Origin of the sequence: Streptomyces sp. NPDC127068 (assembly GCF_042724695.1) — a bacterium.
Classification (GTDB): Bacteria; Actinomycetota; Actinomycetes; order Streptomycetales; family Streptomycetaceae; genus Streptomyces.
Window position 1 is genome coordinate 1 of sequence record NZ_JBHXEN010000014.1, and the last position, 57290, is coordinate 57290.

51 protein-coding genes and 1 pseudogene (1 of these 52 running past the window's edge) are annotated in these 57290 nt (G+C 70.4%); 36 read left to right on the plus strand and 16 right to left on the minus strand.

Annotated elements, in window-relative coordinates:
• Window positions 1-64: 64 nt before the first annotated feature.
• A complete protein-coding gene (locus ACFWIA_RS11105) occupies window positions 65-973 on the minus strand; it encodes a carbohydrate kinase (protein ID WP_387002629.1) in 909 nt (302 codons plus the stop codon).
• Between the two features lie 213 nt (window positions 974-1186).
• On the opposite strand from ACFWIA_RS11105, the gene ACFWIA_RS11110 reads away from it, so the two are divergent.
• Complete coding sequence (locus ACFWIA_RS11110) at window positions 1187-1618, plus strand: Rieske 2Fe-2S domain-containing protein (protein ID WP_387002631.1); 432 nt, start codon at window positions 1187-1189, stop codon at window positions 1616-1618.
• 106 nt (window positions 1619-1724) lie between these two features.
• Here ACFWIA_RS11110 and ACFWIA_RS11115 read toward each other — a convergent pair whose 3' ends face one another.
• Complete coding sequence (locus ACFWIA_RS11115) at window positions 1725-2672, minus strand: hypothetical protein (RefSeq protein ID WP_387002633.1); 948 nt, start codon at window positions 2670-2672, stop codon at window positions 1725-1727.
• Between the two features lie 229 nt (window positions 2673-2901).
• Between ACFWIA_RS11115 and ACFWIA_RS11120 the strand changes: the two genes are divergently transcribed.
• Both ACFWIA_RS11120 and ACFWIA_RS11125 read left to right on the plus strand, forming a co-directional pair.
• Complete coding sequence (locus tag ACFWIA_RS11120) at window positions 2902-3564, plus strand: papain-like cysteine protease family protein (protein ID WP_387002635.1); 663 nt, start codon at window positions 2902-2904, stop codon at window positions 3562-3564.
• 5 nt (window positions 3565-3569) lie between these two features.
• Window positions 3570-4481: a hypothetical protein gene (locus tag ACFWIA_RS11125; RefSeq protein WP_387002865.1), complete on the plus strand. Its 912-nt coding sequence runs from the start codon at window positions 3570-3572 to the stop codon at window positions 4479-4481.
• Between the two features lie 297 nt (window positions 4482-4778).
• Here ACFWIA_RS11125 and ACFWIA_RS11130 read toward each other — a convergent pair whose 3' ends face one another.
• Complete coding sequence (locus ACFWIA_RS11130) at window positions 4779-5984, minus strand: helix-turn-helix domain-containing protein (protein WP_387002637.1); 1206 nt, start codon at window positions 5982-5984, stop codon at window positions 4779-4781.
• 153 nt (window positions 5985-6137) lie between these two features.
• Here ACFWIA_RS11130 and ACFWIA_RS11135 point away from each other — a divergent pair, with 153 nt between their 5' ends.
• From ACFWIA_RS11135 to ACFWIA_RS11150, 4 genes are all read left to right on the plus strand, one after another.
• Window positions 6138-6395: a hypothetical protein gene (locus tag ACFWIA_RS11135; protein WP_387002639.1), complete on the plus strand. Its 258-nt coding sequence runs from the start codon at window positions 6138-6140 to the stop codon at window positions 6393-6395.
• Entirely contained in the window at window positions 6392-6526 is a 135-nt protein-coding gene (locus tag ACFWIA_RS11140; RefSeq protein ID WP_387002641.1) for a hypothetical protein, read from the plus strand. The genes ACFWIA_RS11135 and ACFWIA_RS11140 overlap by 4 nt, the downstream gene beginning before the upstream one ends.
• 345 nt (window positions 6527-6871) lie before the next feature.
• The gene (locus ACFWIA_RS11145) at window positions 6872-7354 is read left to right on the plus strand and encodes a hypothetical protein (protein ID WP_387002643.1); all 483 of its coding nucleotides are present in this window, start codon (window positions 6872-6874) and stop codon (window positions 7352-7354) included.
• Window positions 7355-7441: 87 nt separating this feature from the next.
• Window positions 7442-8104 carry a class I SAM-dependent methyltransferase gene (locus ACFWIA_RS11150; RefSeq protein ID WP_387002644.1) on the plus strand — a complete coding sequence of 221 codons (663 nt, stop codon included), beginning with the start codon at window positions 7442-7444 and terminating at the stop codon, window positions 8102-8104.
• A gap of 630 nt (window positions 8105-8734) precedes the next feature.
• Here the strand turns inward: ACFWIA_RS11150 and ACFWIA_RS11155 are convergent.
• From ACFWIA_RS11155 to ACFWIA_RS11170, 4 genes are all read right to left on the minus strand, one after another.
• Entirely contained in the window at window positions 8735-9631 is an 897-nt protein-coding gene (locus ACFWIA_RS11155; protein WP_387002866.1) for a P22 phage major capsid protein family protein, read from the minus strand.
• A gap of 69 nt (window positions 9632-9700) precedes the next feature.
• Entirely contained in the window at window positions 9701-10072 is a 372-nt protein-coding gene (locus ACFWIA_RS11160) for a helix-turn-helix domain-containing protein (protein WP_387002646.1), read from the minus strand.
• A gap of 703 nt (window positions 10073-10775) precedes the next feature.
• The gene (locus ACFWIA_RS11165; RefSeq protein ID WP_387002648.1) at window positions 10776-11489 is read right to left on the minus strand and encodes a hypothetical protein; all 714 of its coding nucleotides are present in this window, start codon (window positions 11487-11489) and stop codon (window positions 10776-10778) included.
• Between the two features lie 79 nt (window positions 11490-11568).
• The gene (locus tag ACFWIA_RS11170) at window positions 11569-13206 is read right to left on the minus strand and encodes a recombinase family protein (protein WP_387002650.1); all 1638 of its coding nucleotides are present in this window, start codon (window positions 13204-13206) and stop codon (window positions 11569-11571) included.
• Window positions 13207-13294: 88 nt separating this feature from the next.
• Between ACFWIA_RS11170 and uvrC the strand changes: the two are divergent.
• The 11 genes and pseudogenes from uvrC to pgi all read left to right on the plus strand — a co-directional run.
• A pseudogene (gene uvrC / locus ACFWIA_RS11175) lies at window positions 13295-15457 on the plus strand (excinuclease ABC subunit UvrC); the annotation flags it as partial.
• Window positions 15454-16500: an RNase adapter RapZ gene (gene rapZ / locus ACFWIA_RS11180; RefSeq protein ID WP_387002652.1), complete on the plus strand. Its 1047-nt coding sequence runs from the start codon at window positions 15454-15456 to the stop codon at window positions 16498-16500. The pseudogene uvrC and the gene rapZ, both read left to right, overlap by 4 nt.
• Entirely contained in the window at window positions 16497-17549 is a 1053-nt protein-coding gene (gene yvcK, locus ACFWIA_RS11185) for a uridine diphosphate-N-acetylglucosamine-binding protein YvcK (RefSeq protein WP_387002654.1), read from the plus strand. The genes rapZ and yvcK overlap by 4 nt, the downstream gene beginning before the upstream one ends.
• Window positions 17540-18541 carry a DNA-binding protein WhiA gene (whiA, locus tag ACFWIA_RS11190; protein ID WP_387002656.1) on the plus strand — a complete coding sequence of 334 codons (1002 nt, stop codon included), beginning with the start codon at window positions 17540-17542 and terminating at the stop codon, window positions 18539-18541. Before yvcK ends, whiA begins: the two co-directional genes overlap by 10 nt.
• A gap of 164 nt (window positions 18542-18705) precedes the next feature.
• Window positions 18706-21660 (plus strand): M14 family zinc carboxypeptidase, encoded by a 2955-nt coding sequence (locus ACFWIA_RS11195; protein WP_387002658.1) that lies wholly within the window; start codon window positions 18706-18708, stop codon window positions 21658-21660.
• Between the two features lie 237 nt (window positions 21661-21897).
• A complete protein-coding gene (gene gap / locus ACFWIA_RS11200) occupies window positions 21898-22908 on the plus strand; it encodes a type I glyceraldehyde-3-phosphate dehydrogenase (RefSeq protein WP_387002660.1) in 1011 nt (336 codons plus the stop codon).
• 162 nt (window positions 22909-23070) lie between these two features.
• Window positions 23071-24282, plus strand: coding sequence for a phosphoglycerate kinase (locus tag ACFWIA_RS11205; protein ID WP_387002662.1), 1212 nt, complete (start codon window positions 23071-23073; stop codon window positions 24280-24282).
• Between the two features lie 7 nt (window positions 24283-24289).
• The gene (gene tpiA / locus ACFWIA_RS11210) at window positions 24290-25072 is read left to right on the plus strand and encodes a triose-phosphate isomerase (RefSeq protein ID WP_387002664.1); all 783 of its coding nucleotides are present in this window, start codon (window positions 24290-24292) and stop codon (window positions 25070-25072) included.
• 180 nt (window positions 25073-25252) lie between these two features.
• The gene (secG, locus tag ACFWIA_RS11215; protein WP_387002666.1) at window positions 25253-25489 is read left to right on the plus strand and encodes a preprotein translocase subunit SecG; all 237 of its coding nucleotides are present in this window, start codon (window positions 25253-25255) and stop codon (window positions 25487-25489) included.
• Between the two features lie 206 nt (window positions 25490-25695).
• Window positions 25696-26031 (plus strand): RNA polymerase-binding protein RbpA, encoded by a 336-nt coding sequence (locus ACFWIA_RS11220; protein WP_173263245.1) that lies wholly within the window; start codon window positions 25696-25698, stop codon window positions 26029-26031.
• Between the two features lie 217 nt (window positions 26032-26248).
• Window positions 26249-27901: a glucose-6-phosphate isomerase gene (pgi, locus tag ACFWIA_RS11225; protein ID WP_387002668.1), complete on the plus strand. Its 1653-nt coding sequence runs from the start codon at window positions 26249-26251 to the stop codon at window positions 27899-27901.
• 96 nt (window positions 27902-27997) lie between these two features.
• Here pgi and pgl read toward each other — a convergent pair whose 3' ends face one another.
• Genes pgl through tkt form a run of 5 tightly spaced genes read right to left on the minus strand, consistent with a single transcriptional unit; the run spans window position 27998 to window position 34644 of the window.
• Window positions 27998-28798, minus strand: coding sequence for a 6-phosphogluconolactonase (gene pgl, locus ACFWIA_RS11230; protein ID WP_387002669.1), 801 nt, complete (start codon window positions 28796-28798; stop codon window positions 27998-28000).
• On the minus strand, window positions 28795-29862 hold the full coding sequence (opcA, locus tag ACFWIA_RS11235; protein WP_387002671.1) for a glucose-6-phosphate dehydrogenase assembly protein OpcA: 1068 nt from the start codon (window positions 29860-29862) through the stop codon (window positions 28795-28797). The genes pgl and opcA overlap by 4 nt, the downstream gene beginning before the upstream one ends.
• The gene (gene zwf / locus ACFWIA_RS11240) at window positions 29859-31391 is read right to left on the minus strand and encodes a glucose-6-phosphate dehydrogenase (protein WP_387002673.1); all 1533 of its coding nucleotides are present in this window, start codon (window positions 31389-31391) and stop codon (window positions 29859-29861) included. The genes opcA and zwf overlap by 4 nt, the downstream gene beginning before the upstream one ends.
• 4 nt (window positions 31392-31395) lie before the next feature.
• Window positions 31396-32514: a transaldolase gene (tal, locus tag ACFWIA_RS11245; protein WP_387002675.1), complete on the minus strand. Its 1119-nt coding sequence runs from the start codon at window positions 32512-32514 to the stop codon at window positions 31396-31398.
• Between the two features lie 42 nt (window positions 32515-32556).
• Window positions 32557-34644, minus strand: a complete 2088-nt coding sequence (tkt, locus tag ACFWIA_RS11250) for a transketolase (protein WP_387002677.1) — start codon at window positions 34642-34644, stop codon at window positions 32557-32559.
• A gap of 596 nt (window positions 34645-35240) precedes the next feature.
• Between tkt and ACFWIA_RS11255 the strand changes: the two genes are divergently transcribed.
• The 4 genes from ACFWIA_RS11255 (at window position 35241) to ACFWIA_RS11270 (ending at window position 39619) form a co-directional block, all read left to right on the plus strand.
• Window positions 35241-36182, plus strand: coding sequence for a heme o synthase (locus ACFWIA_RS11255; RefSeq protein ID WP_385485342.1), 942 nt, complete (start codon window positions 35241-35243; stop codon window positions 36180-36182).
• A gap of 67 nt (window positions 36183-36249) precedes the next feature.
• Complete coding sequence (locus ACFWIA_RS11260; protein WP_387002680.1) at window positions 36250-36621, plus strand: hypothetical protein; 372 nt, start codon at window positions 36250-36252, stop codon at window positions 36619-36621.
• A 557-nt stretch (window positions 36622-37178) separates the two neighbouring features.
• Window positions 37179-38516: a glutamine synthetase gene (locus ACFWIA_RS11265; RefSeq protein WP_387002681.1), complete on the plus strand. Its 1338-nt coding sequence runs from the start codon at window positions 37179-37181 to the stop codon at window positions 38514-38516.
• Window positions 38516-39619, plus strand: coding sequence for an amidohydrolase family protein (locus tag ACFWIA_RS11270; protein WP_387002683.1), 1104 nt, complete (start codon window positions 38516-38518; stop codon window positions 39617-39619). The genes ACFWIA_RS11265 and ACFWIA_RS11270 overlap by 1 nt, the downstream gene beginning before the upstream one ends.
• A gap of 63 nt (window positions 39620-39682) precedes the next feature.
• Here ACFWIA_RS11270 and ACFWIA_RS11275 read toward each other — a convergent pair whose 3' ends face one another.
• From ACFWIA_RS11275 to ACFWIA_RS11285, 3 genes are all read right to left on the minus strand, one after another.
• Window positions 39683-40669 (minus strand): heme A synthase, encoded by a 987-nt coding sequence (locus tag ACFWIA_RS11275; RefSeq protein ID WP_387002868.1) that lies wholly within the window; start codon window positions 40667-40669, stop codon window positions 39683-39685.
• Between the two features lie 84 nt (window positions 40670-40753).
• The gene (locus ACFWIA_RS11280; RefSeq protein ID WP_387002685.1) at window positions 40754-41569 is read right to left on the minus strand and encodes an ABC transporter permease; all 816 of its coding nucleotides are present in this window, start codon (window positions 41567-41569) and stop codon (window positions 40754-40756) included.
• A complete protein-coding gene (locus tag ACFWIA_RS11285; RefSeq protein ID WP_387002687.1) occupies window positions 41566-42498 on the minus strand; it encodes an ABC transporter ATP-binding protein in 933 nt (310 codons plus the stop codon). The genes ACFWIA_RS11280 and ACFWIA_RS11285 overlap by 4 nt, the downstream gene beginning before the upstream one ends.
• Before the next feature lie 254 nt (window positions 42499-42752).
• Between ACFWIA_RS11285 and ACFWIA_RS11290 the strand changes: the two genes are divergently transcribed.
• The 13 genes from ACFWIA_RS11290 to ACFWIA_RS11350 all read left to right on the plus strand — a co-directional run bounded on the left by ACFWIA_RS11290 (window position 42753) and on the right by ACFWIA_RS11350 (window position 54539).
• Window positions 42753-43607 carry a helix-turn-helix transcriptional regulator gene (locus ACFWIA_RS11290; protein ID WP_387002689.1) on the plus strand — a complete coding sequence of 285 codons (855 nt, stop codon included), beginning with the start codon at window positions 42753-42755 and terminating at the stop codon, window positions 43605-43607.
• Window positions 43604-45025, plus strand: coding sequence for a Fe-S cluster assembly protein SufB (gene sufB / locus ACFWIA_RS11295; RefSeq protein ID WP_387002691.1), 1422 nt, complete (start codon window positions 43604-43606; stop codon window positions 45023-45025). The genes ACFWIA_RS11290 and sufB overlap by 4 nt, the downstream gene beginning before the upstream one ends.
• A gap of 77 nt (window positions 45026-45102) precedes the next feature.
• The gene (sufD, locus tag ACFWIA_RS11300) at window positions 45103-46287 is read left to right on the plus strand and encodes a Fe-S cluster assembly protein SufD (protein ID WP_387002693.1); all 1185 of its coding nucleotides are present in this window, start codon (window positions 45103-45105) and stop codon (window positions 46285-46287) included.
• Window positions 46284-46601, plus strand: a complete 318-nt coding sequence (locus ACFWIA_RS11305) for a non-heme iron oxygenase ferredoxin subunit (protein WP_385485322.1) — start codon at window positions 46284-46286, stop codon at window positions 46599-46601. The genes sufD and ACFWIA_RS11305 overlap by 4 nt, the downstream gene beginning before the upstream one ends.
• Before the next feature lie 7 nt (window positions 46602-46608).
• Window positions 46609-47373 (plus strand): Fe-S cluster assembly ATPase SufC, encoded by a 765-nt coding sequence (gene sufC, locus ACFWIA_RS11310; RefSeq protein WP_387002695.1) that lies wholly within the window; start codon window positions 46609-46611, stop codon window positions 47371-47373.
• A complete protein-coding gene (locus tag ACFWIA_RS11315) occupies window positions 47370-48638 on the plus strand; it encodes a cysteine desulfurase (protein ID WP_385485318.1) in 1269 nt (422 codons plus the stop codon). The genes sufC and ACFWIA_RS11315 overlap by 4 nt, the downstream gene beginning before the upstream one ends.
• A 10-nt stretch (window positions 48639-48648) precedes the next feature.
• Entirely contained in the window at window positions 48649-49107 is a 459-nt protein-coding gene (gene sufU, locus ACFWIA_RS11320; RefSeq protein ID WP_387002697.1) for a Fe-S cluster assembly sulfur transfer protein SufU, read from the plus strand.
• Entirely contained in the window at window positions 49104-49439 is a 336-nt protein-coding gene (locus ACFWIA_RS11325) for a metal-sulfur cluster assembly factor (RefSeq protein ID WP_385485314.1), read from the plus strand. The genes sufU and ACFWIA_RS11325 overlap by 4 nt, the downstream gene beginning before the upstream one ends.
• A 227-nt stretch (window positions 49440-49666) precedes the next feature.
• On the plus strand, window positions 49667-50881 hold the full coding sequence (locus tag ACFWIA_RS11330; RefSeq protein ID WP_387002699.1) for a helix-turn-helix domain-containing protein: 1215 nt from the start codon (window positions 49667-49669) through the stop codon (window positions 50879-50881).
• 125 nt (window positions 50882-51006) lie between these two features.
• Entirely contained in the window at window positions 51007-51429 is a 423-nt protein-coding gene (locus tag ACFWIA_RS11335; protein WP_387002701.1) for an ATP-binding protein, read from the plus strand.
• A 200-nt stretch (window positions 51430-51629) separates the two neighbouring features.
• Entirely contained in the window at window positions 51630-52619 is a 990-nt protein-coding gene (dapD, locus tag ACFWIA_RS11340; protein ID WP_387002703.1) for a 2,3,4,5-tetrahydropyridine-2,6-dicarboxylate N-succinyltransferase, read from the plus strand.
• A 166-nt stretch (window positions 52620-52785) separates the two neighbouring features.
• A complete protein-coding gene (locus ACFWIA_RS11345; protein ID WP_387002705.1) occupies window positions 52786-53379 on the plus strand; it encodes a SigE family RNA polymerase sigma factor in 594 nt (197 codons plus the stop codon).
• Window positions 53376-54539, plus strand: a complete 1164-nt coding sequence (locus tag ACFWIA_RS11350; RefSeq protein WP_387002707.1) for a hypothetical protein — start codon at window positions 53376-53378, stop codon at window positions 54537-54539. Before ACFWIA_RS11345 ends, ACFWIA_RS11350 begins: the two co-directional genes overlap by 4 nt.
• Window positions 54540-54590: 51 nt before the next feature.
• Here the strand turns inward: ACFWIA_RS11350 and ACFWIA_RS11355 are convergent, their stop codons facing one another.
• On the minus strand, window positions 54591-56438 hold the full coding sequence (locus ACFWIA_RS11355) for an endonuclease/exonuclease/phosphatase family protein (protein WP_387002709.1): 1848 nt from the start codon (window positions 56436-56438) through the stop codon (window positions 54591-54593).
• Window positions 56439-56710: 272 nt separating this feature from the next.
• Here ACFWIA_RS11355 and ACFWIA_RS11360 point away from each other — a divergent pair, with 272 nt between their 5' ends.
• Window positions 56711-57290, plus strand: the 5' portion of a protein-coding gene (locus ACFWIA_RS11360) for a hypothetical protein (protein ID WP_387002711.1). It continues 965 nt past the right edge of the window; 580 of the gene's 1545 nt are visible here — the first part of the coding sequence; its start codon is at window positions 56711-56713; its stop codon lies off the right edge, out of view.

Below are 57290 nucleotides of genomic sequence, written 5' to 3' on the forward strand. Positions count from 1 at the left end.
GCCGCAGGCGGGCAGCCAACCCCCCCACGGCCCCCCCACCGTGCCGGGGGGGGCCCCGAGGCGTTCAGGAGGCCAGTTCGCAGGCCCGCGGGGACCGGGCGCCCCGGTGCGCACAGGTGGCCGCCGCCGCCCGGGCCGCGAAGCCCAGGACGTCCGTCCAGACGGGCCGGGGCAGCCCGGACAGTGCCCCGGCGGACAGCGCCCCGTGCGCGGTCAGCCGGTGGAGCAGCGCCGCGGTGACGGTGTCGCCCGCGCCGATCGTGTCGACCACCCGCACCGGTACGGCAGGAACCGCGAGTGCGCCGGCCTCCCGGGTGTACACGGACAGCCCGGCCGCCCCCCGGGTCAGCACCACCGCCGCGGGGCCCGCCGCCAACCACTCCCGCGGCGTGCCGCCCAGCCACTGCGCGTCCTCGACCGAGAGTTTCAGCAGGTCCACGGAGGGCAGCCAGGACCGGAACCGCGCCCGGTGGGCCTCGGCGTCCGGGACGAGGGCGGGGCGGACGTTCGGGTCCAGGACGGTCAGGACGCCGGGACCGGCGGACCCGTGCAGCAACTCCTCGTAGGCGCTGGCCCCCGGCTCCAGGACGAGCGAGCAGGTGCCGAAGGACACCGCCCGCGTCCCTTCGGGCAGCCCCGCGGGTGCGGTGAAGAGCCGGTCGGCGGTGCCGTCCACGTAGAACGCGTACCCGGCGGAACCGTCCGCGCCCACCGTGGCCAGGGCCAGCGTCGTCGGCTCCGGCCCCCGCTGGACGTGCGACACGTCCACGTCCGCCCCGCGCAATCCGTCGAGCAGGGCCTGACCGTAGCCGTCGGTGCTCAGCCGGGACAGGAACGCGGTGGGGGAGCCGAGCCGCCCCAGGGCCACCGCGGTGTTGTACGGGCCGCCGCCGGGCCGGGGACCCAGCGGGGCCAGCGGCCCCTCCCGCTCCGGCACCAGGTCGATCAGGGCCTCTCCGGCGACGACGATCACGTACGGGTCCCTTCTACGGTTCCGGCGCGTCCCGCACCGCAGCGTACGCGGACGGCCCGGCGCCCCTCCCGCCCCGGCAACGGCTGCCCCAGCTGCCCGGTCACGGCGTCCGTGCCACCCCTGCCCGGTCGCCGGAACCGCGGCCGGTAGGGTCGTCAGCGGCCCCCGGGGCCAGCCGGACTCCGTTGACCTGCACGAACACATGGAGACGTCATGTCTGCCCACTCGACTCCGAGCCGCCGCGCCCTGCTCCAAGGGGCGGCCGCCGTTCCGGTGGTCGGACTCGGTCTCGCCGGCTGCTCCACCGAGGGGAACCGACGGGCCGCCAGCGCGACCCCCACGGCCCCGGTGGAGCTGGGGCCCGAGGGCGAGGTGGCGAAGGGCACCACCAAGCTGTTCGAGGAGCAGAAGGTGGTCGTCACCCGGGCCGAGGACGGCGGTCTCACCGCCTACGGCAGCGTGTGCACCCACGCCGGGTGCCCCATGAACAAGCTGGAGGGGACGACCCTGATCTGCTCCTGTCACGGCAGCCGCTTCGACGCCACCACGGGCGAGGTGCTGGAACGCCCCGCGACCGTGCCGCTGCCCGAGGTGCCGGTCCGGGTCGAGGGCGGCCGACTGGTCGCCGGCCCCGCCGAAGCCTGAGCACCCCGACGCCTGAGCACCCCGGGCTTGAGCACCCCGGGCTTGAGCACCCCGGGCTTGAGCACCCGGGGCTTGAGCACCCGGGCCGTGGCACGGCCGGGCCCGATCAGCCCCAGTCCCAGGTGATCCCCAGCAGTCCCGCCCGCACCTGCGGTTCCACGAAGTGCACCGAACGGTGGCGCCCGCTCAACAACAGCTCCCGGCGCCCGCAGCGCGGTGCCGCCGCGGAGTTCTGGGTGAACCGGTGGCAGCGCACCGGCAGCGCCTCCTCCGCGAAGCTCACCTGGAGCAGGTACTGCCCCCCGGCGAAGCTGAAGCCGCGCACGTACTCCTGCGAGGTGCCCGCCGTGCCGTCCTCGAAGGCGTAGCGGAACAGATGGGTGTCACCGCCCCGCAGCACGGTGTCGAACAGGAACTCCGCCACCAGCACCCCGGTGCCGCCGTGCCAACGCACCCGGCCGGTCCGGCAGTTCTCCAGCGCCCGGACGACGACCCGGTCGGGGGCGCAGCCGGGGTCGCCGTGGTGGATGGCCACGTACCGGTCGACCCCGTCCTTGTGCGCGCGCACGATCTGGTGCGACTCGCGGCCCAACAGTTCGCGACGGGTGCCGATGTGCACCCGCTCGTGGTGCCCGACGGTGTGCAGTCCGCCGTCGAGCGGCGACTCCAACTCCCCGAGGAGCTGTTCCAGCACGTCCGAGGCCTCCACCAGGGAACGGTACGTCCGCGCCGCGGGGCGCCCGGAGCCCTTGGTGCCCTCGGGCTGGGCGAGGAGCCGGATCAGGGACTCCTCGGGCAGGTGCAGGACCTCCTCCAGGGCACGGACCGCCCGGAGCGACTCGGCGCGCTGCGGGCGCCGGGCGCCCTGTTGCCAGTAGCTCAGACTCGTCACCCCCACGTGCACGCCGAGCCGGGCCAGATGGTGCTGCACCCGCTGGAGGGAGAGGCTGCGCGCGGCGATCGCGGCCCGCAGGGCGGTGTGGAAGGGACCTGCCTTCAACGCCGTTTCGAGGTCCTCGGCGGGAGCCTGTGCCGGAGGTGTGCCGTGCCGCATCCAGGGGCCCTTCTGTGAATGTCCACAACGGCCCGACCGGTCGCCGGTACCGGTGCCGGGGCTGACCTGGCCGTCCTCCCCGACGCGTTCACACGGGTGCGCCCCCGTTCACGGACCCGTGTGCCCCCGCATTGAAGCGTGTTGACCTGCACTGGACAACACCTGATGCTCAACCCCAGCGTCCGGACGCGCTCCTCCGCTCACCCATCCCCCCAGTGGGAGGAACGCGATGCGCAAGAGAAACCCTCACACCACCCCACCGCGACGGTCAGCACTGCTCGCGGTGACCGTCGCCGCCGCGGCCCTGGCGGCACTCACCGCGCCCGTCGCCCAGGCGGCGCCGCCCACCACGCCGACCGCTGCCGCGGCGGCCGCCGACGGCCGGGCCGCTCCCGGTGACGTCTCGGCCCTCGCCACCAAGCGGCTGGACATCACCATGCAGGCCCAGCAGAAGACCAACTGGTGCTGGGCCGCCGCCGGCAACACGATCGCCGCCTGGTACGGCCGCTCGTACTCGCAGAACCAGTTCTGCAACGCCGCCTTCGGCCGCTCGCAGAGCTCCCAGTGCCCCAACTCCCAGGCCACCCTGGGCGATGTGCAGACCGGGTTGCGCTGGACCGGCGTCAACCCCGGCTCGTACGTCAACGGCTGGCTGCGCTACCCCACGCTCCAGACCGAGATCAACGCCAACCGGCCCGTGGAGACCCGCATCCAGTGGTCGTCCGGCGGCGGCCACATGCACGTCCTGTACGGCTACGACGACTCGGGCAGCTGGGTCTACTGGGGTGACCCCTGGCCGAGCAGCCAGCGCTACAGCTGGGCCTCCCACAACTGGTACGTCAACAACTCCACCTTCAGCTGGACCCACTCCCTCTACCGGATCGGGGCGTGAGACCGGTGCGATCCACCACACGACACCAGACCGCCGCCGGGACCCTGCCCCGGGCCGCGCTCACCCTCGGCGCGGCGGCCCTGCTCACCGTCCTCGCCGCCCCCGCGGCCACCGCCGACGCACCCCCGGCCACCGACCCGGCGGCCAGCGCGGCGGCCGACAAGGCGGCCGGCAGCGCCGGCACGCTCGACACCCTCACCCGGTTCTTCGCCCAGGACGGCGGCCAGACCCGTCCGCCCGGCGCGCCCGACGCACGGGCGTCCGCCACCGGCGCACCGCGCGTCGAGGACGGTGCGGTGCCGGTGCACCACCTGTCCCCCGACTTCGTCGCGGGCAAGCCGGGCGCCCCGGTCGCCGTCCCGGTGTTCCACGCCAGCCGGGCGGTCGCCGCGGACGGCCGCACCGCCTCCCTGTGGACGGCCCGGCACGAGGGCCGCTGGCAGGTCGTGAACATCGCGACCGGCGACGACGAGATCCGGTACGCGGCCCTGGGCGAGCGGAAGCTGCCCGGCGGAACCGTCTTCCAGGAGCCCCAGATCGGCGCCTGGTACGTGCAGCGGGGCGCCCGCGTGGTGCCCCTCGACGGGGAGGCGCGCCGTGCGGTGGGCGCCGACGGCGCGACCCTCGCCGAGTACCGCACGCACGTGCGGAGCGCCTACGGCGACAAGCTGCGCGGTTCGGGCTACGCGAAGTCCGGCAAGGCGGGCGGGTACGGACCGGCCGAGGCCGCCCCGGGCGCCGAACGGGCGCACGGACCGGCCGCCCACGACACGCCCGCGACCCGGGCGACCGAGCCGGACGGCGCCCTGAGCGTGCCGGTCGCGGTCGGCGCCGGCGCGGCCGGCGTGGGCCTGCTCGCCCTGCTGCTGTGGGCCGGCACCGCCCTGCGCCGCTGGGCCGGGCACCCGGGCAGCTGAACCACCCGGGGCCGCACCGCCGTGCGGCCCCGGGTCCGCTCCGGGCGCCCGCCGCCCGGGGCACCACGCCCCCGACCCCCGGTGTCCTCGCGAGACCACTCACCCCGCGAGCGCACCGGGTCGGGCCCCAGGGCCCGGGGCAGCCGGGCGCGGCACGGACGACCCCGTGTCGCGCCCGGCCCGCGCACCCGTCGACCGCCCTGGTCCGCGGCACGATCGTCAGTGCCCGCCAGTAGGGTGTGAGACATGGCAGACCCGTCTGCGTACAAGATCACCGGAATTCTATCCGGGGTCTGATCACAGCCCGATGCCGGACAGCTTGGACAGCCTGGTCAGCTCCGGGTTGCTGCGGCGGTGCAGGGACGACACGACGCGGAACACTTCCCGCCCCATGGGGTGGATGCGTGCCATCTGCGGGGCCACGTCCCACGCGACGCTCAGGCTCTTCAGGGCTCCGTCCCGGTCTCCAACGTCAAGCTGCGCCCGCGCGACGTTGATATGGGTCGGCGCTACCCGGGTCGGCGGGAGGCCGTCCAGGGCGGCCGACAGGTCGTCTGTGAGGCTCAGGGCGTCCCTGGGCTTGCCCAGGTCCACATAGGTGGCCAGACGGTGCGTGAAGACGTTCTGAGGGCCGACTGTGAGCCCCAGTACGTCACGGTCGCGGTTGCCCATGGTGTCGGAGGTGGCCACGGCAGAACGGATGTGCCGCTCAGCCTCCCGCTTCGCTTCCCGCTTGTCCTTGAGCCTGCCCGCGAGGGTCATCCCGCGAAGGTTCAAGATGCACACGGCGATGTCCCGATCCGTGCCACTGAGTGCTTGCTGAGCGTCGATGATCGCGCGGTCGATGAGGGTCAGCCCCCGTTCGACGTCCCCGAAGTTCAGATAGGTCCCCGCCCGGTCCCGTGCGGCGACGGCGACCCCGATGGGCGTGGGGTGCTGTTCCACGGCCCACCTCTGGCGCGTCACGGCCAGCTCTGCCATGTCCATCCAGCGGTGCCGCGCGGCGACCCAATAGACGGTGCTGTAGACCTCTGAGAGGTCTGTCCATGCCTCAGCCGTGTTGGTTGTGTGTGCGTGCGTCGTGGCGTCCCTGAGCAGCTTGGGGAGCACTCCCAAGAGCTGGGACACGTTCATCTGCTTCCGGTGCTTGTGCGCCTGCTCCATGTCGGTGCTGAGCTGCCCCACAGGGACCGACTCCAAGCCTGGAAGGTCATAGTCCCGCAGGGCGGCGCGCAAGTGCGTCAGAGAGCGTTTCTTACCCTTGGCCACAGCGGCCTTCCCCAGCACTTCCGCCATGGTCAGCCCCATAGGCTTGCCCACTGCGGCGGCGACGGCGGGCGTCAGGGTCCGGTCTCCAACTTCGATCTTGGACAGCAGGGAGAGCGAGACGTTCGCCCGTCTGGCCAACTGCACCTGTGTCAGACCGCGCTCTTTTCGGAGCACTGCCAGGTTCTCGCCGGGCGCAAGCTCTGTCGTGCTCTCGGGCTCATCGGTAGCGCTCATGGGCTCAGTCTTCCTCGCGGAGTCATCGCTGGATCCATGGTCACAGGTACTTCGGGTACCCGCACGGGCTCTGTGCAATCCGTGTGCAAGTTCCGCCGGAACCAGCGGCGTTGACTATGCACAGGGCCAGTCGCGGATGACAGGGCGGAAGTGATGACGCAGTTACTGACGTGGGAGCCGGGCACCGCCGTGTTCGACAAGCGGGCGCAGATGGTCGGGTTCGTGGACAAGCAGCACGGTCACAAGGTCATCCTGAAACGTCCGTCCGGGTTGAGCTGGGAGGCATGCGACCTGGGGGTGCGGGTGGCCAACAGCCGGGAGAAGATCCAGCTCCAAGCGCTGGCGCGGCACCACGCGAACGCAACGGGTCTTGCCAAGCTGGGGCGCTACCGGTTCGGGGCCACGCGGTGAGCCGCGTTCCGAAGGGGCGGAAGTTCACCGACGACGGCATGTTCTGGGGCGGCGTGCTGGCCCTGCTCACCTGGGGGTCGTGCCTCGCGCTGGTCATGACCGTGGTCCTGAAGCTCACCGACAGCCCCTAGCGGGCGGGAACCACCTGATTCTCCGGGCCGGCAGCGTGGCGTCCAGACGCGCTCTGCTGAGTCCGGTGCAACTCCCGGGCTCTCAGTCGGACACCCGTCCGCAGTGTTCCCCCGCTGGCTGAGGGCCTGGGGCACGACACCCCGGTTCCGGCCTCAGATCTGCCCGTCTCACCCGGCCAGGTCTGAGCGAATTTTCCCCCTGCCGGAACCGGGGGCAGTTCCCCGCCCCCCACAGGATCGCCATTCAGGACGGCCGGGCGTGACGGTGCGGCCGTCCCGGCTCCTGCGGGAGGCGGGTTCCACGCAAGTGCAGTGAACCACTCCACACCATGGAGGTCTTGCACGATGAGCACAGCAATCGAGACGCGGACGCGTGATCCGCGCACCATCCTGAACGCGCTGGAAGAGCGCGTTCCCCACCTCGTGGCCGATGTGGGGGTGGCCGACCTGTGGGAGCGGGAGGTTCGTCTCCTGCTGCGGGACAGCGTGGCCGTGCGCAGTCTCGCGGAGCGCATTCTCGGCCAGGGCATCGCGTACGTCGTCACCGCGATGGAGAACCCCGGCACCGACATGGGCGTCGGGTACACCGTGGACATCGGGGTTCATCAGCTCATCCTCGACACGCCCCTGTACTTCGCCCTGTGCGACGCGCACAACGGCGGCCGGTACAAGCACCATGCCCCGCTGATCGAGCGGCGTCGTGACGGTGTGGTGGCGCGGACGGCCGAGCTGATCCGGGCGGCCGGGTTCACGGTCGATGACGAGCTGTGGGCTACTGACGCGTCCGACTGCTCGCCGTGCAACGACAAGGTCCCCGACAGCCACTGAACCAGCGCTACAGTTCCTGCCCCCACCCCCTCTTCAGGGGGTGGGGGCGCAGCACTGCCGTACCTCCGACACGTGAAGGAAGCTACGTTGCCCGCACGCCACAACCTCGACAGTGAACGCGAACTCTGGGACACCTACGCCGAGAGCACCCGGAAGGACGTGTTCGAGTCGGAGCCCGTTTTCCGGTGGACGCAGTACGCGGGGCACGGGCCGGGGCCCGAACTCCTCGGCTCGCCGGAATCCGTCCTCGAAGTCGGCTGCGGTACCGGCCGTGCCCTGGCGTACCTCGCTCAGCAGGGGATCAAGGCGACCGGGGTTGATATGTCTCCGGTCATGGTGGCGAACACCACGGAACGGTGGGGCCCCATGGGGGTCCAGTTCGTGTGTGCGGAAGTTCTTTCGTATCTGGCCGAAACGACGGAGACCTATGACGCCGTCTATTCGATGTTCGGCGCTGTTTGGTTCACTGATCCGGCCAAGCTGCTTCCTCTGATCGCCAGTCGGTTGAATCCGGGCGGTGTGCTCGTCTTCGCGCACCCTCCGGCCATTCCCGGCGCATACGGGCCGCAGGGAATGTACAAGGGCGGGTTTGCGGGCAAGGCGATGTACACGTACCGCTATAGCTATACGCTCCGGAAATGGGAAAGTCTCTTGCTCAAGGCCGGGTTTCAGGAAGCGAAAGTGCGTGAATTGGAAGCCCCGACGCAAGGTCACATCGGAACCCTGATCGGCCGTGCTGTAGCCGCCTGAAAAGCGACGCAAATTCGAGGCCGGCACCCCATCCTCATTGAATGCATTCCGTAGTCGAGTGATTGTTTCACCCTCCTGGACCCGTACAGGATGGGGGCCTCTATGACGCCCCGGTCAGGAAGAGAGTAACCCAGGGGGGATCCCCCTCCCATCCCCGCCGAATTCTTGTGAAATTTTTCCACGACTCTGCGAGCGATCCGAGACGAATTGAAGCGTCGGAAGAATTTGTTTCTTTCGTGCTTGTTCGTGTCGCTGAAGTCTTTTCGTGTTGCGTTCTTGCGCTCTCGCAGCATGTGCCGTGCCGCCTCTCGGCGGCACGGCTCGTTGGTGCCTGTGGTGGTGCGGTCGGGTGCCGCAGGCGCAGGCGTGGACAACTGTCTGTCTGCGCCTGCGGCTACCCCTCAATCCGATCTATGTGTCAAATCAGGTGCCGAGGATATTTGGATCCCTGGAACTGGGATGCCAGGTCCAGGATTCTGGTACGCATGAATTCGCGTTCCATTTCCTTCTCGACTTCCGGGGGAATGTCGCCGGAGGTTGGGTCATACCGTCCGATCGATCTTTCCCGCTCCCGCTCGATCCGGTAATTACCGGTAGGGCATCTCCGGATGCGGACCCGTCCCGAATCCATCAGGCCGCCAGCTTGAGGCCGACCGACCGGACCGGATCAATCTCCGTGACACCGATGAATGTCTTACAGGTCGAGCGTTCCTTGTCGGAATCCGGGTTGTACGACATGTGCCAGGTCATTGCGTAGCCCTGCCCGTCGTCATCCGTCAGCGACTTACCGACAAGGCCCATCGGAACATTTGGGGCCTTGATCGCTACCGCGTACGCGTGGCCTGTATAGGCCATCGCACCCTTGACGAATGGAGACATGACGACATTGAAGCCGTGCAGCTTTCCGATGATCGCTTCACGGAGTGCGTCGCCGGAGTCGCCGGAGTCGGCCACCTGGGAAAGGTTGGGGTCGTCAAGAAGGATCTTCTTGATATCCGGGTCAACGACAAGCCATCGGGCCCCGCCGGTCGCGCGGGCCTTGTCGAGAATCGCACCGGCCGAGGTGATCGCATGCCGGGGCTTGGCCGGATCGATCACCAGTGCGCCGGGCGCGGCCGTGGTGGCGTCGATCTTCCTCTGAAAGGCCGCGCCGATGGCCTCCTCGATGTACTCGGCAAGGCCGGTTGTCTGCGGCGCGACGACCTGTGTTGCGAAGTCATGGATATTCAGCGCCATGTCATAGGCATCAAGGTCCACGGGGTTCGCGGCGTAGGTGTCCAGCGTGAGGGAAACGGTCTGCTCAGAAATGGACTGAGCGATCTTGTCCATGGAGCCCTCAAACTTCTTCGGGGCGATGGCCTTTGGGACACGGATGCGGACGTTGGAGCCGTGGCCTCCCTGAAAGTCTGACTCAGCGTCACGGAATACGGTCTTGCCGAGAACCAGCTCGGCCTTGAGGATCTCGACAGCGACACCGGCCACCATCTGGGACGTGGCGAAGCTGTTGTTGGCGACGGCGTCGCGCATGGTGGTCACTCGGAATTACTCCTAAAGGGGTTCAAGGGGAACTGCTGGGAAGGGGAGGGGGTTTGCGGGTCAGGCCGCGTCGGAGAACGCGACCTGAGAGGTCTCGGCGTGGCTGGGCTTGGCACGGCGGTACTCGAACACCGAACGCGCTGTGTCGGCCTCTGAGGCGTTCCGGATGGTGCCGGTGCGGTCATGGGTCACGCGGTGGTACTCGGCCGTCAGAGCGCGCGCCTCAACGCTGCCCTTCAGGTTCTCGACAAGGTCCGGGTACGGGATCAGAAGCGCATGGCCAAGATCGATGACGTCACGGACAGACATCTCAGAATCGCCGTTGAGCCATCGGTACGCGGTGGACTCGGCGCGGCCACAGCGGGCGGCCACTTCCTGATAGGTCAGGCCAAGCTCGGTGCGGCGGTTCCGGAAAGGGGTGAGGTTGACCATGGGGTCTCCTGTCTCTCCGCCTCTGGAGGGCGGAGGATGGTGGGTAAATGAAAAAAGGCCCGTCTAGGCGGGCCATGGCAGTACCTCAGAAGCCGCCTTCAAGGGGCGGCTACCAGTTACCTTGGAAGCGATATTCGAGCCCCAGGCCGGCACGGGGTGGGCTCTGGTGATCTCCGGCTGAGGTAGTCGCCTATAGAGGCAGCCTTTGAAGGCTGCCTTGAGAACTAACCACTCAGGGCAGCTTCAGGGCTGCCCCTGACTGCCTCACAAAAGGACACACGGAGGGGGCTTACGCCCCTATGAGGGATCATCTCTCAAAAGATGATCTCTGGTGTCCTTCTGTGTCTCACAGGAAGGTATCCGGGTAAGGCAGGCGTTAGAGTCTCGCCGAATCGCTGGTTGACCGTCTCAGGTCAGAGCCACCACCAACGACCGACTTCCGCCGCTGGTGTCCCTAGAGGGTTTCTTTCCCCTCACCCGTCACGTACCCAGTCCGGTTCCCCGATCCTGTGACAACCCAGTTCGTGTGAAGTGGGTCACGCCCTGGATGGCCCCCTTCCGGCCCGGGGCCAAAGCCCCGTACGCGCCCCGCCGCACTCCAGGGACACCCGGATGCCGGGAAGGGTCACGAGGGCTTGAGAGCGGCACGCAGAGACGGCGATGCCCCCGCCAGTCGAAGCCAGCGGGGGCGGAGCAAGAGAGGTCACCGCCTGAAGTGCGGTCCGTTGTAGTCGTCGCCGGTGATCTTCCGGGCAGCGCCGTTGGCGATGACCGTACGGCCCACCCGGACACTCTTCTCTCGGTGATCGGCTTCGGCCATTCGGAATTCCCGGATCATCCGGCGGTGAAGCGCCTTGAAGGCGCGGGCGGCGTACGAGCCGTCCACGGCCTCCCCCCGGGCGTACTTGCCGATGGCGGTCCGGTACCCCTGACTCGTCGTCCCCAGGTGGCAGAGCGCGGCATGCGCGTACTTGTGCCACGGCTGGGAACACTCGTTGGCCATGATCTCTTCCGGGGTGTACTCATCCAACTGGATACGGCGCTTCCGGTACTCCTCCCGGACCTCCTTGAACCCGTCCGGCCCCAGAGGGATACCACCGGCGAACCTCATCGAGTCCCGCTCACGGAAATGAACCTCGGAGCAGATCCCGCCGCCCCATGACCTGAGCGCCTTTTCCCATGCCTTCCGTTCGCGCTCTTTCGGGTCCTGATAGGTGCGGCCAGCAACTGGCCAGCCGTAGGAGATCAACTCTTTGACGAGCCGACCGGACCTCTCCAACTTGACTATTTTCTCCATCAGTTCATGACAGAGATCATCCGGCCCCAAGACCAGACCCTGCCAGTCCCGGGCCGCTTTCTCGGCAACCCTTCTGGCGAGTGGGTAAATATCCTGGGTGGCCCAACCAGCGTACGACACCGTTCCTCCTTTAATGGCGAAGGGGCCCCCGCATTTGGGCGGGGGCCCCTATCTGATTCTTCCCGTCTTGAGATTCTGATCAGGCGGCGAGCGCGGCTTCCTTGTTCTCGCTCCAGAACCTGTCCCACTGCGGACGGATCTCCGAAAGGGAAACCTCCCGCGCCGCCTCGCTCGCCTCTTCCGCGAATCCGGGCTCTATCGTCCCGGAGAGGACGTCACCCGCTCGGGCGGTAAGGTCCTCGGGTATCCAGGTGTGGACGATCGGAACGCAGGGGCTCTTGGGGGACCCGCCGAAATAGATGCGGATTCCTGAGTTGCGCAGAAGCTCGCCGCGCTTGTACCAGTCTTGTTCCCTGTTCCACCAGTCGCGGTAGGTCTCGCCGGTTCCCGTGACTTCCCAATAGGCATCCACGACGGGATCGGCTTCCAGCTTTTTCAGGTTTTCTTCGTGACGCTTCATGGTCTCTACGGTCTGCGTCCAGGCGACGGAACCGGGTTCGAAAGATCCGAGAGTTGCTGAGAGGTTGGATATCGCCTGCGTCAGTTGCGCGATCTGCGGCCTGTTGTCCTTCCCGGGGACGAACTCTTTCGTGGTGATCTCCTGATCCCCCAGAAGATCCATGTAGGATGCTTCGACAGAGGTGCGCACAAACTCGATCGGCCAGCCGATGCGGAAGCGGCATTTCTTGTAGGTGCTGTGAGTGCGGCACTTCATGTAGTGGTACCGCTTCCCTGTCTTGCTGTCGCTTGAGTCGGAGTTCATGTGCTCGCCGCACGGGCAGTAGATGGTTTCCCGGAGCGGATTGGAAATCGCCTTCGCTACGGTTCCTCGCTTCGCATTCAAAACATCCTGGAGCTTTGCGAACTCCTCTGGGGTGAGAATCGGGTCAGCCCACTGCACTGGCAAACCGTCCCGCATCCGAATCTCACCCTTGTGCATGGCGTAGCCCATGAGAGAAGGCTTGGACAGAACGACCTTGAGATTATTGTGCTGCCACTGATAACCCTTGACCTCGGTCATCTTTTCGTCGCGACCCTCAAGAGCATTGACGTGCGCCTGATAGTCCTTGGCTGTGAGTACGTCGCGCATGTTCCAGTCCCGCGCGATCTCCGAAAGCCTGTGACCACGGTTGACCAGCCGGTCGTAAGCCTCCCGGATCAGCTTGGACGTGACGGGGTCCAGAAACAGCCGCCGCCGACGCTTGCCGTCGCTGTATATGAAGGGGAGCGCGCGGTAGCCGAACGGCCACAGGCCGCCCGGCCAAAGGTCGTGCTGGCGGAACTGCTCGACTTGGATCAGCCGCTTCGTGACGATGGCGGCCCGGTACTCCTGCGCCTGAGTAGCCTTGACGTAGGCGATCATCCGGCCCGTGGGCGTGTGGATGTCCAGGGCGGGATCATCGAGACAGATGATCTCCTTACCGGCCTGGTGGCAGCGCTCGGCGAAGACCTCCCAGTGGTACTGGTTCCGGGTGATCCGGTCCAGGGTGGTGACCATGATCGCGTCCCACTGTTCCCAACGAGGGGAGCGCATCCACTGGCCCAGCTTCGGACGCTCGTCAAGGTTGATCGCGCCCGACACAGTCGCGTCCTCGACCATGCCTACGGCCACGTGGCCGCCCTCACCGATGGCGCGCGTCAGCCGCTCGTCCTGTGCGGCAAGCGCGTCTGATGTTTCGGTGTCGCGGCTGATCCGCTTGACCGCAAGTACCCTCATGGTCGGGGGTGCCCCTTCGTGTTCCCAGGTCCCCACCCGACTCATCCAGCAGTCATCCAGAGTAACCCGAACGAGTGTGGTGATCTTCGTAGTGGACCCCTCCAGCTACCGCCCCAAGCCGGGACAGATCCCCGACTCGCCGGGGGTCTACAAGTTCCGGGACGAACACCGTCGGGTGATCTACGTCGGCAAGGCGAAGAGCCTGCGCCAGCGGCTCGCGAACTACTTCCAGGACGTCGCGGGCATGCACCCGCGCACCCGCACGATGGTCACCACGGCCGCCTCCGTGGAGTGGACGGTCGTGTCCACGGAGGTCGAGGCGCTCCAACTGGAGTACTCCTGGATCAAGGAGTTCGACCCCCGGTTCAACGTCAAGTACCGCGACGACAAGAGCTACCCGTACCTCGCGGTCACGATGAACGAGGACTTCCCCCGGGTCCAGGTGATGCGCGGCCAGAAACGCAAGGGCGTGCGCTACTTCGGCCCCTACGGGCACGCCTGGGCCATCCGCGACACCGTCGACCTGCTGCTGCGGGTCTTCCCCGTGCGGACCTGTTCGGCGGGCGTCTTCAAGAACGCCGCCCGCACCGGCCGCCCCTGCCTCCTCGGCTACATCGGCAAGTGCTCCGCGCCCTGCGTCGGCCGGGTCACCCCCGAGGAACACCGCGAACTCGCCGACGAGTTCTGCGACTTCATGGCCGGCCGCACCGGCACCTACATCCGCCGGCTGGAAGAGCGGATGCAGGAAGCGGCCGAGGAGATGGAGTACGAGCGGGCCGCCCGGCTGCGCGACGACGTCCAAGCGCTGCGCACGGCGATGGAGAAGAGCGCCGTCGTCCTCGCCGACGCCACCGACGCCGATCTGATCGCCCTCGCCGAGGACGAGTTGGAAGCGGCCGTGCAGATCTTCCACGTGCGCGGCGGCCGGGTGCGCGGTCAGCGCGGTTGGATCACCGACAAGGTCGAGGCCGTCACCACGGGTGACCTGGTGGAGCACGCCCTCCAGCAGCTCTACGGCGAGGAGAGCGGCGACGCGGTGCCCAAGGAGGTGCTGGTCCCCGCGCTGCCGGAGCCGGCCGAGCCCGTCCAGGAGTGGCTGACCGGTCGCCGCGGCGCCGGCGTCTCCCTGCGGGTGCCCCAGCGCGGCGACAAGAAGGCGCTGATGGAGACCGTCGCCCGCAACGCCCAGCAGTCCCTCGTCCTGCACAAGACGAAGCGCGCCTCCGACCTCACCACGCGCTCCCGGGCCCTGGAGGAGATCGCCGCCGCTCTCGAACTGGACAGCGCCCCGCTGCGCATCGAGTGTTACGACGTCTCCCACCTCCAGGGCGACGACGTGGTCGCGTCCATGGTCGTCTTCGAGGACGGGCTCGCCCGCAAGAGCGAGTACCGCCGGTTCCAGATCAAGGGCCGCGCCGGTGACACCCAGCTCTGGCACGGCCGGGGGCAGGACGACGTCCGCTCGATGCACGAGGTGATCACCCGCCGTTTCAAGCGCTACCTCGCCGAGAAGGAGCGCACGGGCGAGTGGGGCGCCGAGGAACCCGACCCCTCCGAGTCCCTCACCGAGGGCCCGACGCCCGACGCCCCGGACGCGGCGGCGGCCGTCCCGGTCCCCCCGGACGCAGCCGCGCCCGACGTGCTGCGCGCCGACGGCACGCCCGACACCCCGACCGGTCCGACCGACGACAACGGCCGGCCCCGGCGGTTCGCCTATCCGCCGCAGCTCGTCGTGGTCGACGGCGGACAGCCCCAGGTCAACGCCGCCCAGCGGGCCCTGGACGAGCTGGGCATCGACGACATCGCCGTGTGCGGGCTGGCCAAGCGTCTCGAAGAGGTGTGGGTGCCGGGCGAGGACGACCCGGTGGTCCTGCCGCGCACCAGCGAGGGCCTGTACCTGCTGCAACGGGTCAGGGACGAGGCCCACCGCTTCGCGATCACCTACCAGCGGGCCAAACGCGCCAAACGTTTCCGGGCGAGCCCCCTCGACGACGTCTCCGGTCTGGGGGAGACCCGCAAGCAAGCCCTCATCAAGCACTTCGGTTCGGTCAAGAGGCTCCGGTCCGCGACAATCGACGAGATCTGCGAGGTGCCCGGCATAGGTCGCAAGACGGCCGAGTCCATCGCTGCCGCCTTCGCACGGGCGGCACCGGCCGCACCCGCCGTGAACACGGCGACCGGAGAGATCATTGAAGACGAGGAGCCCGTATCCGCGGGCACCTCGGAGAACCGACGGGGGCAGGAACCATGACGAACCAGGATGCACACGACGCGCACGACACGCGCGATACGGGCGCCGCGGCCGGGCCGGACACCCCGGCCGGGGCCACCGCACGGGACGAGGACGGACACGGTGCACATACGGAACCGGACAGCGACGGAGCACAGGCGGGTGCGGGCATGACGATCGATGCCGCGGGAGTCCCCGAGGCGGCCATCCCCGAACTGGTGATCATCTCCGGGATGTCCGGGGCGGGTCGTTCCACCGCCGCGAAGTGCCTGGAGGACCTCGGCTGGTTCGTGGTCGACAACCTGCCGCCCGCCCTGATCCCCACCATGGTCGAGCTGGGCGCCCGCTCCCAGGGCAACGTCGCCCGGATCGCGGTCGTCGTGGACGTCCGGGGCCGTCGCTTCTTCGACAACCTCCGCGAGTCCCTCGCCGACCTGGAGGCCAAGCACGTCACCCGGCGCATCGTCTTCCTGGAGTCCTCCGACGACGCCCTGGTCCGCCGCTTCGAAGGGGTGCGCCGCCCGCACCCGCTCCAGGGCGACGGCCGGATCGTCGACGGCATCGCCGCCGAACGCGAACTCCTGCGCGAGCTGCGCGGCGACGCCGACCTGGTGATCGACACCTCCAGCCTCAACGTCCACGAACTGCGGGCCAAGATGGACGCCCAGTTCGCGGGCGAGGAGGAGCCGGAACTGCGGGCCACGGTCATGTCGTTCGGGTTCAAGTACGGGCTGCCGGTCGACGCCGACCTCGTCGTGGACATGCGCTTCCTGCCCAACCCGCACTGGGTGCCCGAGCTGCGCCCCTTCAACGGGCTCAACGAGGAGGTGGCGGGCTACGTCTTCAACCAGCCCGGGGCCAAGGAGTTCCTCGACCGGTACGCCGAACTGCTCCGGCTGATCGCCGCGGGCTACCGCCGCGAGGGCAAGCGGTACGTCACCATCGCCGTCGGCTGCACCGGCGGCAAGCACCGTTCCGTCGCGATGTCGGAGAAGCTCGCCGCGCGGTTGGCGGCCGAGGGCGTCGAGACCGTCGTCGTGCACCGGGACATGGGTCGCGAATGACCGCGCGTTCACTCCGGCTGCGCCGCGCCGGCCGTTCCACCCCCCTCCGTCCGGGTGAAAAGCCGGTACGGGTCCGTCGGCGCGGTGCGCAGCCCAAGGTGGTCGCCCTCGGCGGGGGCATGGGACTGTCCGCATCGCTGGCCGGTCTGCGCCGCATCACCGGTGATCTGACGGCCGTCGTCACCGTCGCCGACGACGGCGGTTCCAGTGGGCGGCTGCGCGATGAACTGGGCGTGCTGCCCCCCGGTGACCTGCGCAAAGCCCTGGCGGCGCTGTGCGGTGACGACGACTGGGGCCAGACCTGGGCCCGGGTCATCCAGCACCGTTTCCACTCGGCCGGCGAGATGCACGGCCACGCCGTCGGCAACCTGCTGATCGTGGCGCTGTGGGAGCAGCTGGGCGACCACGTGCTCGCCCTGGACCTGGTCGGCAAACTGCTCGGCGCGCACGGTCGGGTGCTGCCCATGTCGGCGGTGCCGCTGGAGCTGGAAGCCCTGGTCAGGGGCCATGACCCGGAGCGCCCCGAGGACGTGGACACGGTCCGCGGGCAGGCCACCGTCGCCCTCACCCCCGGTGAGGTCCAGTCGGTCCACCTGGTCCCCAACGACCCGCCCGCGGTGCCGGAGGCGGTGGGAGCCGTCCTGGACGCCGACTGGGTGGTGCTGGGGCCCGGCTCCTGGTTCTCCTCGGTCATCCCCCACCTGCTGGTTCCCGAGTTGCGGGACGCGCTCACCGAGACCAAGGCCCGCCGGGTGCTCGCCCTGAACATCGCTCCGCAACCCGGCGAAACCGAGGGGTTCTCTCCGCAACGTCATTTGGAGGTTTTGGGACGACACGCCCCTAAACTCGCCCTGGACGTGGTGCTCGCCGACGAGGCGGCCGTGCCCGACCGCGAGTCACTCGCCGAAGCCGCACTGGGGTTCGGTGCCGCGGTCGAGCTGGCCCCGGTGGCCCGGACCGACGGCAGCCCGAGGCACGATCCGGAGCTGTTGGCCGCCGCGTACGACCGTATTTTTCGGATGCATGGAAGGATCGGCCCATGGCGATGACGGCAGCGGTGAAGGACGAGATTTCCCGGCTCCCCGTCACCCGGACCTGCTGCAGAAAGGCGGAGGTCTCGTCGATCCTGCGGTTCGCGGGCGGGCTGCACCTGGTCAGCGGACGCATCGTGATCGAGGCGGAGCTGGACACGGGGATCGCGGCCCGCCGGCTGAAGCGGGACATCCTGGAGATCTTCGGCCACAGTTCCGAACTGATCGTGATGGCTCCCGGCGGTCTGCGCCGCGGTTCCCGCTTCGTGGTCCGCGTGGTGGCGGGCGGCGACCAGCTCGCGCGCCAGACGGGTCTGGTGGACGGCCGGGGCCGTCCCATCCGGGGGCTGCCGCCGCAGGTGGTCTCGGGGGCCACCTGCGATGCGGAGGCGGCCTGGCGCGGGGCGTTCCTCGCACACGGTTCGCTCACCGAGCCGGGCCGTTCCTCCTCGCTGGAGGTCACCTGCCCGGGACCCGAGGCCGCGCTCGCCCTGGTCGGGGCGGCCCGCCGCCTCCAGATCGCCGCGAAGGCCCGTGAGGTGCGCGGGGTGGACCGGGTGGTCGTCCGGGACGGGGACGCGATCGGGGCCCTGCTGACCAGGTTGGGCGCGCACGAGTCGGTCCTCGCCTGGGAGGAGCGGCGGATGCGGCGCGAGGTGCGGGCCACCGCGAACCGGCTCGCCAACTTCGACGACGCGAACCTGCGCCGCTCGGCGCGGGCCGCCGTGGCCGCGGGCGCACGGGTCCAGCGGGCCCTGGAGATCCTCGGCGAGGAGGTGCCCGAGCACCTCGCCGCGGCCGGCCGGCTGCGGATGGAGCACAAGCAGGCGTCGCTGGAGGAGCTGGGGGCGCTCGCCGATCCGCCGCTGACCAAGGACGCGGTGGCCGGGCGCATCCGCCGGTTGCTGGCGATGGCCGACAAGCGCGCCTGTGACCTGGGCATTCCCGGCACCGAGTCCAACCTGACGGAGGACCTGGCCGACAGCCTGGCCGACAACCTGGTCGGCTAGGGGCAGCGTCGTCCCCCGGGGGGCGTGGACGGTCGTTCACCGACCGTCCACGCCCCCTGCGGCGTTTCCTGGCGCGGGGGCGGTCCAAGCGCCCTATTGACATGATCATGAAGTCCCATGAGCCTTGCGCCCACACCGGAGCAGGACCACCGCAAGGGGGACTGATGAGACGAAGAGCGAGAACGATCCTCGCCATGGGCGCACTGATCCTCGGCGGCACCACCGCCGCGCCCCTCGCCCAGGCCGGACCGCGGGCCGCCGCGCCCGCCGTCGAGGCCGCGGACGCCGTCAAGGTGTTCGAGGCCGACGTCACCCAGGAGCAGATACCCCTGCTCCTGAAGGCCGGGCAGGACGCGCACGAACTCTCCGAGCGGGCGCCCGCCCGGGGAACCGCACGCGTGGAGCTGTACCTCACCGACGTCCAGGCCCGGAAGCTGGAGCGCCAGGGCGTGGACGTCACCGAGCGGAAGGTGTCCGCCGCGACCGAGAGGCGGGTCGCCGCCGCGGGCGAGGGGGTCTTCCGCCCCTACGGCGGAGCGGGCGGGCTGAAGGAGGAGATCGTCCGCACCGGACAGGCGCACCCGGACCTGACCAAGGTCGTCTCCATCGGGAAGTCCCTGGGCGGACAGGACATCCTCGCGGTCAAGGTCAGCAAGGGCGCCCGCACCACCAAGGACGGCGCCAAGCCCGCCACGCTCTACCTGTCGAACCAGCACGCCCGGGAGTGGATCACCCCCGAGATGACCCGGCGGCTGCTGCACCATTACCTCGACCGCTACGAGACCGACCGCCGGATCAAGAAGATCGTGGACACCACCGAACTGTGGTTCGTCCTGTCCGCCAACCCCGACGGGTACGACTTCACCCACGCCGCCGACGGCCAGCGGCAGTGGCGCAAGAACCTGCGGGACGTCAACGGCGACGGCAGGACCTCCGCGGGCGACGGCGTCGACCTCAACCGCAACTTCGCCTACAAGTGGGGCTACGACGACGAGGGTTCGTCGCCCGCGCCCTCCTCGGAGACCTACCGCGGCGCCGGCCCCATGTCCGAGCCCGAGACCCGGTTCCTCGACCGCTTCCAGAAGCGCATCGGCTTCGAGTACGGCATCAACTACCACTCCGCCGCCGAGCTGATCCTCTACGGCGTCGGCTGGCAGGTCGCCACCGACACGCCCGACGACGTGCTCTACAAGGCCCTCGCCGGCACCCCCGAGAAGCCGGCGGTCCCCGGCTACCGCCCCCAGGTGTCCTCCGAGCTGTACACCACCAACGGCGAGGCCGACGGGCACGGCGGCAACGTCAACGGCATCGCGATGTTCACCCCCGAGATGTCCACCTGCCAGACGGTGTCCGCGCGGTACCCCGACGACCCGTGGAACGCCCGGGACTGCGCCTCCGTGTTCACCTTCCCGGACGACGAGAAGCTGATCCAGGAGGAGTTCACGGCCAACGTGCCGTTCGCCCTCGCCGTCGCCGAGACGGCGGCCCACCCGGACCGTCCCGTGTCGGTGACCGGCGTCGAGGCCCCGGACTTCACCCCCGCCGCCTTCGACACGTCCCTCGCCCGCGGCGGCGACCAGGAGGTCGCCGTCACCGCCCGCAAGTCGGTCCGGGACAAGGAGCTGAAGTACCGGATCAACGGCGGACGCGTGCACGACGAGGACCTGCGCCGCTGGAAGGGCGGCGAGACCTTCGGCGGCGAGGACAACCTGTACTTCGACGAGTACCGGGCCGAGGTCGAGGACGCCCGCCCCGGCGACCGGGTCGAGGTGTGGTTCACCGGCCGCACCAAGACGGGCCGGGTCTCCAGCGAACCGTTCGCGTACACCGTCGCCGAACGTCCGAAGTCCTCGGTCCTGGTGCTCGCCGAGGAGGGCGCCACCGCCCAGCAGACGGCCGCCTACGTGGCCGCGCTCAAGGCGAACGGCAAGGACGCGACCGTCTGGGACGTCGCCACACGGGGCGCGCCGCACGCCCTGGGGGTCCTGGCCCACTTCCCGGTCGTCGTCCACTACACGGGCGCCCAGACGCCCTCAGGGGCCACTCAGCTCGCCCTGCGCGCCTACCTCAACGAGGGCGGCAAGCTGGTCGAGGCCGGAGAGCGGGCGGGCGGCAACGTCCGACTGGGCCGCGCCGTCTCGAACGACTTCGCGCAGTACTACCTCGGCGCGTACGAGCGGCTGGCCGCCCCGGGCGTCACCTCCTTCGCCGGAGAGGGCCGGCTCGCCGGGGCCGGCGCGGGGCTCGGCGACGCCCCCGGCAACCCCCTGGACGCGGCGGGCCGCTACCTCGTCACCTCCGACGCGCTGCCCGCCGACCGGTTCCCGCAGTTCCGCAGCGGCTCCGGCGGCGGGTACCCCGGGCTCACCAACCCGTACGCGCCGCACACCGGGCAGGGCATGGCCTCCGCCGTCCACGCGGACAACGACTGGAAGCGGCTGACCCGCACGGTCGACCTCACCCAGGTCACCGCCGCCGACGCACCCGCCCTGCAACTCGCGCTGAACTGGAACGTCGAGGACGGCTACGACCAGGTCCTGCTGGAGGCGCACACCGTCGGCGCCGAGGACTGGACCACGCTCCCCGACCGCAACGGCGCCAGCTCCAAGGCCGTGCCCACCGAGTGCGAGGCCGGGTACTTCCTCAACGGCCACCCGTTCCTCCGCCACTACCTGGCCCGGGGGACCGGCGCCTGCACGGGCACCGGCAGCACCGGCGAGTGGAACAGCTTCACCGGCTCCTCCGCCGGCTGGAAGCAGGTGGCCTTCGACCTGAGCGCCTACGCGGGCAAGAAGGTCGAGCTCTCCCTCTCCTACGTCACCGACCCGGGCAGCGGCGAACGGGGCGTCTTCGCCGACCAGGCCCAGCTCCTCGTCGGCGGCCAGGTGCGGGACGCCGAGGGCTTCGAGACCTCCCTCGGCACGTGGGACGTGGGTCAGTCCCCGGTCGGCAGCCCCACCGTCACCGGCGACTGGGCCCGCACCGGCGAGCTCTACCGTTCGTACGCCTCCGTCACCGCGCGTGACAGCGTGCTCCTCGGCTTCGGCTTCGAGCACGTGCCGGACGCAGCCGAACGCGCCCGGCTGATGGGCCGCGCCCTGGCCGCCCTGCGGCGCTGAGCCGCACCGGCCGGACGGTGTCCGGGGCGCCCCCACCGGCCCCGGACGCCGCCCGCCGGGCACCGCAGGGAGGTCCACGGGCCCGCACCGTCGCGGTGCGGGCCCGTGCCGCGTTGTGTTAAGGGCGGCTCGATGTCACCCCGGACGGCCCGGGGAGGTAGGGTCGGAGGCGGTCGGGGACATCCCATACAACTCGCCGGGCGTCGAAACCCGGCGCTCCAACGAGGAGATCGGTTCGTGACGATCCGCGTAGGCATCAACGGCTTTGGCCGCATCGGTCGTAACTACTTCCGCGCGCTGCTGGAGCAGGGTGCAGACATCGAGATCGTGGCTGTCAACGACCTGGGTGACACCGCGACCACTGCTCATTTGCTGAAATACGACACCATCCTGGGCCGTCTGAAGGCCGAGGTGTCGCACACCGCCGACACGATCACCGTCGGTGACCACACCATCAAGGTGCTGTCCGAGCGCAACCCCTCCGACATCCCCTGGGGCGAGCTGGGCGTCGACATCGTCATCGAGTCGACCGGCATCTTCACCAAGAAGGCCGACGCCGCCAAGCACATCGCCGGCGGCGCCAAGAAGGTCCTCATCTCGGCTCCGGCCAGCGACGAGGACATCACGGTCGTGATGGGCGTCAACCAGGACCAGTACGACCCGGCGCAGCACCACGTCATCTCCAACGCCTCCTGCACCACCAACTGTGTGGCGCCGATGGCGAAGGTCCTCGACGAGAACTTCGGCATCGTCAAGGGCCTGATGACGACGGTCCACGCGTACACGAACGACCAGCGCATCCTGGACTTCCCGCACAAGGACCTGCGCCGCGCCCGCGCCGCCGCCGAGAACATCATCCCGACGACGACCGGCGCCGCCAAGGCCACCGCCCTGGTGCTGCCGCAGCTCAAGGGCAAGCTGGACGGCATCGCCATGCGCGTCCCGGTCCCCACCGGCTCCGCCACCGACCTGGTCGTCACGCTCCAGCGCGAGACCACCAAGGACGAGGTCAACGCCGCGTTCAAGAAGGCGTCCGAGGACGGCTCCCTCCGGGGCATCCTGGCGTACACCGAGGACCCGATCGTGTCCTCCGACATCGTCAGCGACCCGGCGTCCTGCATCTTCGACTCCTCCCTGACCATGGTCCAGGAGGGCAACACGGTGAAGATCCTCGGCTGGTACGACAACGAGTGGGGCTACTCCAACCGCCTGGTGGACCTGACGGTCTTCGTCGGCGAGCAGCTCTGACCCGTACCCGCTACGGCAGGCACCCTCATGTGAAGGACAGGGCTCGGGCGGCGCGAAGGGGCGCCGTCCGGGCCCTGTCACGTGCGCACCGCTCTGCGGGAGCCCCCTGCGACTCCCGCAGCTCCTCGCCACCGCCCCGCGAGCCTTCCTAGGAGCCACTGAATGAAGACGATCGACGAACTCCTCGCCGAGGGTGTCGAAAACCAGCGGGTCTTCGTCCGCGCCGACCTCAACGTGCCGCTCGCCGACGGCGTCATCACGGACGACGGCCGCATCCGCGCGGTCCTGCCCACCGTGCGGGCCCTCGCCGAAGCGGGCGCCAAGGTCGTCGTCGCCTCCCACCTGGGCCGCCCCAAGGGCGCCCCGGACCCGGCGTTCTCGCTGCTGCCCGCCGCCGAGCGCCTCGGCGAGCTGCTGGGCGCCCCCGTCGCCTTCGCCCAGGACACCGTCGGGCCCGCCGCCCACGGCGCCGTCGACGGCCTCCAGCCCGGCCAGGTCGCCGTCCTGGAGAACCTGCGCTTCAACCCCGGCGAGACCTCCAAGGACGACGCCGAGCGCGCGGAGTTCGCCGACCGTCTCGCCGCCCTCGCCGACGTGTACGTGGGCGACGGCTTCGGCGCGGTGCACCGGCGCCACGCCTCGGTGTACGACCTCCCGGCCCGACTGCCGCACTACGCCGGCTACCTCATCGCCACCGAGGTCGGCGTCCTCAAGAGGCTCACCGAGGACGTGCAGCGTCCCTACGCCGTCGTCCTCGGCGGGGCCAAGGTCTCCGACAAGCTCGGGGTGATCGACCACCTGCTGGAGCGGGCCGACCGCATCATCATCGGCGGCGGCATGGTCTACACCTTCCTCAAGGCCCAGGGCCACGAGGTCGGCAACTCGCTGCTCCAGGAGGACCAGGTCCCGGCCGTCCAGGACTACCTCAAGCGGGCCGCCGAGCGCGGTGTGGAGTTCGTGCTCCCGGTGGACGTGCTGGCCGCCACCTCCTTCCCCGACCTGAAGACCAAGGCCCCCGCCCACCCCGACACGGTCGCCGCGGACGCCATTCCGGCGGACCAGCAGGGCCTGGACATCGGCCCGAAGACGGGTGAGCTGTACGCGGCGAAGCTCGCCGACGCGGCCACCGTCTTCTGGAACGGCCCCATGGGTGTCTTCGAGCACCCCGACTACGCCGAGGGCACCAAAGCGGTCGCCCAGGCCCTGCTCGACTCCTCGGCCTTCACGGTCGTCGGCGGCGGAGACTCCGCCGCGGCCGTACGCATCCTGGGCTTCGACGAGCAGGCATTCGGACACATCTCGACCGGTGGCGGCGCCTCCCTCGAATACCTTGAGGGCAAGACGCTCCCCGGCCTCGCCGCACTGGAGAACTGAACCTTCCATGACGAAGCAGACCCGTACGCCCCTGATGGCCGGCAACTGGAAGATGAACCTCAACCACCTTGAGGCCATCGCCCACGTCCAGAAGCTCGCCTTCGCCCTCGCGGACAAGGACTACGAGACCGTCGAGGTCGCCGTCCTGCCGCCGTTCACCGACCTGCGGTCCGTGCAGACCCTCGTCGACGGCGACAAGCTGAAGATCAAGTACGGCGCGCAGGACATCTCCGCGCACGAGTCCGGTGCCTACACCGGCGAGATCTCCGGCGCGATGCTCGCCAAGCTCAAGTGCACCTACGTCGCCGTCGGCCACTCGGAGCGCCGCCAGTACCACGGCGAGACCGACGAGCAGTGCAACGCCAAGGTCAAGGCCGCGTTCAAGCACGGCCTCACCCCGATCCTCTGCGTCGGCGAGGGCCTGGACGTCCGCAAGGCCGGCCAGCAGGTCGCGCACACCCTCGGCCAGCTCGACGGGGCGCTCAAGGACCTGCCCGCCGAGCAGGCCGAGACGATCGTGATCGCCTACGAGCCGGTGTGGGCCATCGGCACCGGTGAGGTCGCCACGCCCGAGGACGCCCAGGAAGTCTGCGGGGCGATCCGCGGCCGGCTCGCCGAGCTCTACTCCAAGGAGCTGGCCGAGCAGGTGCGCATCCAGTACGGCGGTTCCGTGAAGTCCGGGAACGTCGCCGCGATCATGGCGCAGCCCGACGTGGACGGCGCCCTCATCGGGGGAGCCGCGCTCGACGTCGACGAGTTCGTCAAGATCGTCCGCTTCGAACGGGCGTGAGTAGGCGCTAGCGACGATCCGTCGTACCCTTGCGGGGGCCGCTGGCCGGTATGGCGAGCGGGCGCTGGGCGCGGGCACCGGGAGGTGTCCCGCACGGACGTCCGTCGGCTCGTCCGACCGGCCGCGGTCCTCGCGCCGTCCATCAAGATCCGAGGGAAGACCCCGGAAAGGGAGTTCACTGTGGTTTTCGGGTTCTCGATCGCCGTGATCGCCTTCAGCCTGCTGCTGACGCTGCTGGTGCTGATGCACAAGGGCAAGGGCGGCGGTCTGTCCGACATGTTCGGCGGCGGCATGCAGTCGTCCGTGGGCGGGTCCTCGGTCGCCGAGCGCAACCTCGACCGCATCACCGTCGTGGTCGGTCTGCTCTGGTTCGCTTGCATCGTCGCCCTCGCGATCATGATGAAGCTCGACAGCTGAGCCTCGTCACCGTCGCACACGCACACCACGTTGAGCCCCATGACGGGTACGCGCCCCCCGGCGCGGCCTATCATGGGGCTTGCGTCTCGGGGTGGGGTGTAACTCCATTCACTGGACGCGCGTTGGGCCTTACGTAGACTGAGGCGCCCCCGGCGAAGCGTTACGCCGACTCGCTTCGCGGCACCATCACGCAGGGAGTTACGACCGTGGCAAGTGGCAACGCGATCCGGGGAAGCCGGGTCGGGGCGGGGCCGATGGGCGAGGCCGAGCGCGGCGAGTCCGCGCCGCGGCTGCGCATCTCCTTCTGGTGCTCGAACGGGCACGAGACACAGCCGAGCTTCGCCAGCGACGCGCAGGTCCCGGACAGTTGGGACTGCCCGCGGTGCGGCTTTCCGGCAGGTCAGGACCGGGACAACCCCCCGGCTCCACCACGGACCGAGCCGTACAAGACCCACCTCGCCTATGTGCGGGAGCGGCGCAGCGACGCGGACGGCGAGGCGATCCTCGCCGAGGCGCTGGCGAAACTGCGCGGCGAGATCTGACGGACCGATCAGCGGGCCGGACACCTTGACCCAGGTGTCCGGCCCGCTGCGCGTCGCCGGGGGACCGTCAACGTGGAAAGCCACTCGTGACGGTGAACGTGTCCGGCCGCGCCCGCACCCGACGGCCGTCCGTTCGCCGTCCTGATCAATTAGGTTGGAGGGTGCTGCGGCAAGGCGCCCAGACCAGGCGACGGCAGAGAGAAGGACGACGTCCGAGATGAATGCAGAAGGCCGTACCAGGCTCAACCAGACGCCCGAGTGGACCGCCCTGGTCAAACACCGGGAAGAACAGGGCGAGATGCGGCTGCGCGACCTGTTCGCGGCGGACCCGGACCGCGCCACCGGATACGCGCTACAGGTCGGTGACCTGTACGTCGACTACTCCAAGCACCTCATCACCGACGAAACGCTCCGCCTGCTGCGCGAGCTCGCCGAGGCCCGCGGGGTGTACGCACTGCGGGACGCCATGTTCCGCGGCGACAAGATCAACACGACGGAGGACCGCGCGGTCCTGCACACCGCGCTGCGCGCCCCGAGCGGCGCGGTGATCGAGGCCGACGGGCGCAACGTCGTCCCCGCGGTGCACGAAGTCCTCGACCGCATGGGCGTGTTCGCCGACCGGGTCCGTTCGGGTGAATGGACCGGTCACACCGGCGCGCGCATCAAGAACGTCGTCAACATCGGCATCGGCGGCTCCGACCTCGGCCCCGCCATGGCCTACGAGGCGTTGCGCTCCTACACCGACCGCGGCCTCACGGTGCGGTTCGTGTCGAACGTCGACGGGGCCGACCTGCACGAGGCGGTCCGGGACCTGGACGCCGCCGAGACGCTGTTCATCGTGGCGTCCAAGACCTTCACCACCATCGAGACCCTGACCAACGCCACCTCGGCCCGCAGTTGGCTCCTCACCGAGCTGAGGGCGGGTCAGGAGGCGGTGGCCAAGCACTTCGTGGCCTTGTCGACCAACGCCGGGAAGGTCGCCGACTTCGGCATCGACACGGCGAACATGTTCGAGTTCTGGGACTGGGTCGGCGGACGCTACTCGTTCGACTCGGCGATCGGGCTCTCCCTGATGATCGCGATCGGGCCGGACCGGTTCCGGGAGGTGCTCGACGGTTTCCACACCGTCGACCGGCACTTCCGCAACGCCCCGCCCGAGCAGAACGTCCCGCTGCTGCTCGGTCTGCTGGGCGTCTGGTACGGCAACTTCCACGACGCCCAGGCGCACGCGGTGCTGCCGTACTCGCACTACCTGTCCAAGTTCACGGCGTACCTCCAGCAGCTGGACATGGAGTCCAACGGCAAGTCCGTCGACCGGGAGGGCGAACCGGTCCACTGGCAGACCGGCCCCGTGGTCTGGGGCACGCCGGGCACCAACGGGCAGCACGCCTATTACCAGTTGATCCACCAGGGCACCAAGCTGATCCCCGCCGACTTCATCGGGTTCGCCGAGCCGGTCGCCGACCTCCACCCGGGGCTCGTCGCCCAGCACGACCTGCTGATGGCGAACTTCTTCGCGCAGACCCAGGCCCTCGCCTTCGGCAAGACGCCCGAGGAGGTCCGCGCCGAAGGGGTCCCCGAGGAACTCGTCCCGCACAAGAGCTTCCGGGGCGACCGCCCCACGACCACCATCCTGGCGAAGGAGCTGACGCCCTCGGTGCTCGGCCAGCTCATCGCCCTGTACGAGCACAAGGTGTTCGTCCAGGGGGCCGTGTGGAACATCGACTCGTTCGACCAGTGGGGCGTCGAACTGGGCAAGGTGCTCGCCAAGCGCGTGGAACCCGCGCTCACCGAGGGCGCAGAGGTCCCGGGCCTCGACGCGTCCAGCACGGCCCTGGTCGCCAAGTACCGCGAGCTGCGCGGCCGTTGACGCGACGGTGCCGGGCGTCCGGTCCTCCTGGACGCCCGGCACCGGGCCGTACTTCCCCGGTCACCACGAAGAGCCCGTGGTGACCACCGCTCGGCCCTAGGGCGAAGCGGGCGGGTACAGATCGCGCGGCAGCCGGGAGGCCGCCGCCGAGTCGAGCAGCCACAGGGTCCGCGCGCGTCCCCGGGCGCCGGCCGCCGGCGCCTGGATCTCGCCCGCGCCCGACAGGGCGATGGCCGCGGCCTCCGCCTTGTCCTCGCCCGCCGCCAACAGCCACACCTCACGGGCGGCCCGGATCGCGGGCAGCGTCAGGGAGATCCGGGTGGGCGGCGGCTTCGGCGCCCCGTGCACGCCGACGACGGTCCGCTCGGTCTCCCGGACGCCCGGCAGCTCGGGGAAGAGCGAGGCCACGTGCGTGTCCGGGCCGACCCCCAGCATCAGGACGTCGAAGGTGGGCACCGGACCGTGGTCCTCCGGACCCGCCGCAGCGGCCAGTTCCGCGGCGTACGCGGCGGCAGCCGTGTCCACCCCGTCCCCGGCCGAACCCCCGGTGGCGTAGGGGCCGTCCGATGCGGGCATCGCGTGCACCCGCTTCGGGTCCAGCGGCACCGCGTCCAGCAGGGCCGCACGGGCCTGGGTCACGTTCCGCTCGGGGTCGCCCTCGGGCAGATAGCGCTCGTCACCCCACCACAGGTCGAGGCGGGACCAGTCGATCGCGTCCCGGGCGGGCGCGGCGGCCAGTGCGGCGAGCACGCCGTTGCCGTTGCGCCCGCCGGTCAGGACGATCGACGCAGAGCCGCGCGCGGCCTGGGCGTCCACGATCTTCGTGATCAGCCGGGCCGCTGCGGCCTGCGCCATCAGCTCCTTGTCGCGGTGCACCACGAGCTGCGGTGTGCTCACGTGCGGGCCTTCCGGGCGGGAACCGACTTCTTCGCCGTCTTCGCCGGAGCCTTGCCGTCGCCCTCGCCCTGGGGGGAGTCGTCCGGGGAACCGCCGGGTTCACCGGCCGCCTCCGGGCGGGCGGGGACGCGCGCCGTGGACTCGGCCAGCCCCTTCACCCCGAAGCGCAGCACGGACGCGTAGATGTCGTCCGGGTCCAGGCGCCGCAGCTCCTCCGCGATCAGCTCCGCGGTCTCCCGCCGCTTCAACGCCACCGCGCGGTCCGGCTGACCCGCGATCGACAGCGTGGCCAGCGACCCGTCCGGTCGGTCGAGACCGATCGGCCCGCAGTCCGTCTGGAGCCGCACCGCCGTCAGCCCGGGGCCGCTCGACACGGTCCGGGTCACGGGCGTGCCCAATCGTTCCGCCAGCCACATCGCCAGCAGTTCCACACTGGGGTTGTACTCCTCGCCCTCGACCTCGGCCGCGGTCACCGTGCAGGCGATCTGGTCCAGCGCGGCGGCCAGCATCGAGCGCCAGGGAGTGATCCGGGTCCAGGACAGGTCCGTGTCCCCGGGGGCGTAGGTGTCGGCGCGGGACGTCAGTTCCGCCACCGGCTGCTCGGCGGAGTAGGCGTCGGTGATCCGGCGCTGGGCGAGCGCGCCCAGCGGGTCGCGCGCCGGGTCGGCGGGAGCGTTGATCGGCCACCACACCACGACGGGGGCGTCCGGCAGCAGCAGCGGCAGGACCACCGACTGCGCGTGCTCGACGACCTCGCCGTACAGCCGTAGGACGACCGTCTCCCCGGTGCCCGCCTCACCGCCCACCCGGACCTCGGCGTCCAGCCGGGAGGTCGTGCGGATGCGCGGCGACCGCGACACCCGGCGGATGACCACCAGGGTGCGCGAGGGGTGCTCGCGGGACGCCTCGCTGGCCGCCCGCAACGCGTCGTAGGCGTTCTCCTCGTCCGTGACGATGACCAGGGTGAGCACCATGCCGACGGCCGGGGAGCCGATGGCACGGCGCCCTTCGACCATCGCCTTGTTGATCCGGCTGGCCGTGGTGTCCGTAAGGTCGATGTTCATGGCCGACGCCAGCTCCGTCCGTCTCGTGCGAGCATTTCGTCCGCCTCGGCGGGGCCCCAGGTCCCGGACTTGTACTGGGCGGGCTTGCCGTGGGCGTCCCAGTGCTGCTCGATCGGGTCGAGGATGCGCCAGGACAGTTCGACCTCTTCTGTGCGGGGGAAGAGGTTGGAGTCGCCCAGCAGGACGTCCAGGATGAGCCGCTCGTACGCCTCCGGGCTCGACTCCGTGAACGACTCGCCGTAGGCGAAGTCCATGGACACGTCCCGGACCTCCATCGAGGTGCCCGGCACCTTGGAGCCGAAGCGCACGGTCACGCCCTCGTCCGGCTGGACCCGGATGACCAGGGCGTTCTGCCCCAGTTCCTCGGTCGCGGTGTGGTCGAAGGGGGAGTGCGGGGCGCGCTGGAAGACCACGGCGATCTCCGTCACCCGGCGGCCGAGACGCTTGCCGGTGCGCAGGTAGAAGGGGACCCCCGCCCAGCGGCGGTTGTCGATCTGGAGCTTCACCGCCGCGTAGGTGTCGGTCTTCGACTTGCTGTCGATGCCGTCTTCCTGGAGGTAGCCGATGACCTTCTCGCCGCCCTGCCACCCGGCGACGTACTGGGCGCGGACGGTGTCGACGCCCAGGTCCGCGGGGAGCTTGACCGCCCCGAGGACCTTGGTCTTCTCGGCGGCCAGCGCGTCCGCGTCGAAGGAGGAGGGCTCCTCCATCGCGGTGAGCGCGAGCAACTGGAGCAGATGGTTCTGGATCACGTCCCGGGCGGCGCCGATGCCGTCGTAGTACCCGGCCCGGCCGCCGATCCCGATGTCCTCCGCCATGGTGATCTGCACGTGGTCGACGTACGACCGGTTCCAGATCGGCTCGAACAGGGTGTTGGCGAACCGGAGCGCCAGGATGTTCTGGACGGTCTCCTTGCCGAGGTAGTGGTCGATCCGGAAGACCTGGTCCGGGGCGAACACCTCGTGGACGATCGCGTTGAGTTCCTTCGCGGACGTCAGGTCGTGACCGAAGGGCTTCTCGATGACCGCCCGCCGCCAGGACCCCTCCTCCTGGTCGGCCAGCCCGTGCTTCTTGAGCTGCTTGACGACCAGGGGGAAGAACTTCGGTGGGACGGAGAGGTAGAAGGCGAAGTTGCCGCCGGTGCCCTGGGCCTTGTCCAGATCGGTGATCGTGGCCTTCAGCTGCTCGAAGGCGTTGTCGTCGTCGAAGTCGCCCTGGACGAAGCGCATGCCCTGGATCAGCTGCTGCCAGACCTCCTCCCGGAAGGGGGTGCGGGCGTGTTCCTTGACGGCGTCGTGGACCTCCTGGGCGAAGTCCTCGTTCTGCCACTCGCGACGGGCGAACCCGATCAGCGAGAAGCCGGGCGGCAGCAGACCCCGGTTCGCGAGGTCGTAGACGGCGGGCATCAGCTTCTTGCGGGACAAGTCGCCCGTGACGCCGAAGATCACCAGGCCCGACGGCCCCGCGATGCGCGGGAGCCGTCGGTCCGCGGCGTCACGAAGCGGATTGGCTCCGTGGACGGGTGTCAAGGTCTCAGCCCTCCGAAGGGGTGAGGCGCTTCAGCTCCGCCTCGGTCGATGCGAGCAGGTCGTTCCAGGACGCCTCGAACTTCTCGACGCCCTCGTCCTCCAGCAGGTTCACCACGTCGTCGTAGGCGATCCCGAGCTTCTCGACGGCGTCGAGGTCGGCGCGCGACTGCTCGTAGGTGCCGGCGATGGTGTTGCCGGTGATGACGCCGTGGTCGGCGGCGGCCTCCAGGGTCGCCTCCGGCATCGTGTTCACGGTGCCCGGCGCGACCAGGTCGTCGACGTACAGGGTGTCCTTGTACGCGGGGTCCTTGACCCCGGTCGACGCCCACAGCGGACGCTGCGGGTGCGCGCCCGCCTTGTCCAGGGCCAGCCAGCGGTCGGAGGAGAAGACCTCCTCGTACGCCTGGTAGGCGAGCCGGGCGTTGGCCAGGCCGGCCTTGCCGCGCGCGGCCTTGGCCTCCGGGGTGCCGAGGGCGTCCAGCCGCTTGTCGATCTCGGTGTCCACCCGGGACACGAAGAACGAGGCCACCGAACGGATCTTGGACAGGTCCAGGCCCGCGGCCTTCGCCTTCTCCAGGCCCGCCAGGTAGGCGTCCATCACCGCGCGGTAGCGCTCCAGCGAGAAGATCAGCGTGACGTTGACGCTGATGCCGAGGCCGATGACCTCGGTGATCGCGGGCAGGCCCGCCTTGGTCGCCGGAATCTTGATCAGGGTGTTGGGCCGGTCCACCAGCCAGGCGAGCTGCTTGGCCTCGGCGATGGTCGCCCGGGTGTCGTGCGCCAGCCGCGGGTCCACCTCGATCGACACCCGGCCGTCCTGGCCGCCCGTCGAGTCGAACAGGGGGCGCAGCACCTCGGCCGCGTCCCGGACGTCCGCCGTGGTGATCATGCGCACGGCCTCGTCGACCGTCAGCTTGCGGGCCGCGAGGTCACGGAGCTGGGACTCGTAGCCGTCACCGCCCGAGATCGCCTTCTGGAAGATCGACGGGTTGGTCGTGACGCCCACCACGTGCTGCTGGTCGATCAGTTCGGCGAGGTTGCCGGACGTGATCCGCTTGCGCGAAAGGTCGTCCAACCAGATCGCTACGCCTTCGTCGGAAAGGCGCTTGAGTGCGTCCGTCATGGGAATTGCATCTCCTACTTGATCTTTAGTCGTCTGTGGGCGTCAGCGCTGAACGGCGGCCAGTGATTCCCGCGCGGCGGATTCGACCGCCTCGGAGGTGATGCCGAACTCGCGGAACAGGACCTTGCCGTCCGCCGAGGCACCGAAGTGCTCCAGCGACACGATGCGGCCCGCGTCACCGACGTAGCGGTGCCAGGTCAGCCCGATGCCCGCCTCGACGGCGACCCGTGCCTTCACGGACGGCGGCAGCACCGCGTCCTTGTACTCCTGGGTCTGCTCCTCGAACCACTCCACGGACGGCATGGACACCACCCGGGTGGGCACGCCGGACGCCTGGAGCCGCTCCCGGGCCTCCACCGCCAGGTGCACCTCGGAACCCGTGCCGATCAGCAGCACCTCGGGGGCGCCGCCCTCCGCCTCGAACAGTACGTAGCCGCCCTTGGCCGCGTCCTCGTTCGGGTCGTACGTGGGAACGCCCTGCCGGGTCAGTGCGAGACCGTGCGGGGCGCCCTTGCCGAACACCTTGGTGTAGCGGCGCAGGATCTCCCGCCAGGCGATCGCCGTCTCGTTGGCGTCGGCCGGGCGGACCACGTTCAGCCCGGGGATCGCCCGCAGCGACGCGACGTGCTCGACCGGCTGGTGGGTCGGACCGTCCTCGCCGAGGCCGATCGAGTCGTGCGTCCACACGTACGTCACCGGCAGGTGCATCAGCGCGGACAGCCGCACCGCGTTGCGCATGTAGTCGGAGAACACGAGGAACGTGCCGCCGTAGACACGGGTGTTGCCGTGCAGCGCGATGCCGTTCATCTCCGCGGCCATCGAGTGCTCGCGGATGCCGAAGTGGATGGTCCGGCCGTACGGCTGGGCCTCCGGCAGCGGGTTGTCGGCGGGGAGGAACGACGAGTTCTTGTCGATCGTCGTGTTGTTCGAGCCGGCGAGGTCGGCGGAACCGCCCCACAGCTCGGGGATCACCGCGCCGAGCGCCTGGAGCACCTTGCCGGACGCGGCCCGGGTCGCGACGCCCTTGCCGGTCTCGAAGACCGGGAGCTTGTCCTCCCAGCCGGCCGGCAGCTCACCGGCCGAGATGCGGTCGAACTCGGCGGCCCGCTCGACGTTCGCGGTGCGCCAGGCGGCGAGACCCTTCTCCCACTCGCCCCGGGCCTCGCGACCGCGGTCCAGCGCGCCCCGGGTGTGGGCCAGGACCTCGTCGGTGACCTCGAAGCTCTGCTCGGGGTCGAAACCGAGGACGCGCTTGGTGGCCGCGACCTCGTCGTCGCCGAGCGCCGAGCCGTGCGCGGCCTCGGTGTTCTGGGCGTTGGGCGCGGGCCAGGCGATGATCGAGCGCATCGCGATGAAGGAGGGGCGCTCCGTCTCGGCCTTGGCGGCCTGGATCGCCGTGTACAGCGCCTGCGGGTCGAGGTCGCCGTTGGCCTTCGGCTCCACGCGCTGCACGTGCCACCCGTACGCCTCGTACCGCTTGGCGGTGTCCTCGGACACGGCGGTCTCGGTGTCGCCCTCGATCGAGATGTGGTTGTCGTCCCACAGCATGACCAGGTTGCCGAGCTTCTGGTGACCGGCCAGCGAGGACGCCTCGGCGGCGATGCCCTCCTGGAGGCAGCCGTCACCGGCGATCACGAAGACGTGGTGGTCGAAGGGGGAGGCGCCGGTGGCGGCCTCCGGGTCGAACAGACCGCGCTCGTAACGGGCGGCCATCGCCATGCCCACGGCGTTGGCGACACCCTGGCCGAGCGGCCCGGTCGTCGTCTCGACGCCGGCGGTGTGGCCGTACTCCGGGTGGCCCGGGGTCTTCGAGCCCCAGGTGCGGAACGCCTTCAGGTCGTCCAGTTCCAGGCCGAAGCCGGCGAGGTAGAGCTGGATGTACAGCGTCAGGGACGAGTGTCCCGCGGACAGTACGAACCGGTCGCGGCCCGTCCAGTCGGGGTCCGCGGGGTCGTGTCGCATCACCTTCTGGAAGAGGGTGTAGGCGGCCGGGGCAAGGCTCATCGCGGTGCCCGGATGGCCGTTGCCGACCTTCTGCACGGCGTCAGCGGCAAGGACACGGGAGGTGTCCACGGCACGCTGGTCCAGTTCGGTCCATTCAAGGGCTGTCGTGGTCGGCTTGGTGCTCACCCTGGGTCAGGGCTCCTCTCCACATGCTCGGGACATTCGGGATGGCGGACGCCCGGGGCCCGCGTGCGCGGTGGGACGTCCGCCTGCTCGGCATGGCGCCGAAACCGGTGTGTCCGAGAGCCCACCGGCTTGCTGCCGAGCCTACCGTCGTCGTCACGTGCACTTTTCGGCTCATTTCCAGACTGCCGGGGCTCGGCGCGGTTCGCCTCTCGGGGCGCTGACCTCCTCCGTCCCCCCTTTCGCTGCCGCCCCACCCGTCCGATCGGGCTGCCGCCGCCGCCCCGGCTCCTCCCGCCGCCCCCACCACACCGTCGACCGGGTGCTCCGCGGGCCCGTGCACGGCGAACGGCGAAGTCCGCCCGTGGCCGGAGCCGGTTGTTCCGCCGACGTCCTGCCGACGTCCCCCGAACGGCCCCGCGCCCGCCGGCAGGGGGTGAACGACGAGGTCGCGCACCTCCTCACGAGCACCCCTCAACACGAGCGACCCCCGCGAAGGGCGAGGTAAGGGCAACGTCTACAGTGGCGTGGTACGCGCGAGCCTTTACCCGGACTTCACAGGTCTAAGGCTTGCTTTGATGTCTCTGTCAGGGGTGTGCGTGACGGCCGTTGAATCCCGTCCGGCGGGAATGCTGCGGACGAGCCGGGGACACCGGCCGCTGCGAGCCCGGGTCATGGCGTTCGTGGCGCTGACCAAGCCGCGGATCATCGAACTGCTGTTGATCACCACGATCCCCGTGATGTTCCTGGCCCAGCAGGGCGTGCCCGATCTGAAGCTCGTCCTGATGACGACGATCGGCGGCTACCTCTCCGCGGGCGGCGCCAACGCGCTGAACATGTACATCGACCGGGACATCGACGCCCTGATGGAGCGGACCGCCCGGCGGCCACTGGTCACCGGAATGGTCTCGCCCCGCGAGACGCTCGTCTTCGGCCTCGCGCTCGCCGTCATCTCCACCCTGTGGTTCGGCTACTTCGTCAACTGGCTCTCCGCCTGGCTCTCCCTCGGCGCACTCCTCTTCTACGTGGTCGTCTACACGATGATCCTGAAGCGGCGCACCACTCAGAACATCGTCTGGGGCGGGATCGCGGGCTGCATGCCGGTGCTGATCGGGTGGTCGGCCGTCACCAACTCGGTCTCCTGGGCCGCGGTCATCCTCTTCCTGGTCATCTTCTTCTGGACGCCGCCGCACTACTGGCCGCTCTCGATGAAGGTCAAGGAGGACTACGCGCGGGTGGGCGTGCCGATGCTGCCCGTACTGGCCTCCAACAAGGTGGTCGCCCGACAGATCGTGGCGTACAGCTGGCTGATGGTCGCGGTGTCGCTGCTGCTGACCCCGCTGGGGTACACCGGCTGGTTCTACACCGCGGTCGCCCTCGCCACCGGCGGTTGGTGGCTGTGGGAGGCGCATGCGCTGCTCGCCCGGGCGAAGAGCGGGGTCACCGGGGCGAAGCTTAAGGAGATGCGGCTGTTCCACTGGTCCATCACCTACGTCTCGCTGCTCTTCGTGGCCGTCGCCGTGGACCCGTTCCTGCGCTGACCCGGTCGGCGCCGCGCGTGGGCCACGACACGTTCCCCACTGACCTACTCGTCGGTAGGCTCACTTCATGGACAACGTGAACGCGCAGAGCGCTCCCGGCGAAGACGGCGGCGTCAGCAAGTGGACGGCGGCCCGTGCGGAACGCCGTGAGCGTCGGTTGGCCAAGGAGATCGGTGCCTTCGCCGCGGCGCACGGGGGAGCGGAGGGGCAGGTCGCCCACCTCGGGCGCAAGGGTGCTCGGATCGTCCTCGTCGGTGCTGACGGGGCGTGGGGGGACCTGGTGGTTCCGTCCTGCGAGGTCGCGGCTGCGGTGGTGGCCAGGGCCGGGATCACGGTGCACGAGGCGTTCGACGGTGAGTTTGCGGCGCGGGTTCGTACCGGGCCGTACGAGTGGTCCCGGATGGCCGGTATCCAGGTCGGCGGCTCTTCGGCACCGTGAGACGGTGCGCTCCGCTGGGCCTGCGTAGTTCGGCTGCGGTCCGCCCCTCGGGTACGTCCCCCTGAACGTGTGCGGTTCGCTTGCCGTGCGTCCGATGTTCGCGCAGTTCCCCGCGCCCCTTGGGTGCGTTCTGCTGAACGTGCGCGGTCCGGCTGCCGTGCGTCCGGTGTTCGCGCAGTTCCCCGCGCCCCTTGGGTGCGTTCTGCTGAACGTGCGCGGTTCGCTTGCCGTGCGTCCGGTGTTCGCGCAGTTCCCCGCGCCCCTTATCGGGGCCCGTTGTCCGGCTCGCACCCGCTGGTAGCGCCCCGATAGGGGCGCGGGGAACTGCGCAATCCCACGACGTACCCGCAGGGGACAGCGCACGTGCCGAGGATGCGCCCGATAGGGGGCGCGGGGAACTGCGCGAAATCCACGGCGCACCCGCACGGGACAGCGCACCCGCGGGGAACTGCGCAAACCCGCCAACGCCCCCGCACGGGCCAACGTGCCCCGCACGCGTCCCGGCCGTTATCCCAGGGAAGGTGTCAGGGATCATCGGTCGAAACGAGGAGCGCGCCATGGGTACCAGGGACGCCAGCGACGGACGTGCGGCGCAGCCGGAGTGGCGGGTCCGAGCCGCGGAACTGGCCGCCCGAGGCGTCGAGACCGTGGCCCTGACCATCGTCGACAACGCCGGGATCTGCCGCGCCAAGACCTTCCCCCTGGCCCGGCTCACCGAGGTCGCCGAACGGGGCGTCGGCATGGCCCCCTGCTTCGACGTCTACACCTCCGCCGACCGCATGGTCAGCTCACCGCACCTCGGCGGCCCCGACGGGGACCTGCGCCTCTTCCCCGACCCGGACCGCATCGTCCCGCTGGCCGCCCAGCCCGGCTGGGCCTGGTCGCCCGCCGACCGCTACGAACAGGACGGCCGTCCCTACGCCTCCTGCCAGCGCCTGTTCGCCCGGGCCGCCGCCGACCGGGCCGCCGCGCTGGGGTTCACCCTGACCATGGGGTTCGAGACCGAGTGGATCCTGCGGCGCCCGGACGGCACCTGCCCCACCACCGGGCCCGCCTACGGCATGACCCGGATCGTGGAACTCGCCGACTACGGCCGTGACCTGCTGCGGGCCCTCACCGACCAGGGCGTACGGGTGCTCCAGTTCCACCCCGAGTACTCACCCGGCCAGTTCGAGATCTCCACCGCCCCCGCCGACGGCCCGGTCGCCGCGGCCGACGACCTCGTCCTCGTCCGCGAGACCATCCGCGCGGTCAGTGCCCGGCACGGGCTGCGCGCCTCCTTCGCGCCGACCTTCACCGCCGGCGAGGTCGGCAACGGCTGCCACCTCCACCTCGGTCTGCACCGCGACGGCACCGACCTGCACCGCGACCCCAGCGCACCGTACGGCCTCGCCCCCGACGCGGCGGCCTTCCTCGCCGGGGTCCTGGACCGGCTGCCCGCGCTGCTCGCCGTCGGCGCCCCGTCCCCGGCGAGCTACCTACGACTGGCTCCCTCCCGCTGGGCGGGTGCCTACCGCTGCTGGGGGGTGGAGAACCGGGAGGCCGCGCTGCGCCTGATCCCCGGCGACGGACACGCCGAGCTGAAGTGCTTCGACGCCACCGCCAACCCGTACCTCCTCGCCGGCAGCGTCATCATCGCCGGCCTCGCGGGCATCGCCGAAGGGGCCAAGCTCCCCGACCCGGTGACGGGCGACCCCGCCGGCCTCGCCGACGTACCGCGGCTCCCCCGCTCACTGGGCGAGGCGGTCGACCACCTCACCGCCAGCGACGAACTGCGCCAGGCCATGGGCGAGGTCCTGTACGGGGCCGTGCTCGCGGTGCGGCGGGCCGAGGCCGAGGACTTCGCGGACAGCGCCCCGGAGCGCATCGCCGCCGACACCCGCTGGCGGTACTGATGTTCGACCTGCCCCCGCTCGTGGACCACCACTGCCACGGCGTGCTCCTCGACGACCCGGACGCCGACGTGTTCGCCTCGTACCTCACCGAGTCCGACGCCCCGGCCGCGCCCGGCACCAGCTTCTTCGACACCCAGGCAGGCTTCGCCGTCCGCCGCTGGTGCCCACCGCTGCTCGGCCTCGACCCGTACACCTCACCGGCCCGCTACCTGGCCCGCCGCCGCGAACTCGGCGCGGCGGAGGCCAACCGCAGGCTCCTGGGCGCCACCGGCATCGGCACCTTCCTGGTCGACACCGGACTGCCCGGCGACCTCACCACCCCCGAGGAACTGTCCCGAGCGGGGGGCGGGCGGGCCCGGGAGATCGTCCGGCTCGAAGTCCTCGCCGAGCGGGCGGCCGACGCCTTCGACGACGCCCGGACGTTCGTGGACGCCCTGGACGCCTCGGTGGACTCCGCGGCGCGGACCGCCGCCGGGTTCAAGTCCGTGGTCGCCTACCGGCACGGTCTCGCCCTCGCCCCCGAGGCCCCGACCGCCGCCGAGGTGCTGACCGCTGCCGGACAGTGGCTCGGCGCCCGCAGCCCCGGGGACCGGCTCACCCACCCGGTCCTCCTGCGCCACCTGCTGTGGACCGCGGTCGACACCGGGCTGCCGCTCCAGCTGCACACCGGCTTCGGGGACCCCGACCTACGGCTCGACCACGCGGACCCGCTGCTGCTCACCGACTTCGTGAAGGCCACCGCCGGGAGCGGCTGCGACCTGGTGCTGCTGCACGGCTACCCCTACCACCGGGGCGCGGGCTACCTCGCGGCCGTCTTCCCGCACGTCTACGCCGACATGGGGCTCACCCTCGGCCACACCGGAGCCCGCGCCCGGGCGCTGCTCGCGGAGATGCTGGAGCTCACCCCGTTCGGCAAGCTGCTGTTCTCCACCGACGGCTACGCCCTGCCGGAGCTGTACGTGATCGGGGCCCGACTGTTCCGCACCGCCCTGGAGGAGCTGTTGGGCGAGTGGGTGCGCGACGGCTCCTGGGGGTACCCGGACGCCCACCGGGTGGCGAAGATGCTGGCCTCGGCCAACGCCCGCCGCGTCTACCGGCTCTGACGCCGAAGGGGCCACGGGAGCGGTGCTCCGGTGGCCCCGGTGAGGCGTACGACCCCGGTGGGGTCAGACGGACGACAGTGCGGAACCGCTCCGGGCGGGCACCGGCACCGGCAGCTCCGGTCGCTCCCGTAGCGCGAGCAGCACCCGTAGGGTCGCGATCCACACCAGGCACGAGCCCAGCATGTGCGCCCCGACCAAGACCTCCGGCAGGTCCGTGAAGTACTGCACGTACCCGATGGCGCCCTGGGCCATGAGGATCAGGAACAGGTCCCGGGACCGGTTCAGCGGACCGCGGGGCGCGTCCACCGCCTTCAGCACGAACCACAGCGCGAAGGTCAGGGAGACCACGACCCAGGCGAGGACCGCGTGCACCTTGGTGACGGCCTCCCAGTCGACGTCCATCCGGGGCACGTCGCTGGAGTCACCCGCGTGCGGCCCCGCACCGGTGACCACCGTGCCGACGGCGATCAGCAGTCCCGTCACCACGACCATCACCCAGACCAGCTGCTGCACGGCCTTGCCGACCAGCGGCTTGGGCGGTGCGTCGCCCTCCCGGGAGCGCTGCCACATCACCGTCGCCACCGCGATCAGGGCGGTGGACAGCAGGAAGTGGGCGGCGACCGTGTACGGGTTGAGGCCCACCAGAACGACGATGCCCCCCAGCACCGCATTGCCCATGACCAGCCAGAACTGGGCCCAGCCGAGCCGGGTCAGGGAGCGTCGCCACGGCTTCTGCGAACGGGCGGCGATGATGGCCCAGCCGACGGCCGCGCACAGCACGTACGTCAGCAGCCGGTTGCCGAACTCGATGATCCCGTGGAGGCCCATCTCCCGGGTCGTGGTCAGCGAGTCGTCGGTGCACTTGGGCCAGGTCGGGCACCCGAGGCCGGAGCCCGTGAGCCGGACGGCCCCGCCGGTGACGACGATGACGACCATCATCACGAGCGCCGCCATGGCGGCGCGCTGCACGATGCGGGTGGTGGGGGTCCAACGATCGGCGATGTAGGCGAGCGGGTTGCGCGCGGCCTCAACGAGGTCGTCTCGGGTCACTTTTGGCACGTGCACATGGTAGGCGGGTGCTTGTGCACGCCTTCACGAGGGGGACGTTTCGCGTGCCCCCGCGTCGGACGGCGCTCACTCCCAGCGGAAGAAGCGCCCCGCCGCACCCAGCCCCGCGACCGCCCACACCGCGAGGACGCCCAGGTCACGCCAGGGAATCCCGGCGCCGTCCCGCAAGACGTCACGCAGTCCCTCGGACAGCGCGGCGATCGGAAGGAACTCCAGCACGGTGCGTGCCGCCTCCGGGAACCTGTCCAGCGGCACCACCACGCCGCCGCCCATCAGCAGCAACAGGAAGACCAGATTCGCGGCAGCGAGCGTCGCCTCGGCCCGCAGCGTCCCGGCCATCAGCAGCCCGAGACCCGAGAAGGCGGCCGTGCCGAGCGCGAGCAGCAGCAGCACGGTCAGCGGGTTGCCGTGCGGCGACCAGCCGAGGGCGAGCGCGATCACGGTCAGCAGCGCCACCTGGAGCACCTCGACCACCAGGACCGACAGGGACTTGGCGGTCATCAGCCCCCAGCGCGGCAGCGGGGAGACGGCGAGGCGCTTCAGCACGCCGTACCGCCGTTCGAAGCCGGTGGCGATGGCCTGGCCGGTGAACGCCGTCGACATCACGGCGAGGGCCAGGACCCCCGGTGCGAGGAAGTCGACGGCCTTCCCCTCCCCGGTGTCCACGATGTCGACCGAGCTGAACAGGGCGAGCAGCAGGGCCGGGATGATCACCGTCAGCAGCAGCTGTTCGCCGTTGCGCAGCAGCATCCTGGTCTCCAGGACGGCCTGCGCGGCGATCATCCGGGGCAGCGGGGCCGCCCCGGGGCGGGGCACGAAGGTGCCGGGTCCCCCACCCGCGCGGGCGGGCGTGTCGGCGGCGGTGTTCGCCTCGGCGGTCATGAGCGCAGCTCCCTACCGGTCAGCTCCAGGAAGACGTCCTCCAAGGTGTGCCGCTCCACCGAGATCCGGTCCGGCATCACCCCGTGCTGCGCGCACCAGGAGGTGACGGTGGCCAGCAGCTGCGGGTCGACGGTCCCCGCGACGCGGTACGCGCCGGGGCTCACCTCGTCGACCTGGGAGTCCGGGGGCAGGGCCTTGAGCAGGGCGCCGACGTCCAGTCCGACGCGTCCGGTGAAGCGCAGGGTGTTCTCGGCGCCGCCCCGGCACAGCTGCTCGGGGGAGCCCTGGGCGATGACCCGGCCGGCGTCGATGATCGCGACGTCGTCGGCGAGCTGCTCGGCCTCGTCCATGTGGTGCGTGGTGAGCACGACGCTCACCCCGTCGGCGCGCAGGTCGCGGACGAGGCCCCAGGCGGCGCGGCGGGCCTGGGGGTCGAGTCCGGCGGTGGGCTCGTCGAGGAAGACCAGCTCGGGGCGGCCCACGACGGCCATGGCCAGCGCGAGCCGCTGCTGCTGCCCGCCGGAGAGCCGCCGGTAGGTGGTGCGTCCGCAGCTGTCGAGGCCGAGCCGGTCGATCAGTGCCGGTACGTCGAGGGGGTGGGCGTGCAGCCGGGCGACGTGGTGCAGCATCTCGTCGGCGCGGGCGCCGGAGTACACGCCGCCGGACTGGAGCATCACCCCGATCCGGGGGCGCAGCGCCGCGGCGTCGCGCTGGGGGTCGAGGCCGAGGACGCGGACGGTGCCGGCGTCCGGTGCGCGGTAGCCCTCGCAGACCTCGATGGTGGAGGTCTTGCCGGCGCCGTTGGGGCCGAGCACGGCGGTGATCCCGGGCCCGGCGACCAGGTCGAGGCCGTTGACGGCGGTCTTGGGGCGCCTGGTTCCGTACCGCTTCACCAGGCCCTGGACCTGGAGGACGGGCTCGCTTCGCATGAGGCGCAAGTCTAGGGAGCCGTGCCGGGTGCCGGGGTCGCGGGGTGCCCCGCCGGCCGGCGGGGCGCGGGGGCGGAGCGGGGCACCGGGCCGGATGGGGGACACTGTGCGGGCGCTCTGAGCGGGGCGGCCGGGCGGGTTCCGGCTTCCTTAGCAGACCAGAGCCGGTTAGGTAACCCTTAGTGATGGATGCCACCGTGTTGGCTGACCTCGGTCGCTTGTCCGCCCTCGGGGAATTACGCAACAATGGCGTTGTGAAATACGTCGGCGAGGTCCGGGCAGCCCCTCAGGGGGTGCCGCAGGAAGACTCCGCGACCGGTGAGCGTTCGACGCGCAACCGTGTCGCGCGCTCCATCCTGGACCACGGCCCGTCGACGGTGGCCGACCTCGCGGGCCGGCTCGGCCTCACCCAGGCCGCCGTCCGGCGCCATCTGGACGCACTGGTGGGCGACGACGTCGTCGAGGCCCGCGAACAGCGCGTCTACGGGGCCCGTACCCGGGGTCGACCCGCCAAGGTCTTCGTGCTGACCGACTGTGGCCGCGACGCCTTCGACCAGTCGTACGACAAGCTGGCCGCCGACGCGCTGCGCTGGATCGCGCGGACCGCCGGCGGCGGCGCCGTCGGCGAGGCCGCCGTCGCCGCCTTCGCGCGCGACCGGATCGAGACCCTGGCCGAGTCGTACCGCGCCGCGATCGAGGCCGCGCCGCCCGAGAAGCGGACCGAGGCGCTGGCCAGGGCCCTCACCGCCGACGGGTACGCTGCTACGGCGCGTAGCGCGCCCGGCAGCCAGCGCGGCGAGCAGTTGTGTCAGCACCACTGCCCGGTCGCCCACGTGGCGGAGCAGTATCCACAGCTGTGCGAGGCCGAGACGGAGATCTTCTCCCGTCTCCTCGGGACGCACGTCCAGCGGCTGGCGACCATCGCCCACGGCGACGGCGTCTGCACCACGTACATCCCGAACGCCCCGGACGGTGCGGACGCCCTCGCGGCGCCCGACCCGGACGGACCCCGTCAGCCGCCGGACCCACCGGGCCGGACGGCACCGCGCACACCACCCCGAACAGAGCGTCACCCATCAGCAAGCACGGCCGGGAGGAACCCCGCATGACTCTCCCCACGGAGACTGCCCACCCCGAACTAGAGGGCCTGGGTACGTACGAATACGGCTGGGCCGACTCCGACGAAGCCGGTGCCTCCGCCAAGCGCGGACTGGGCGAGGACGTCGTCCGGGACATCTCGGCCAAGAAGGACGAGCCGGAGTGGATGACCAAGCTCCGTCTCAAGGGCCTGCGCCTGTTCGACAAGAAGCCCATGCCGAGCTGGGGCTCGGACCTGTCGGGCATCGACTTCGACAACATCAAGTACTTCGTGCGTTCCACGGAGAAGCAGGCGGAGTCCTGGGAGGACCTGCCCGAGGACATCAAGAACACGTACGACAGGCTCGGCATCCCCGAGGCCGAGAAGCAGCGCCTGGTCGCCGGTGTCGCCGCGCAGTACGAGTCCGAGGTCGTCTACCACCAGATCCGCGAGGACCTGGAGGAGCAGGGCGTCATCTTCCTGGACACGGACACCGCGCTCAAGGAGCACCCGGAGCTGTTCAAGGAGTACTTCGGCACCGTCATCCCCGTCGGTGACAACAAGTTCGCCTCGCTGAACACGGCCGTGTGGTCCGGCGGCTCCTTCATCTACGTCCCCAAGGGCGTGCAGGTGGAGATCCCGCTCCAGGCCTACTTCCGCATCAACACGGAGAACATGGGCCAGTTCGAGCGGACGCTGATCATCGTCGACGAGGACGCCTACGTCCACTACGTCGAGGGCTGCACCGCGCCGATCTACAAGTCGGACTCCCTGCACTCCGCGGTGGTCGAGATCATCGTGAAGAAGGGCGCCCGCTGCCGCTACACGACGATCCAGAACTGGTCGAACAACGTCTACAACCTGGTCACCAAGCGCGCCGTGGCCTACGAGGGCGCGACCATGGAGTGGGTCGACGGCAACATCGGCTCCAAGGTCACCATGAAGTACCCGGCCGTCTACCTGATGGGCGAGCACGCCAAGGGCGAGACCCTGTCGATCGCCTTCGCGGGCGCGGGCCAGCACCAGGACGCGGGCGCCAAGATGGTCCACATGGCCCCCAACACCTCCTCGAACATCGTCTCCAAGTCGGTGGCCCGGGGCGGCGGACGCACCTCGTACCGCGGCCTCATCGAGATCGGTGAGGGCGCGCCCGGCGCCAAGTCGAACGTGCTGTGCGACGCACTGCTCGTGGACACGATCTCCCGCTCGGACACCTACCCCTACGTGGACGTCCGCGAGGACGACGTGTCGATGGGGCACGAGGCGACCGTCTCCAAGGTCTCCGAGGACCAGCTCTTCTACCTGATGAGCCGCGGCCTCACCGAGTTCGAGGCGATGGCGATGATCGTGCGCGGCTTCGTCGAGCCGATCGCCAAGGAGCTGCCCATGGAGTACGCCCTTGAGCTGAACCGGCTGATCGAGCTCCAGATGGAGGGCGCGGTCGGCTGACCCGGCCCCCGCCCCCCGGGGCCCGCGCGGCCCCCGCAGCGTCACGTCTTCATCAGAAAGCGAGCACCAAGACAGCCATGGCTGAGGCTCAGAACACCCCGGTGGGGTCCACCACCGCAGGCGCCATCGCGGTGGCGGCGGAGTCGACCGTCGCCACCCGCATGAGCGCGCCGCCGTCCTTCGACGTCGCGGACTTCCCCGTGCCGCACGGCCGGGAGGAGGAGTGGCGGTTCACCCCGCTGAACCGACTGCGCGGGCTGCACGACGGCACCGCCGTCGCCACCGACTCCGGCGTCAAGGTCGTGGTCGACGCGCCCGCCGCCGTCACCGTCGAGACCGTGGGCCGCGAGGACGCCCGTCTCGGCCGGGCCGGCACCCCCGTCGACCGGGTCGCCGCACAGGCGTACTCCGGCTTCACCACGGCGACCGTGGTGACCGTGCCCAAGGACACCGTCCTGACCGAGCCGGTCCGCATCGCCGTGCACGGCGAGGGCGGCACCGCCTACGGCCACCAGGTCGTCGAGCTGGGCGCCTTCGCCGAAGCCGTCGTGGTCGTGGACCACACCGGTGACGCCGTGTTCGCCTCCAACGTGGACTACGTCCTCGGGGACGGCGCCAAGCTCACCGTGGTCTCCGTCCAGGACTGGGACGACACCGCCGTCCACGTCGCCCAGCACAACGCGCTGATCGGTCGGGACGCCTCCTTCCGCTCCGTCGTGGTCACCTTCGGCGGCGACCTGGTCCGTCTCCACCCCCGGGTCGCCTACGCCGCGCCCGGTGGCGAGGCCGAGCTGTTCGGGCTGTACTTCACCGACCGCGGGCAGCACCAGGAGCACCGCCTCCTGGTCGACCACAACACGCCGCACTGCAAGTCCAACGCCGTCTACAAGGGCGCGCTCCAGGGGCAGGGCGCGCACGCGGTGTGGATCGGCGACGTGCTCATCCAGGCCGCGGCCGAGGGCACCGACACCTACGAGATGAACCGGAACCTCGTCCTCACCGACGGCGCCCGGGTCGACTCGGTCCCCAACCTGGAGATCGAGACCGGCGAGATCGTCGGTGCCGGACACGCCTCCGCGACCGGCCGCTTCGACGACGAGCAGCTCTTCTACCTGATGGCCCGCGGCATCCCCCAGCACGAGGCCCGGCGCCTCGTCGTGCGCGGCTTCTTCGCCGAGCTGGTCCAGCAGATCGGACTGCCCGACGTCGAGGAGCGGCTGATCGCCAAGATCGAGCGAGAGCTGGAGGCTTCCGTCGCATGACGTACGTACGCGCCTGCGGACTGAGCGAGCTGGAGGACGACACCCCGATGCGGGTGGAGCTCGACGGCCTGCCCGTCTCGGTCGTACGCACCGAAGGCGAGGTGTTCGCCATCTACGACATCTGCTCCCACGCGAACGTCTCCCTGTCGGAGGGCGAGGTGGAGGACTGTCAGATCGAGTGCTGGCTGCACGGCTCCAGCTTCGACCTCCGCACCGGCAAGCCGTCCGGCCTTCCCGCGACGCGCCCCGTCCCCGTATACCCCGTAAAGATCGAAGGGGACGATGTGCTCGTCTCCCTCACCCAGGAGTCCTGAGGCACCCATGGCAACGCTTGAAATCCGAGACCTGCACGTCACCGTCGAGGCCGACAACGCCACGAAGGAGATCCTCAAGGGCGTCGACCTGACCGTGAAGCAGGGCGAGACGCACGCCATCATGGGCCCCAACGGCTCCGGCAAGTCGACCCTCGCCTATTCGCTGGCGGGTCACCCCAAGTACCAGATCACCGGCGGCACCGTCACCCTCGACGGCGAGGACGTCCTGGAGATGTCCGTCGACGAGCGGGCCCGCGCCGGCCTGTTCCTCGCCATGCAGTACCCGGTCGAGATCCCCGGCGTCTCCGTCTCCAACTTCCTGCGCACCTCCGCCACCGCCGTCCGCGGTGAGGCCCCCAAGCTGCGGACGTGGGTCAAGGAGGTCAAGGAGACCATGGAGCGCCTCCACATGGACCCGGCCTTCGCCGAGCGCAACGTCAACGAGGGCTTCTCCGGCGGCGAGAAGAAGCGCCACGAGATCCTCCAGCTCGAACTGCTCAAGCCGAAGGTGGCCATCCTCGACGAGACCGACTCCGGCCTCGACGTGGACGCCCTGCGCGTGGTGTCCGAGGGCGTCAACCGCGTCCGCGAGACCGGCGAGGTGGGCACCCTGCTCATCACGCACTACACCCGCATCCTGCGGTACATCAAGCCCGACTACGTCCATGTCTTCGCCAACGGTCGGATCGCCGAGTCCGGCGGCGCCGAACTCGCCGACAAGCTGGAGAACGAGGGCTACGAGGCGTACGTGAAGGGAGGCGCGTCCGCGTGACAGCAGCCCGACAGGGGCTCCCCGGTCTCCTCGACACTGAGGCGCTCCGCAAGGACTTCCCGATCTTGGACCGGGTGATCCACGACGGGAAGAAGCTCGTCTACCTGGACAACGCGGCGACCTCGCAGACGCCGCGCCAGGTACTCGACGTGATCGCCGAGTACTACGAACAGCACAACGCCAACGTCCACCGCGGTGTGCACGTGCTCGCCGAGGAGGCCACCGCGCTGTACGAGGGCGCGCGCGACAAGGTCGCCGCGTTCATCAACGCGCCCAGCCGCGACGAGGTGATCTTCACCAAGAACGCCTCGGAGTCGCTGAACCTGGTGGCCAACATGCTCGGTTGGGCCGACGAGCCCTACCGGGTGGACCAGCACACCGAGATCGTCATCACGGAGATGGAGCACCACTCCAACATCGTGCCCTGGCAGCTGCTCTCGCAGCGCACCGGCGCGAAGCTGAAGTGGTTCGGCCTCACCGACGACGGCCGGCTCGACCTGTCGAACATCGAGGAGGTCATCACCGAGAAGACGAAGATCGTCTCCTTCGTGCTGGTCTCCAACATCCTCGGCACCGTCAACCCGGTCGAAGCCATCGTGCGCCGTGCCCAGGAGGTCGGGGCCCTGGTCCTGATCGACGCCTCCCAGGCCGCCCCGCACATGCCGATGGACGTCCAGGCGCTCCAGGCCGACTTCGTGGCCTTCACCGGTCACAAGATGTGCGGACCGACGGGCATCGGGGTGCTGTGGGGTCGCCAGGAGCTCCTGGAGGACCTGCCCCCGTTCCTCGGCGGCGGCGAGATGATCGAGACGGTGTCCATGCACTCCTCGACCTACGCCCCGGCCCCGCACAAGTTCGAGGCGGGCACCCCGCCGATCGCCCAGGCCGTGGCCCTGGGCGCGGCGGTGGACTACCTCAGCGGCATCGGCATGGAGCGGATCGCCCAGCACGAGCACGCCCTCACGGAGTACGCCGTCAAGCGGCTCCTGGACGTGCCCGACCTGCGGATCATCGGCCCCACCACGGCCGAGGACCGGGGCGCCGCGATCTCCTTCACCCTCGGCGACATCCACCCGCACGACGTGGGTCAGGTGCTCGACGAGGAGGGCATCGCGGTCCGGGTCGGCCACCACTGCGCGCGGCCGGTCTGCCTGCGGTACGGAATTCCCGCGACCACCAGGGCGTCGTTCTATCTGTACTCCACTCCGGCCGAGATCGACGCACTGGTCGACGGGTTGGAACACGTACGGAACTTCTTCGGCTAGGGGTCACACGGTGAAGCTTGATTCGATGTACCAGGACGTCATCCTCGACCACTACAAGCACCCGCACGGGCGTGGTCTGAGGGACGGTGACGCCGAGGTGCACCACGTCAACCCGACGTGCGGCGACGAGATCACGCTCCGGGTCAAGTACGACGGGCAGCGGATCGTCGACATCTCCTACGAGGGCCAGGGCTGCTCGATCAGCCAGGCCAGCGCGTCGGTGCTGAACGACCTGCTCGTGGGCAAGGAACTCGCCGAGGCCCAGAAGATCCAGGGCGTGTTCCTTGAGCTGATGCAGTCCAAGGGCCGGGTGGAACCGGACGACGAGATGGAAGAGCTCCTGGAGGACGCGGTCGCGTTCGCCGGGGTCTCCAAGTACCCGGCACGGGTGAAGTGCGCCCTGCTGAGCTGGATGGCCTGGAAGGATGCGACGGCCCAGGCCCTCGCGGAGGAGGCGAAGACCGCATGACGGACAACGACACCCTGATGAAGCCCGCCTCGGAGGAAGAGGTCCGCGAGGCGCTGCTCGACGTGGTCGACCCCGAGCTGGGGATCGACGTGGTCAATCTGGGGCTGATCTACGGCGTCCACGTGGACGACGCCAACATCGCCACCATCGACATGACGCTGACCTCGGCGGCCTGTCCGCTGACCGACGTCATCGAGGACCAGGCGAAGTCGGCCACCGAGGGCCTGGTCAGCGAACTGCGCATCAACTGGGTGTGGATGCCGCCGTGGGGTCCGGACAAGATCACGGACGACGGCCGTGAGCAGTTGAGGGCCCTCGGGTTCAACGTCTGAGCCCGTCCCCGCCGTACTGCGAGGGGTGCCACCGCGATCCGGTGGCACCCCTCGGGCGTGTTCCCGGGACCGCCACCCCACCCCGGCCCACCACGAGCGGCGCTCGATGCGCTTCAGGACCGGCTGAGCCGCCATCTCCGGGGACCGTCGCGGACGGCCCCGCCCAGCGCGCGAGCGGTGGCGTCATCGGCGCTCTGCCCTGAGCACGGCGGGAGTACCGTGGCAGCGTGGCAAACGAAGACTTGGGGAAGACCCTGCGCCGCCTGCGCCGTCTGGCCGCCTTGACCCAAGAAGGGTTGTCCGAACGCTCTGGCGTGTCAGTCGATGTGATCCGTCAGCTCGAACAGCGGCGGAAGCACTCGGCACGGCTCCCCACGCTTCACGCTCTCGCCAACGGTTTGGGCGTGGAGCTGACCACACTGCTGGGCGACCCCCCTGCGGTCTCGGCAAGCGGAGAGAGCGACGGGCCGCGCTTCGTCGCCGTGCGCAGGGCGATCATGCCCGTACTGTGGGGGCCACAGCCGGAGCCGACCGGCCAGGACTTCTCTACGGACCAATTGCGCGAGCACATCGCAGACGGCTGGTCTCAGTACCACGCAGCCGAGTTCGACACGGTGATGAAGAGTCTCCCCGACCTGATCACCGACGCGCGTTCAGCCACGGTGTCCGGAAGCGACGAGGACCGCAAGGCCGGTTTCGCAGCCCTGGGCAAGGCACTCCAGCTCGCCGGGCACGTCGCCGTGCGCATGGGCAAGACAGACCTTGCCCTCACGAGCCTGGAGCGGGCCATGGACGCAGCGGAGCATTCCGCGGACCCGCTCTTGGTTCCCATGATCGTGAACTCTGTCGCCTGGACCTACCAGCGGCAAGGTCGCCTGGAAGACGCCCTGGGGATCGCCCTTCGCGCGGCTGAAGCCATCGAAAGCGGCGGCCACACGGACACGGCCGACGGGCTGAAGGTGTGGGGTGCCCTCACCATGAGTGCTGCTACGTCGGCCGCACGCAGCGGCGACTACGAGCGGGCGGCCGAGCTGATGGCGGGAGCGGAGAAGGAAGCGGCCCGTGTCTCCGAGCTGCCTGCGGGCGCTGACCACCGCATGGTCAGCGTCTTCAGCCCGTCGTCGGTGCGCATCGAACGCGTCCGCCTCGCCGTGCAGTACGGGCACCCGCACGACGCCTTGGCGCTCGCCAAGGGAATGCGGCTGAGCAAAGACACTCCGCCGTCCTGGCGGACGTGGCTGCTGCTGGACGTGGCCCGAGCACACACGGACACCGGGGATGCCGCCGGAGCGGTGAAGGCGCTGGAGTCCCTGCGCCGGGTGGCGCCCACCTGGATGCAGCACCACACGTTGGCCGTGGCCATAGTTCGGGACCTCTGGGCTCTCCCCCACCACCCGCCGGGACTTCGACCGCTGGCCGAGTTCCTGGGGGTCAGCGAATAGCGTGCGGAAAGTGGGACGTTGCGCCCCTGTCAACGTCCCTGGCGTGTCGCTTTCATGAGCGGACAGCACCCCGGCGGCCGTGCGACCGGCCCTGGGGCTCGGCCGATCTGAGAGAGCAGACCGACATGCCGCAACCTGCAACGCGGGCTCGCAGGACCGGACACCCCGGGTACAGCGAGACTCTGCCCCGTCAGCCCGAGAGCGCCGCGCCGGCCCGACGCCTGGTCCGCGCCGCGTGTGCCGTGTGGCGCCTGGACGACCTGGCGGAGGACGGCGCCCTGATCGTCTCCGAACTCGTGTCGAATGCCGTCCAGCACGCCCGCCGGGAATCCATCCGGATCACCATCGAGCGCCCCGGGACGGGGCGCGTGCGCGTCGGCGTCGTGGACTTCTCCCGGGTGTCCCCGGTTCGCGGGGAGCCGGACCCGGAGCGCGAGAGCGGGCGCGGCCTCGCGCTCGTGGCGGAGTTGGCTGAGAACTGGGGAACCGAGTCGTTGCCCTGGGGCAAGCGAGTCTGGGCAGAACTGCACGGGAAGGCACAAGGATGAGCACGCGCGCAGTGGTCCGGCGCGAGACATGAACCGTGAGCCGGACGCAGAGCCGGTGACGTACGCTCACACGGGACGGCGTGATGGTGCGGATGTCTCACGGAATGACCGTCCCTGTGTGGCCGATTCGCCTCTGACCTGGTCTCTGTGGACTGATGGGACGCTGCGAGTACCGGGTGGACAACCCCTAAGATTCCCTCATGACCGACACGACTGCTGCACGCACCACCGGCGCCGTTGCCGCCGGGCTCGCCACCGTCACCCCCGACGGCACCGTCCTCGACACCTGGTTCCCCGCCCCGGAACTCACCTCCGAGCCCGGCCCGGCCGGCACCGAGCGGCTGACCGCCGAGCACGCGGCGAAACTCCTCGGTGAGGGTGCCGTCAAGGCGGTGGGCGCCGACGCCCGCCGCGGTGTCGAGGTCGTCGCGGTCCGCACGGTCATCGCCTCCCTGGACGACAAGCCGCTCGACGCCCACGACGCCTACCTGCGGCTGCACCTGCTCTCCCACCGGCTGGTCAAGCCGCACGGCCAGAGCCTCGACGGAGTGTTCGGGCTGCTCGCCAACGTCGCCTGGACCTCGCTGGGTCCGGTCGCCGTCGACGACATCGAGAAGGTCCGCCTCAACGCCCGCGCCGAAGGCCTCCACCTCCAGGTGACCTCCGTCGACAAGTTCCCCCGGATGACGGACTACGTCGTCCCGACCGGGGTGCGGATCGCGGACGCCGACCGGGTCCGCCTCGGCGCGCACCTGTCCGCCGGCACCACGGTCATGCACGAGGGCTTCGTCAACTTCAACGCCGGCACGCTCGGCACCTCCATGGTCGAGGGCCGCATCTCCGCGGGCGTCGTCGTGGGCGACGGCTCCGACATCGGCGGCGGCGCCTCCACGATGGGCACCCTCTCCGGCGGCGGCAGCGTCATCATCTCCATCGGCGAGCGCTGCCTGGTCGGCGCGGAGGCGGGCGTCGGCATCGCCCTCGGCGACGAGTGCGTCGTCGAGGCGGGCCTGTACGTGACCGCCGGCACCCGCGTCACGCTGCCCGACGGCCAGATCGTCAAGGCCCGTGAGCTGTCCGGCGCCTCGCACATCCTCTTCCGCCGCAACTCCGTCACCGGCGCCGTGGAGGCCCGCCCGAACAACGCCGTCTGGGGCGGCCTGAACGAGGTCCTGCACAGCCACAACTGACCCGTGGCCCCGAGGGCGGTCCGGACGGCGGGGGGCCCGCCGACCGGGCCGCCCTCCGTCGTGCCCCCCCGGGGATCGCCCGAGCCGCATAGCGGGCCGCCCGCCGCCCCGTCCCCAGGAGCGGAGGCGCCCCGACCGGGTCGCCCGCCGAGTGGGGAAGGTGTCGATGAATGCCGAAGACGAACGAGGGTTCCGCGAGTTCGTGGCGAACCGGTCCTCCGCCCTCCTGAGGACCGCGGTCCTGCTCACCGGAGGCGACCGGCACGCGGCCGAGGACCTGCTCCAGGGCGCCCTGCTCAAGGTCGTGGCCCGCTGGCACCGGATCGACGACCACGAGGCGTACGTGCGCCGCGTCCTGTACCGGCAGCAGGTCGACCGCTGGCGGCTGAAGTGGCCCCGACGGGAACTGACCGTCGCGGACCTGCCCGACGCCGCCGCACCTGCCGACGCCCATGCGAACGCCGAACTGCGGATCGTCCTGCTGGACGCCCTGGCCCGGCTCACCGCGCGCCAGCGGACCGTGCTGGTGCTGCGTTACTTCGAGGACCTGCCCGAGGCCGAGGTGGCCGACGCGCTCGGCTGCTCGGTCGGCACCGTGCGCTCCACCGCCCACCGCTCGCTGGCCCGGCTGCGCACCCTCGCCCCGGAACTCACCGCACTGGTGGCGACCGCACCCGACGGGCCGTCCGACGCACCACCGGACGACGGCCGCACACCGTGGACCCCTGACGGCATCGTGTACGAGGAGGTGGCCCGATGAGCACCGAGGGCCTGTTGAAGGAAACACTGCGCGCGCAGGCCACCGCGGTGGCCCCCGCCCCCGCCGACCTCGCCGACCGGGTGCTCGCCGCCCGCCGCCGGGGCAACCGACTGCGGGGCGCGGCGGCGGTCGCCGCGGTGATCGCGCTGGGGCTCACCGGGAGCCAGGTGCTCCCCGGGGACACGGCGGCCTCCACCCCGGCGGCCGACTGGTCGGACGACGACGTGCTCGCCCGCCCGGACCAGTCGCCGCCGCGCGAACTGATCGCCGCGGGGGACCTGGCGGTCGGCGCGTACTACACCGTGGCCACCTCGGAGAAGGCGAACGACACCACGGCGTACGACCGCACGTACCGGTTGTTGAACCGGTCGTCAGGCAGGTACGAGAAGGCCCCGTGGTCGTACGTGGACGTGGCTCCGGGGCTGGGCACCGCCGCCGTCCTCCAGGGCGCCCTGCCGACCCGCCGGATCGGCCTGGTCGACCTGGACACCGGGAAAGTCACCCGGTGGATCACGGTGCGCAAAGCGGTCGCGGCCGTGGCCTTCTCCCCGGACGGGACCCGACTGGTGGGCACCACGTACCGGACGGACCCGGACGTCAGGCCCTCGGGTGACGGCGGTGTGTCGTCCGACCGGACCGGGTTCAGCGTCATCGACCTCGCTTCGGGCGAGGAGGAATGGCACCGGACACGGGTCACGGTGTCCGAGGCCGTGTTCGGCGCCCTTCCCCAGGAGAGCCTCCGCCGGGTCGACTACGACTTCACCGCCGACGGCGAACGGGTCCACGTCCCGAACCCGACCCCCGGGTACGTGTCGCCGGGCGCGGTGTTCTCGGGGCCGCAGGGCGCGGGGGTCCGGAATCTCGACGGCAAGCCGGTCGGGCCCTCGGAGCTGAAGATGACGGAGGGCCGGCTGCTGGAAGGGGGCGTCGAGTATCCCACGGTGGACGCCAAGGAACCGGCCGCTGGAGAAAAGCCCGTCGGCTGGCCGGGTGGTGACCGGGCGATCGTCTGGCGCTGCGCGCCGAAGCTCTGCGAGGACGAGGGGTCCACCGGCCGGCTCACCCTGGTCGACGTCCGCACCGGCCGTTCCCTCCCCCTCAGTGGGGGCCGCCCGGAGGTGGGCGAGGGCCGCTGGGTGCCGGTGTTCGCACCGCGCTGACCGGCCGCGGGTCCCGGGACGGACGTCGACCCGCCCCGGGACCCCGCCCGCTCAGGGCCGCAGTCGCAGCACCTGCGGGTCGTGGTCGCTGTTCTGGTCGGCGAACTCGGCGTTGAGGTGCACCGAGTCGTACGCGAAGCGGCCCCACCGCACCGACGGGCTCACCAGGATCTGGTCGAGCACCTGGCTGTTGCCCTGGTACGCGTACGAGTAGCGGTCGCCCGCCGGCAGTGACTTGACCGCCGACCACAGGGCGCCGCCGTCCTCCAGCAGCCGGGTGGTGCGGGAGAACTCGAAGTCGTTGATGTCGCCCAGGGCGATCACATCGGCGTCGCGCTGCACCTTCAGGACGTCCTTGACGAAGGCGTTCACCTCCGTCGCCTGGCGGTGCCGCTGGACCTCCGACGAGCGGGCCGGGGGCTGGAACTGCGAGGTCAGCGCCTGGTCCCCGCCCTTGGACGCGAAGTGGTTGGCGATCACGATCACGGTGCGGCCCCGGAAGACGAACTCCCCGGCGAGCGGCTTGCGGCTGTCGGTCCAGGCCTCGGAGGCGGGAGCGATCCGCCCCGGCGACAGGGTCAGGGCCGCGCGGCCGTCCACCCGGGTCACCCCGGTCGCGGTGGTCGCGTCCCCGCCGGGCCGGTCGGTGAAGGAGACCCGCTCGGGGTTGAAGAGGAAGACCTGACGGATGTTGCCGCCCGGCTCGCCGCCGTCCCGGCCGTCCACCGGATCGATGGACCGCCAGTCGTAGCGCGGGCCGCCGTGGGCCACTATCGCGTCGACGAACCTGCGGATCGTGACGTCGGCGGCGACCGTGCCGTCCTGGGTGCGCCCGTTGTTGTCCTGGACCTCCTCCAGGGCCAGCACGTCCGGCGAGGCCAGGTTCGTGGCGACGGCCTCGGCGAGCGCGTCGAACTTCTCCTGCGGGTCGCCCGGGTCGAGGTTCTCGACGTTGTACGTCGCCACCGAGAGTTCCTTGTCGTGCTGCGGGCGGGTCCGCTCCCGTTCCAGTCCGCGGTCCACGACCGTGCCGAGCGTCCGTGCGGTCAGCGTGTAGCCGCCGAACTGGTTGAAGTCCAGGGGGCCCTCGGCGCCGCCCTTCAGCACGTCGCCCACGTTAGCGGCGGGGAACGGCCGCTCGGCGACCGGGACCAGCGACTGGACCTTGAGCCGTCCGGTGTTCTGGTCCCGGTAGGAGCCGTAGACGGCGCCGCCGCGGCGGTTGTCGTTCTCGTCCGGCTTCACCGTGACCCACAGTTCGCTGAACGCGGTCGCGCCCACCACCCGGGAGGTGCCCACCCGGACGTTCATGCCCTCCAACGACTCGTAACGGTCGAGGGCGTACGTGCGCGGGCGCAGCGGGAGGCCGTTGACCGATCCGCCCGCCGCGGGATCACCCGTGGGGGCGTACGCGTCGGGAACGGACCGCCGGTCCAGGGTGGTCGGGGCGGGCAGCGGGTTGCCCGTGGACACCACCGTCACGGTCGGTCGACTGAGCTGGGTGAGCGACTGGTTGCCGCTGGCGGCACCGCCCGGGACGAACTCCGTGACGGTTCCCGACACCTGCACCGCGTCGCCGGGCGTGACCGTCGGGGTGGAGCCGGTGAAGACGAACAGGCCCTCGCTGGTCGCCGGGTCGTCGTCCGGGGCGGTGTCCTGGAACCAGAAGCCCCGGGACGAGCCGTAGGCGCGGACGCCGGTGACGACTCCCAGGACGCCGGTGACCTGGGTGCCGACGAGCGGGGAGGTCCGGGTGGTGCCCTGGACGTCGTGGATGGCGGTCGGGGACGGGACGGGGTCCGCCGCGTGCGCCGGGATGGTCAGGACCACGGTCGTCACCGTGGAACAGACGGCGGCGACGGTGAGCGCGGCCAGACGGGTCGAGGTTCTGCTCGGCAAGGGAATCCCTCCGGGTGGGTGGGGCGTGCGGGGTGGTGACGGGTGGTGCGGGAGGAGCGCGGCAGGCCGTCCGGCCGGCTCCGGAGCGGGAACACGGTGTCCCGGCTCCGTTACCGACCGGTTTCTACGCGCGTCAATCTCTTGGGTCCACGGGGGAGTTGTCAAGGTCCCCGAGGGGTACCACGCTTGACGAGTACATGAACCAGACGGCATGGGGAGAAATCCGTCTAGGCTGAGCGGCCGGACCACATTGCCCGGAGGAGAAGCCGCCCATGACCGACCGTTCCCCGTTGCCCCCGGTGCGGCTGCGCCCCGAGGCGGAACTCGCCAGGGACGCGCTCGCCTCCCCGTTGTTCTCCCGCGCCGTCCGCCTCGCACGGTGGGCCGGCCCCGACCGCCGGGTGGGCGCCGGGGGCGAACTCGCGGAGGAACTGCTCCCGGCCGCCGCAGTGGAACTCGGACTCCTTCCGGCGGCGGCCGTGGGGCTGCCCGACGGGTCCGAGGACCCGCGCCCGGCGGACTCCGCGGAGTCGGCGGAACTCGCCACCGAGGCCGTCGAGGACGCCCTCGCCGACGCCAGCGAGGCCTGGCGGGTGGCCGTCGACATCGGGCTCATCGAGACCTTCGAGGCACCGGACCCGGCCGCCGACGACGGAACCGCCGCCCCCGCCGAGGACCTGGAACTCCTCACCTCGGGCTCCCCGCAGGACGTCCTCACCCTGTGGCTGGCCGCCCTCGACGCCGTGCTCGCCGACGCCAGCCTGCCCGACCTGGACGACCTGGTCGACGCCATCGAGGACGGGGGCACGGTCGACTTCGGCGAGCTGGACTGGAACCCGGAGGCCGAAGCGG

What these genes read in the sequence shown, in the direction of transcription:
- ACFWIA_RS11145 (WP_387002643.1), top strand. Translation starts at nt 6,872, where the DNA reads ATGAGCACAGCAATCGAGACGCGGACGCGTGATCCGCGCACCATCCTG.
- ACFWIA_RS11155 (WP_387002866.1), bottom strand. Translation starts at nt 9,631, where the DNA reads ATGCGCGACGCCGTCGCCAACAACAGCTTCGCCACGTCCCAGATGGTG.
- ACFWIA_RS11135 (WP_387002639.1), top strand. Translation starts at nt 6,138, where the DNA reads ATGACGCAGTTACTGACGTGGGAGCCGGGCACCGCCGTGTTCGACAAG.
- ACFWIA_RS11280 (WP_387002685.1), bottom strand. Translation starts at nt 41,569, where the DNA reads ATGACCGCCGAGGCGAACACCGCCGCCGACACGCCCGCCCGCGCGGGT.
- ACFWIA_RS11260 (WP_387002680.1), top strand. Translation starts at nt 36,250, where the DNA reads ATGGACAACGTGAACGCGCAGAGCGCTCCCGGCGAAGACGGCGGCGTC.
- ACFWIA_RS11335 (WP_387002701.1), top strand. Translation starts at nt 51,007, where the DNA reads ATGCCGCAACCTGCAACGCGGGCTCGCAGGACCGGACACCCCGGGTAC.
- ACFWIA_RS11350 (WP_387002707.1), top strand. Translation starts at nt 53,376, where the DNA reads ATGAGCACCGAGGGCCTGTTGAAGGAAACACTGCGCGCGCAGGCCACC.
- sufD (WP_387002693.1), top strand. Translation starts at nt 45,103, where the DNA reads ATGGCTGAGGCTCAGAACACCCCGGTGGGGTCCACCACCGCAGGCGCC.
- ACFWIA_RS11160 (WP_387002646.1), bottom strand. Translation starts at nt 10,072, where the DNA reads ATGGTCAACCTCACCCCTTTCCGGAACCGCCGCACCGAGCTTGGCCTG.
- ACFWIA_RS11265 (WP_387002681.1), top strand. Translation starts at nt 37,179, where the DNA reads ATGGGTACCAGGGACGCCAGCGACGGACGTGCGGCGCAGCCGGAGTGG.
- yvcK (WP_387002654.1), top strand. Translation starts at nt 16,497, where the DNA reads ATGACCGCGCGTTCACTCCGGCTGCGCCGCGCCGGCCGTTCCACCCCC.
- ACFWIA_RS11130 (WP_387002637.1), bottom strand. Translation starts at nt 5,984, where the DNA reads ATGAGCGCTACCGATGAGCCCGAGAGCACGACAGAGCTTGCGCCCGGC.
- ACFWIA_RS11170 (WP_387002650.1), bottom strand. Translation starts at nt 13,206, where the DNA reads ATGAGGGTACTTGCGGTCAAGCGGATCAGCCGCGACACCGAAACATCA.
- ACFWIA_RS11285 (WP_387002687.1), bottom strand. Translation starts at nt 42,498, where the DNA reads ATGCGAAGCGAGCCCGTCCTCCAGGTCCAGGGCCTGGTGAAGCGGTAC.
- ACFWIA_RS11120 (WP_387002635.1), top strand. Translation starts at nt 2,902, where the DNA reads ATGCGCAAGAGAAACCCTCACACCACCCCACCGCGACGGTCAGCACTG.
- ACFWIA_RS11305 (WP_385485322.1), top strand. Translation starts at nt 46,284, where the DNA reads ATGACGTACGTACGCGCCTGCGGACTGAGCGAGCTGGAGGACGACACC.
- sufC (WP_387002695.1), top strand. Translation starts at nt 46,609, where the DNA reads ATGGCAACGCTTGAAATCCGAGACCTGCACGTCACCGTCGAGGCCGAC.
- ACFWIA_RS11205 (WP_387002662.1), top strand. Translation starts at nt 23,071, where the DNA reads ATGAAGACGATCGACGAACTCCTCGCCGAGGGTGTCGAAAACCAGCGG.
- dapD (WP_387002703.1), top strand. Translation starts at nt 51,630, where the DNA reads ATGACCGACACGACTGCTGCACGCACCACCGGCGCCGTTGCCGCCGGG.
- ACFWIA_RS11115 (WP_387002633.1), bottom strand. Translation starts at nt 2,672, where the DNA reads ATGCGGCACGGCACACCTCCGGCACAGGCTCCCGCCGAGGACCTCGAA.
- ACFWIA_RS11270 (WP_387002683.1), top strand. Translation starts at nt 38,516, where the DNA reads ATGTTCGACCTGCCCCCGCTCGTGGACCACCACTGCCACGGCGTGCTC.
- opcA (WP_387002671.1), bottom strand. Translation starts at nt 29,862, where the DNA reads ATGAACATCGACCTTACGGACACCACGGCCAGCCGGATCAACAAGGCG.
- ACFWIA_RS11195 (WP_387002658.1), top strand. Translation starts at nt 18,706, where the DNA reads ATGAGACGAAGAGCGAGAACGATCCTCGCCATGGGCGCACTGATCCTC.
- ACFWIA_RS11110 (WP_387002631.1), top strand. Translation starts at nt 1,187, where the DNA reads ATGTCTGCCCACTCGACTCCGAGCCGCCGCGCCCTGCTCCAAGGGGCG.
- tpiA (WP_387002664.1), top strand. Translation starts at nt 24,290, where the DNA reads ATGACGAAGCAGACCCGTACGCCCCTGATGGCCGGCAACTGGAAGATG.
- pgi (WP_387002668.1), top strand. Translation starts at nt 26,249, where the DNA reads ATGAATGCAGAAGGCCGTACCAGGCTCAACCAGACGCCCGAGTGGACC.
- sufB (WP_387002691.1), top strand. Translation starts at nt 43,604, where the DNA reads ATGACTCTCCCCACGGAGACTGCCCACCCCGAACTAGAGGGCCTGGGT.
- ACFWIA_RS11345 (WP_387002705.1), top strand. Translation starts at nt 52,786, where the DNA reads ATGAATGCCGAAGACGAACGAGGGTTCCGCGAGTTCGTGGCGAACCGG.
- whiA (WP_387002656.1), top strand. Translation starts at nt 17,540, where the DNA reads ATGGCGATGACGGCAGCGGTGAAGGACGAGATTTCCCGGCTCCCCGTC.
- tal (WP_387002675.1), bottom strand. Translation starts at nt 32,514, where the DNA reads ATGACGGACGCACTCAAGCGCCTTTCCGACGAAGGCGTAGCGATCTGG.
- rapZ (WP_387002652.1), top strand. Translation starts at nt 15,454, where the DNA reads ATGACGAACCAGGATGCACACGACGCGCACGACACGCGCGATACGGGC.
- ACFWIA_RS11325 (WP_385485314.1), top strand. Translation starts at nt 49,104, where the DNA reads ATGACGGACAACGACACCCTGATGAAGCCCGCCTCGGAGGAAGAGGTC.